56 protein-coding genes and 4 tRNA genes (1 of these 60 cut by a window edge) are annotated in these 57,205 nt (G+C 47.3%); 38 read left to right on the top strand and 22 right to left on the bottom strand.

The annotated features are described in order from the left end of the window. On the top strand, positions 1–605 hold the 3' end of the coding sequence (gene hslU, locus RJ47_RS11335) for an HslU--HslV peptidase ATPase subunit (protein ID WP_005474183.1). It extends 730 nt beyond the left edge of the window; only the last 605 of its 1,335 coding nucleotides appear in the window; the start codon falls outside the window, past its left edge; its stop codon occupies positions 603–605. 225 nt (positions 606–830) lie between these two features. Continuing rightward, entirely contained in the window at positions 831–2,234 is a 1,404-nt protein-coding gene (locus RJ47_RS11330) for an SPFH domain-containing protein (protein ID WP_039483861.1), read from the top strand. An 85-nt stretch (positions 2,235–2,319) separates the two neighbouring features. On the opposite strand, the gene frdD is transcribed toward RJ47_RS11330, so the two are convergent. The 4 genes from frdD to frdA are packed head-to-tail and all read right to left on the bottom strand — an operon-like array spanning position 2,320 to position 5,676. Further along, a complete protein-coding gene (gene frdD, locus RJ47_RS11325; protein ID WP_005474194.1) occupies positions 2,320–2,697 on the bottom strand; it encodes a fumarate reductase subunit FrdD in 378 nt (125 codons plus the stop codon). 12 nt (positions 2,698–2,709) lie between these two features. Continuing rightward, on the bottom strand, positions 2,710–3,093 hold the full coding sequence (gene frdC / locus RJ47_RS11320; RefSeq protein WP_005474186.1) for a fumarate reductase subunit FrdC: 384 nt from the start codon (positions 3,091–3,093) through the stop codon (positions 2,710–2,712). A gap of 1 nt (position 3,094) precedes the next feature. Next, a complete protein-coding gene (locus RJ47_RS11315) occupies positions 3,095–3,859 on the bottom strand; it encodes a succinate dehydrogenase/fumarate reductase iron-sulfur subunit (protein ID WP_005474233.1) in 765 nt (254 codons plus the stop codon). Continuing rightward, positions 3,859–5,676, bottom strand: coding sequence for a fumarate reductase (quinol) flavoprotein subunit (gene frdA, locus RJ47_RS11310; protein ID WP_005474210.1), 1,818 nt, complete (start codon positions 5,674–5,676; stop codon positions 3,859–3,861). Before frdA ends, RJ47_RS11315 begins: the two co-directional genes overlap by 1 nt. Before the next feature lie 427 nt (positions 5,677–6,103). On the opposite strand from frdA, the gene epmA reads away from it, so the two are divergent. The 5 genes from epmA (at position 6,104) to cysE (ending at position 10,364) form a co-directional block, all read left to right on the top strand. Then, on the top strand, positions 6,104–7,075 hold the full coding sequence (gene epmA, locus RJ47_RS11305; RefSeq protein ID WP_039483859.1) for an elongation factor P--(R)-beta-lysine ligase: 972 nt from the start codon (positions 6,104–6,106) through the stop codon (positions 7,073–7,075). 146 nt (positions 7,076–7,221) lie between these two features. After that, on the top strand, positions 7,222–7,656 hold the full coding sequence (locus tag RJ47_RS11300) for a rhodanese-like domain-containing protein (RefSeq protein ID WP_038141193.1): 435 nt from the start codon (positions 7,222–7,224) through the stop codon (positions 7,654–7,656). Between the two features lie 157 nt (positions 7,657–7,813). Beyond that, positions 7,814–8,281, top strand: coding sequence for a protein-export chaperone SecB (gene secB, locus RJ47_RS11295; protein WP_005474178.1), 468 nt, complete (start codon positions 7,814–7,816; stop codon positions 8,279–8,281). A gap of 163 nt (positions 8,282–8,444) precedes the next feature. Then, a complete protein-coding gene (gene gpsA, locus RJ47_RS11290) occupies positions 8,445–9,479 on the top strand; it encodes an NAD(P)H-dependent glycerol-3-phosphate dehydrogenase (RefSeq protein WP_039483857.1) in 1,035 nt (344 codons plus the stop codon). Between the two features lie 63 nt (positions 9,480–9,542). Next, positions 9,543–10,364 (top strand): serine O-acetyltransferase, encoded by an 822-nt coding sequence (gene cysE / locus RJ47_RS11285; RefSeq protein WP_005474152.1) that lies wholly within the window; start codon positions 9,543–9,545, stop codon positions 10,362–10,364. Positions 10,365–10,421: 57 nt separating this feature from the next. On the opposite strand, the gene RJ47_RS11280 is transcribed toward cysE, so the two are convergent. The 4 genes from RJ47_RS11280 to argE all read right to left on the bottom strand — a co-directional run bounded on the left by RJ47_RS11280 (position 10,422) and on the right by argE (position 16,368). Then, the gene (locus RJ47_RS11280) at positions 10,422–11,234 is read right to left on the bottom strand and encodes a C13 family peptidase (protein ID WP_039483855.1); all 813 of its coding nucleotides are present in this window, start codon (positions 11,232–11,234) and stop codon (positions 10,422–10,424) included. 154 nt (positions 11,235–11,388) lie between these two features. Continuing rightward, entirely contained in the window at positions 11,389–11,928 is a 540-nt protein-coding gene (locus RJ47_RS11275; protein ID WP_038186710.1) for a PadR family transcriptional regulator, read from the bottom strand. 445 nt (positions 11,929–12,373) lie between these two features. Next, the gene (gene ppc, locus RJ47_RS11270) at positions 12,374–15,010 is read right to left on the bottom strand and encodes a phosphoenolpyruvate carboxylase (RefSeq protein ID WP_038217610.1); all 2,637 of its coding nucleotides are present in this window, start codon (positions 15,008–15,010) and stop codon (positions 12,374–12,376) included. 218 nt (positions 15,011–15,228) lie between these two features. Then, positions 15,229–16,368 (bottom strand): acetylornithine deacetylase, encoded by a 1,140-nt coding sequence (argE, locus tag RJ47_RS11265; RefSeq protein WP_039483853.1) that lies wholly within the window; start codon positions 16,366–16,368, stop codon positions 15,229–15,231. 153 nt (positions 16,369–16,521) lie between these two features. Between argE and argC the strand changes: the two genes are divergently transcribed. The 4 genes from argC (at position 16,522) to argH (ending at position 21,786) form a co-directional block, all read left to right on the top strand. Next, entirely contained in the window at positions 16,522–17,526 is a 1,005-nt protein-coding gene (gene argC, locus RJ47_RS11260) for an N-acetyl-gamma-glutamyl-phosphate reductase (RefSeq protein ID WP_039483851.1), read from the top strand. Positions 17,527–17,562: 36 nt separating this feature from the next. Continuing rightward, the gene (gene argB, locus RJ47_RS11255) at positions 17,563–18,357 is read left to right on the top strand and encodes an acetylglutamate kinase (protein WP_005474182.1); all 795 of its coding nucleotides are present in this window, start codon (positions 17,563–17,565) and stop codon (positions 18,355–18,357) included. A 108-nt stretch (positions 18,358–18,465) separates the two neighbouring features. Next, positions 18,466–19,677, top strand: a complete 1,212-nt coding sequence (locus RJ47_RS11250; RefSeq protein ID WP_005474198.1) for an argininosuccinate synthase — start codon at positions 18,466–18,468, stop codon at positions 19,675–19,677. A 234-nt stretch (positions 19,678–19,911) separates the two neighbouring features. Continuing rightward, positions 19,912–21,786 (top strand): argininosuccinate lyase, encoded by a 1,875-nt coding sequence (gene argH / locus RJ47_RS11245; protein WP_039483848.1) that lies wholly within the window; start codon positions 19,912–19,914, stop codon positions 21,784–21,786. A 171-nt stretch (positions 21,787–21,957) separates the two neighbouring features. On the opposite strand, the gene RJ47_RS11240 is transcribed toward argH, so the two are convergent. Next, positions 21,958–22,212 carry a DUF3624 domain-containing protein gene (locus RJ47_RS11240; RefSeq protein WP_038186727.1) on the bottom strand — a complete coding sequence of 85 codons (255 nt, stop codon included), beginning with the start codon at positions 22,210–22,212 and terminating at the stop codon, positions 21,958–21,960. A 67-nt stretch (positions 22,213–22,279) separates the two neighbouring features. On the opposite strand from RJ47_RS11240, the gene RJ47_RS11235 reads away from it, so the two are divergent. Then, positions 22,280–22,627 (top strand): RidA family protein, encoded by a 348-nt coding sequence (locus tag RJ47_RS11235; RefSeq protein WP_039483847.1) that lies wholly within the window; start codon positions 22,280–22,282, stop codon positions 22,625–22,627. Positions 22,628–22,687: 60 nt separating this feature from the next. On the opposite strand, the gene RJ47_RS11230 is transcribed toward RJ47_RS11235, so the two are convergent. Both RJ47_RS11230 and RJ47_RS11225 read right to left on the bottom strand, forming a co-directional pair. Then, positions 22,688–24,145, bottom strand: a complete 1,458-nt coding sequence (locus RJ47_RS11230; protein WP_039483844.1) for a dihydrolipoyl dehydrogenase — start codon at positions 24,143–24,145, stop codon at positions 22,688–22,690. 167 nt (positions 24,146–24,312) lie between these two features. Next, complete coding sequence (locus tag RJ47_RS11225; RefSeq protein WP_005474181.1) at positions 24,313–25,041, bottom strand: redoxin family protein; 729 nt, start codon at positions 25,039–25,041, stop codon at positions 24,313–24,315. A gap of 168 nt (positions 25,042–25,209) precedes the next feature. Between RJ47_RS11225 and oxyR the strand changes: the two genes are divergently transcribed. After that, the gene (gene oxyR, locus RJ47_RS11220) at positions 25,210–26,109 is read left to right on the top strand and encodes a DNA-binding transcriptional regulator OxyR (protein WP_005474154.1); all 900 of its coding nucleotides are present in this window, start codon (positions 25,210–25,212) and stop codon (positions 26,107–26,109) included. A gap of 115 nt (positions 26,110–26,224) precedes the next feature. On the opposite strand, the gene RJ47_RS11215 is transcribed toward oxyR, so the two are convergent. Then, complete coding sequence (locus RJ47_RS11215; RefSeq protein ID WP_039483842.1) at positions 26,225–28,768, bottom strand: penicillin-binding protein 1A; 2,544 nt, start codon at positions 28,766–28,768, stop codon at positions 26,225–26,227. A 138-nt stretch (positions 28,769–28,906) separates the two neighbouring features. On the opposite strand from RJ47_RS11215, the gene pilM reads away from it, so the two are divergent. The 12 genes from pilM (at position 28,907) to trpS (ending at position 40,200) form a co-directional block, all read left to right on the top strand. After that, entirely contained in the window at positions 28,907–29,902 is a 996-nt protein-coding gene (pilM, locus tag RJ47_RS11210) for a type IV pilus assembly protein PilM (RefSeq protein ID WP_038141211.1), read from the top strand. Next, positions 29,892–30,479, top strand: a complete 588-nt coding sequence (locus RJ47_RS11205; protein ID WP_005474158.1) for a PilN domain-containing protein — start codon at positions 29,892–29,894, stop codon at positions 30,477–30,479. Before pilM ends, RJ47_RS11205 begins: the two co-directional genes overlap by 11 nt. Then, entirely contained in the window at positions 30,472–31,062 is a 591-nt protein-coding gene (locus RJ47_RS11200) for a type 4a pilus biogenesis protein PilO (RefSeq protein ID WP_005474200.1), read from the top strand. Before RJ47_RS11205 ends, RJ47_RS11200 begins: the two co-directional genes overlap by 8 nt. Beyond that, the gene (locus tag RJ47_RS11195) at positions 31,052–31,564 is read left to right on the top strand and encodes a pilus assembly protein PilP (RefSeq protein WP_005474229.1); all 513 of its coding nucleotides are present in this window, start codon (positions 31,052–31,054) and stop codon (positions 31,562–31,564) included. Before RJ47_RS11200 ends, RJ47_RS11195 begins: the two co-directional genes overlap by 11 nt. Positions 31,565–31,624: 60 nt before the next feature. Further along, on the top strand, positions 31,625–33,286 hold the full coding sequence (locus RJ47_RS11190) for a type IV pilus secretin PilQ (RefSeq protein WP_052237941.1): 1,662 nt from the start codon (positions 31,625–31,627) through the stop codon (positions 33,284–33,286). Positions 33,287–33,462: 176 nt separating this feature from the next. Then, positions 33,463–33,981, top strand: coding sequence for a shikimate kinase AroK (aroK, locus tag RJ47_RS11185; RefSeq protein WP_005474150.1), 519 nt, complete (start codon positions 33,463–33,465; stop codon positions 33,979–33,981). A gap of 25 nt (positions 33,982–34,006) precedes the next feature. Beyond that, positions 34,007–35,095 carry a 3-dehydroquinate synthase gene (aroB, locus tag RJ47_RS11180; RefSeq protein ID WP_005474138.1) on the top strand — a complete coding sequence of 363 codons (1,089 nt, stop codon included), beginning with the start codon at positions 34,007–34,009 and terminating at the stop codon, positions 35,093–35,095. Positions 35,096–35,192: 97 nt separating this feature from the next. Continuing rightward, positions 35,193–36,677: an SPOR domain-containing protein gene (locus RJ47_RS11175; protein ID WP_039483829.1), complete on the top strand. Its 1,485-nt coding sequence runs from the start codon at positions 35,193–35,195 to the stop codon at positions 36,675–36,677. A 67-nt stretch (positions 36,678–36,744) separates the two neighbouring features. Then, the gene (locus RJ47_RS11170; RefSeq protein WP_005474179.1) at positions 36,745–37,572 is read left to right on the top strand and encodes a Dam family site-specific DNA-(adenine-N6)-methyltransferase; all 828 of its coding nucleotides are present in this window, start codon (positions 36,745–36,747) and stop codon (positions 37,570–37,572) included. A gap of 105 nt (positions 37,573–37,677) precedes the next feature. Beyond that, positions 37,678–38,349, top strand: a complete 672-nt coding sequence (rpe, locus tag RJ47_RS11165; protein WP_038141224.1) for a ribulose-phosphate 3-epimerase — start codon at positions 37,678–37,680, stop codon at positions 38,347–38,349. 4 nt (positions 38,350–38,353) lie between these two features. Further along, positions 38,354–39,034 (top strand): phosphoglycolate phosphatase, encoded by a 681-nt coding sequence (locus RJ47_RS11160; RefSeq protein WP_039483827.1) that lies wholly within the window; start codon positions 38,354–38,356, stop codon positions 39,032–39,034. A gap of 128 nt (positions 39,035–39,162) precedes the next feature. Continuing rightward, positions 39,163–40,200, top strand: a complete 1,038-nt coding sequence (trpS, locus tag RJ47_RS11155; protein WP_038217584.1) for a tryptophan--tRNA ligase — start codon at positions 39,163–39,165, stop codon at positions 40,198–40,200. A 62-nt stretch (positions 40,201–40,262) separates the two neighbouring features. Here the strand turns inward: trpS and trmL are convergent, their stop codons facing one another. The 4 genes from trmL to RJ47_RS11135 all read right to left on the bottom strand — a co-directional run bounded on the left by trmL (position 40,263) and on the right by RJ47_RS11135 (position 43,607). Then, positions 40,263–40,739, bottom strand: coding sequence for a tRNA (uridine(34)/cytosine(34)/5-carboxymethylaminomethyluridine(34)-2'-O)-methyltransferase TrmL (trmL, locus tag RJ47_RS11150; RefSeq protein ID WP_006881329.1), 477 nt, complete (start codon positions 40,737–40,739; stop codon positions 40,263–40,265). 96 nt (positions 40,740–40,835) lie between these two features. Then, the gene (locus RJ47_RS11145) at positions 40,836–41,453 is read right to left on the bottom strand and encodes a superoxide dismutase (RefSeq protein WP_039483824.1); all 618 of its coding nucleotides are present in this window, start codon (positions 41,451–41,453) and stop codon (positions 40,836–40,838) included. A gap of 73 nt (positions 41,454–41,526) precedes the next feature. Next, positions 41,527–42,912: an envelope stress sensor histidine kinase CpxA gene (cpxA, locus tag RJ47_RS11140; RefSeq protein WP_039483822.1), complete on the bottom strand. Its 1,386-nt coding sequence runs from the start codon at positions 42,910–42,912 to the stop codon at positions 41,527–41,529. Then, positions 42,912–43,607, bottom strand: a complete 696-nt coding sequence (locus tag RJ47_RS11135) for a response regulator (protein ID WP_039483820.1) — start codon at positions 43,605–43,607, stop codon at positions 42,912–42,914. The genes cpxA and RJ47_RS11135 overlap by 1 nt, the downstream gene beginning before the upstream one ends. A 187-nt stretch (positions 43,608–43,794) precedes the next feature. On the opposite strand from RJ47_RS11135, the gene RJ47_RS11130 reads away from it, so the two are divergent. The 3 genes from RJ47_RS11130 to pfkA all read left to right on the top strand — a co-directional run bounded on the left by RJ47_RS11130 (position 43,795) and on the right by pfkA (position 46,546). After that, positions 43,795–44,298, top strand: coding sequence for a CpxP family protein (locus tag RJ47_RS11130; RefSeq protein ID WP_038141240.1), 504 nt, complete (start codon positions 43,795–43,797; stop codon positions 44,296–44,298). 107 nt (positions 44,299–44,405) lie between these two features. Beyond that, entirely contained in the window at positions 44,406–45,314 is a 909-nt protein-coding gene (gene fieF / locus RJ47_RS11125; RefSeq protein ID WP_039483872.1) for a CDF family cation-efflux transporter FieF, read from the top strand. A 269-nt stretch (positions 45,315–45,583) separates the two neighbouring features. Further along, complete coding sequence (gene pfkA / locus RJ47_RS11120) at positions 45,584–46,546, top strand: 6-phosphofructokinase (protein ID WP_005476816.1); 963 nt, start codon at positions 45,584–45,586, stop codon at positions 46,544–46,546. 69 nt (positions 46,547–46,615) lie between these two features. Here the strand turns inward: pfkA and RJ47_RS11115 are convergent, their stop codons facing one another. From RJ47_RS11115 to epmB, 3 genes are all read right to left on the bottom strand, one after another. After that, entirely contained in the window at positions 46,616–47,941 is a 1,326-nt protein-coding gene (locus RJ47_RS11115) for an anaerobic C4-dicarboxylate transporter (protein ID WP_038186767.1), read from the bottom strand. 172 nt (positions 47,942–48,113) lie between these two features. After that, a complete protein-coding gene (locus RJ47_RS11110; protein WP_005476820.1) occupies positions 48,114–48,608 on the bottom strand; it encodes an MgtC/SapB family protein in 495 nt (164 codons plus the stop codon). 72 nt (positions 48,609–48,680) lie between these two features. Next, the gene (gene epmB / locus RJ47_RS11105) at positions 48,681–49,703 is read right to left on the bottom strand and encodes an EF-P beta-lysylation protein EpmB (RefSeq protein ID WP_039483817.1); all 1,023 of its coding nucleotides are present in this window, start codon (positions 49,701–49,703) and stop codon (positions 48,681–48,683) included. A gap of 33 nt (positions 49,704–49,736) precedes the next feature. Between epmB and efp the strand changes: the two genes are divergently transcribed. The 3 genes from efp to rraA all read left to right on the top strand — a co-directional run bounded on the left by efp (position 49,737) and on the right by rraA (position 51,928). Beyond that, positions 49,737–50,303, top strand: coding sequence for an elongation factor P (efp, locus tag RJ47_RS11100; protein WP_005476836.1), 567 nt, complete (start codon positions 49,737–49,739; stop codon positions 50,301–50,303). 115 nt (positions 50,304–50,418) lie between these two features. After that, positions 50,419–51,336, top strand: a complete 918-nt coding sequence (locus RJ47_RS11095; RefSeq protein ID WP_038217569.1) for a 1,4-dihydroxy-2-naphthoate polyprenyltransferase — start codon at positions 50,419–50,421, stop codon at positions 51,334–51,336. Between the two features lie 76 nt (positions 51,337–51,412). Beyond that, on the top strand, positions 51,413–51,928 hold the full coding sequence (gene rraA, locus RJ47_RS11090) for a ribonuclease E activity regulator RraA (protein ID WP_038141248.1): 516 nt from the start codon (positions 51,413–51,415) through the stop codon (positions 51,926–51,928). Positions 51,929–51,942: 14 nt separating this feature from the next. Here rraA and RJ47_RS11085 read toward each other — a convergent pair whose 3' ends face one another. After that, positions 51,943–53,298: an MATE family efflux transporter gene (locus RJ47_RS11085; protein WP_039483815.1), complete on the bottom strand. Its 1,356-nt coding sequence runs from the start codon at positions 53,296–53,298 to the stop codon at positions 51,943–51,945. Positions 53,299–53,423: 125 nt separating this feature from the next. Continuing rightward, positions 53,424–54,194, bottom strand: coding sequence for a triose-phosphate isomerase (gene tpiA, locus RJ47_RS11080; protein WP_005476835.1), 771 nt, complete (start codon positions 54,192–54,194; stop codon positions 53,424–53,426). Positions 54,195–54,478: 284 nt separating this feature from the next. Between tpiA and RJ47_RS11075 the strand changes: the two genes are divergently transcribed. After that, complete coding sequence (locus tag RJ47_RS11075) at positions 54,479–54,826, top strand: 5-carboxymethyl-2-hydroxymuconate Delta-isomerase (protein WP_038141253.1); 348 nt, start codon at positions 54,479–54,481, stop codon at positions 54,824–54,826. Between the two features lie 22 nt (positions 54,827–54,848). Next, positions 54,849–55,271, top strand: coding sequence for a DUF805 domain-containing protein (locus tag RJ47_RS11070; RefSeq protein ID WP_005476829.1), 423 nt, complete (start codon positions 54,849–54,851; stop codon positions 55,269–55,271). 99 nt (positions 55,272–55,370) lie between these two features. Here the strand turns inward: RJ47_RS11070 and coaA are convergent, their stop codons facing one another. Next, positions 55,371–56,294 carry a type I pantothenate kinase gene (gene coaA / locus RJ47_RS11065; protein ID WP_038141256.1) on the bottom strand — a complete coding sequence of 308 codons (924 nt, stop codon included), beginning with the start codon at positions 56,292–56,294 and terminating at the stop codon, positions 55,371–55,373. Between the two features lie 208 nt (positions 56,295–56,502). On the opposite strand from coaA, the gene RJ47_RS11060 reads away from it, so the two are divergent. The 5 genes from RJ47_RS11060 to RJ47_RS20850 all read left to right on the top strand — a co-directional run. Next, positions 56,503–56,578 (top strand) — tRNA-Thr (locus RJ47_RS11060). A 50-nt stretch (positions 56,579–56,628) separates the two neighbouring features. Then, positions 56,629–56,713: transfer RNA gene (locus RJ47_RS11055), tRNA-Tyr, on the top strand. Between the two features lie 35 nt (positions 56,714–56,748). Continuing rightward, a tRNA-Gly gene (locus RJ47_RS11050) sits at positions 56,749–56,823 on the top strand. A 12-nt stretch (positions 56,824–56,835) separates the two neighbouring features. Continuing rightward, a tRNA-Thr gene (locus RJ47_RS11045) sits at positions 56,836–56,911 on the top strand. A 136-nt stretch (positions 56,912–57,047) separates the two neighbouring features. Then, positions 57,048–57,205, top strand: a 158-nt coding sequence (locus RJ47_RS20850) for a GTP-binding protein (RefSeq protein ID WP_231565951.1), incomplete at its 3' end; no start/stop codon positions are given.

Raw genomic sequence — 57,205 nt, 5'->3', positions numbered from 1 at the left:
CAATCTTTAACGTTGAGAACAACGGCATCGTCTTCATTGATGAAATCGACAAGATCTGTAAGCGCGGTGAAAGCTCAGGCCCTGACGTTTCTCGTGAAGGTGTACAGCGTGACTTACTGCCTCTAATCGAAGGTAGTACAGTGTCAACCAAGCACGGCATGGTTAAAACAGACCACATTCTGTTTGTGGCTTCAGGTGCATTCCAAGTGGCGAAACCATCAGATTTGATTCCTGAGCTGCAAGGTCGTCTGCCTATTCGTGTTGAACTTGAAGCACTTTCAAGCAATGACTTCAAACGTATTTTGACGGAGCCAAAAGCGTCTCTAACAGAGCAATACGTTGCGCTAATGAAGACCGAAGATGTTGATATCGAGTTTACTGAAGACGGCATCACGCAAATCGCTGAAGCGGCGTGGACGGTTAACGAAACCACGGAAAACATTGGCGCTCGTCGCTTGCACACTGTAATGGAACGCTTGATGGATGAGATCTCGTTTGAAGCGACAGATAAATCAGGCTCTAAGCTAACCATCGATGCTGACTACGTGAAAGCTAAACTGGGCGATACCATTGAAGATGAAGATCTAAGCCGCTTTATTCTTTAATCAGTGAAGTATTGAAAGCGCCGACCTTAAGGTCGGCGTTTTTGTATCTGTGGCTCATAAATAAGATTTGTGTATATTTCGGAAAAAACATGTAATTAATGTGAATCTTTCGATTATTCCTAAGTTAAATGTTTTGTTACATTTAACGCCGTTGAAGCGAGTCTCTATAACATTCTGTTTTTGTTTGGTTTTAAGAGAACTCATTCAACGTATAGGAGAATTAGAATGAACGATATTGGCTTAGGACAGACAACGAAAGTCGAACAGCGTCGCCAGATGCTACACCGAGGAATAAAAGCCGCGGTATTTGGTGTGCCGCTGCTCGCATTGGGTTTAACGATTAATAGCTCTGTTTTGATGACTGACGCGGGTTACAGTTACGTGCATCAAAACAACATCACCGGTGAACTGGATGTATTCACCGAGCCTGGAATTCACTTCAGAATGCCGTTTCTTTCCAAAATCACTCAGTATGATCAGGTGATTACGGTTTCATTCGGCAACAGCAAAGGGGAAGACTTTTATCAACGTCTTGATCCCGTGCAAGTGCGTTTTGCCGATACTTATATTGGTCAAATCCCGGTGACATTTCGCTTCAAATTGAGTAATGATCCAGAAGCAGTGAAGAAAATGCACCGAGAGTTTCGCAACAACAGCAACTTAATTGATGCCTTGCTGGTGAAAAATGCGCGTAACGTGACGGTGATTACCGCAACTCAATACACTGGTGAAGAGTTCTTTCAGGGTGGGCTGAACCAGTTTAAATCTAAGCTTGGCGATCAACTGCGTGATGGCATCTACACCACAGAGCGTCGTCAGGTTGAAGTCGAACAGTTGGATCTTGCTCCAGTAGGGGTTGATCAATCGAATGCTAATCAGTTGCAACGCACCAATCAGCTGGTCTGGAAAACCGTGCCAGTTGTGGACTCAAGTGGTCAACCGATTCGTCAAGACAACCCTCTGCAGCAGTACGGTATCCAAGTGACTCAGGTAACCATTGGCGATCCTCAGCCAGAGAAGCAGCTTGATCAGCTATTAGCGGACAAAAAGCGTTTGGTTGCCGACCGTATCCGTGCAATTCAGGAGCAAGAGACGTCGAAAGCTCAAGCTGAAACTGAGCAGTTGCGAAAAGAGATCCAGCGAACTCGTGAAGTACAAGACGCTCAGCGTCAGAAGGAACTGGCGATCATTGCTCAGCAGAAAGAGGTTGAAGTAGCGAGGCAAATTGCAGAGCGTGAGATCGTTGAAGTTGAAAAAACCAAACGTCTTGCTGAAGTCGAAAAAGAGAAAGAGCTCGCGATAGCAGAAGCCAACCTAGCCATCCAAAAAGCGAATGCGCTATCGGCAGAATTTGAAGCCAAAGCGATACTTGAAAAAGGTCGGGCTGAAGCAGAAGTTCTAAAAGCGAAGTACGCCGCATTGGGCGCTAACCGTGAAGTGTACCTAGCGGAGCTAAATCGCGATGTGGCGAACTCGTTGTACAGTAATTTGCAGAACTTCCAAGTTCAGATGCCGCAAAACTACATCGGTGGTAGTGATGAAACAGGCTTAAAAACCAACTTGGACGTAATCACTGGCTTTGGCGCCTTGGGGCTTATGGACCAAACGAAGAAGGTGACCCAGCAATAGGTACATGGGTAACCTAAAGCTCGAGAAGGTATGAAAAAAGAGGCTGATAGTATCTATCAGCCTCTTTTTGATTTTAGCTTGTCTCTTAAATCATAAAGATAAAGATTACCGCTAGGGCAGAAATTAAACCTGCAAACGCGTAACACGCCACTTTGCCAACGACACCAGTATGGAACTTAAGGTCGTGCATACCGTGGTGTACACGGTGCATGGCATGCCACATTGGCAGTGCGAGTGTACCGATAATGAACAGTGCACCAATGATGCTGGTGGCAAACTCAGACACACGCTCATAACTTAGTGCATCAGCATTGATGACGCCTAAAGGTACCAAAATACCCAGCACTAAAATCGTAACAGGTGTAATCATCGCAAACCAAGTACCACCTGCGCCAAATAGGCCCCACCAGATTGGCTCATCAGAACGCTTTGGTGCTCTATCTACTGAAAAATTTGGTTTCATTGTTAAAGCTCCTTACACGATGACCAAGACGACAAGTGAGATGAAAGCGACAGCAGCCCATTGAGTCAGAACAATGATCTTCTTATCGACAGGCTTACCTTTCAAACGAATCGGCATTACCTGAGGCATCATGCTGAAGAAGGTTTGTGCGTGCAGGAGGCTACCTAACAGAGCCACGATGTTAATCGCTACTACCACAGGGTTAGCCATAAAGCCGAGCCAGGTTTGCCATGCTTCTGGGCCTTTTACGAGTGCGCCAAGACCAAATGTCAGGAACAAAGTAAATAGCACCAAAGGCAGTACGGTTGCTTCACGCAGCATGTAGAAGCGGTAAAACGGATGATCTTTCCACCATGTACGTTTTACTTCACGAACGTAAGGTTTACGGTTACTCATCTTACGCCTCCTCTGCTGTTTTTGTTGGAGTGCCATCAGGCTTGAACATGGAGATAACGAAGTCCATTGAAGACTCTACTTTGCCTTGGTTTACCGCTGCTGCTGGGTCTACGTTTTTCGGACACACTTCAGAACAGTAACCGACGAAGGTACAACCCCAAGCGCCATTCTCGCCATTGATTAACGCCATGCGCTCATCTTTACCGTTGTCACGGCTGTCTAGGTTGTAACGGTGTGCCAGAGTGAGGGCTGCAGGGCCGATGAACTCAGGGTTCAAACCAAACTGAGGACAGGCTGCGTAGCACAGACCACAGTTGATACAGCCAGCAAACTGCTTGTACTTCGCCATTTGCTCTGGTGTTTGTAGGTTCGTGCCGTCTTCTGGTTTGCGGTCGTTACCAATGATGTAAGGTTTGATGGCTTCTAGGCGCTCGATGAATGGCGTCATATCAACGATCAAATCTTTCTCAATTGGGAAGTTTGCTAGTGGCTCGATCTTCACACCATTTGGGTAATCACGTAGGAAGCTCTTACACGCAAGTTTAGGCACGCCGTTGACCATAATGCCGCAGGAACCACAGATCGCCATACGACAAGACCAGCGGTAAGACAGGTCTTTGTCTAGGTTGTCTTTGATGTAGCCAAGCGCATCAAGCGTTGACATGGTTTCATCAAATGGCACTTCAAAGGTTTGAAAATGCGGTTCTGCGTCTTTCTCTGGGTCATAACGCAGAACTTCTACTTTTTGGATGCGATTTGCTGACATTATGCTTGCTCCTCTGCCTGCTTCTCTGCCGCTTGCGCTGCTTCTTCTGCAGCGGCTTTCTCTGCTGCTTCACCGTATAGACGTGCTTTTGGTTGTGACTTAGTAATCGTCACATTGCTGTAGTCGATACTTGGTGCAGAGTCTTCTTTGAAGAATGCGAGAGAGTGTTTCAGGAAGTTCACGTCATCACGCTCTGTACAACCATCGTCTAGACGCTGGTGCGCACCACGTGACTCTTTACGCAAGATTGCAGAGTGAACCATCGCTTCTGCCACCTCTAGGCCGTAACCGACTTCGATAGCGTAAAGAAGGTCTGTGTTGAACACCTTGCCTTTGTCTTTGATGCTAATGCGCTTGTAACGCTCTTTCAGCTCAGTGATTTTTTCAATCGTTGCTTGCATTAGATCTTCTTGGCGGTAGATACCACAACCTGCTTCCATGGTGTGACCCATTTCAGTGCGGATGGTTGCCCAGTTTTCATCACCTTCTTGGTTCATCAGTGCGGCAATGCGCTCTTCAACTGCTTTCACCTGAGCTGCAATTGACTCTTCGTTCCAGCCTTTAAACTCTGCTGCACGTTTCACTGCCTGCTCACCCGCAACGCGACCGAATACCACGAACTCAGCCAGCGAGTTAGAACCTAGACGGTTTGCACCGTGAAGACCAACAGACGCACATTCACCAACCGCGAACAGACCTTTGATGCGAGTTTCACATTCGCCGTTGGTTTCAATACCACCCATGGTGTAGTGAACCGTTGGACGAATTGGAATTGGCTCTTTTGCAGGGTCAACGTTCACGTAAGCTTTCGCTAGTTCACAGATAAACGGGAGACGCTCTTGCAGATACTCTTCACCTAGGTGGCGAAGGTCTAGGTGTACGACATCACCAAGAGGGTGTTTGATGGTGTTGCCTTTTTGCTGTTCATGCCAGAACGCTTGCGAAACTTTGTCTCGAGGACCAAGTTCCATGTATTTGTTTTTAGGTTGACCCACTGGAGTCTCAGGGCCCATGCCGTAGTCTTGTAGGTAACGATAGCCATCTTTGTTAACGATGATACCGCCTTCACCACGACAACCTTCAGTCATCAGGATACCTGTGCCAGGAAGACCCGTTGGGTGGTATTGAACGAATTCCATATCACGTAGAGGAACGCCGTGGCGGTAAGCCATCGCCATGCCGTCGCCCGTTACGATGCCGCCGTTGGTGTTACAGTGGTAAACGCGACCTGCGCCACCTGTTGCCAATACAACGGATTTTGCTTTGATGGTCACTAATTCACCTTCTGACATGTGAATCGCGATCAGGCCTTGAACCTCACCTTCATCAACAAGCAGATCCACAACAAAATACTCATCAAAACGTTTGATGTTGTCGTACTTCATCGACGTCTGGAATAGGGTATGAAGCATGTGGAAGCCAGTTTTGTCGGCAGCGAACCAAGTACGTTCTACTTTCATGCCACCGAAACGGCGAACGTTCACTTCGCCGTTTTCTTTACGGCTCCATGGACAGCCCCACTGTTCCATTTGAATCATTTCACGAGTTGCATTCTTTACGAAGTACTCAACGACATCCTGTTCACAAAGCCAGTCACCACCGCCAACGGTATCGTTGAAATGGTTGTCTAAGCTGTCTTCATCCTTGATAACTGCGGCTGAGCCACCTTCTGCAGCGACCGTGTGAGAACGCATCGGGTACACTTTAGAAATCAGAGCAACTTCTAAGTCAGGGTTTGCTTCAGCTGCTGCAATAGCAGTGCGAAGACCAGCGCCGCCTGCGCCGATCACTGCGATATCTGTGGTGATAGTTTGCACAGTTATCCTCCAGTGTGAAATTGCGGAAATATCCGCTTGTTATAATAAAATGGGGTTACTCCCCAAAAGTGGTAGGGTTAGTGTAGAAGAGCTTTTTTTCAGAAAAATTGATGTAATTAGGTTTTTGCTCCACTAATGCATGTAAGAGCATAAATTTTGCAGGTTATGTGACTGCAATCACGGCAAAGGATTTTATGACTTTTTGGCTTGCGAGGAACTTTGTTAAACGGCTGTTGCGTGACATTACAGGCATGGATAGTTCGTGTTGCGACGGATGTTTTTTGAGCTGTAATACGCGAAATGCTTGCTTCATATTTGCCCATTTTAATGCTGCTTTGAAGCATCTAAGTCGGTAAAATGGCGCTCACTAGGCAAAGAAGAACAAAATTGATACTTTGCCGCCATCAAACATCTAAAGAGAGTTCCTATGAACCAAAATTGGCAGCCCACCGCTTCGGTAGAACAATTGCGTCAGCGTGCGCATTTGTTGAACCAGATCCGTCAGTTTTTCCTAGAGCGTGATGTATTGGAAGTTGACACACCCGCAATGAGCCATGCGACGGTGACCGATGTTCACTTACACACGTTCCAAACGGAGTTTGTTGGTCCAGGTTACGCCGACGGCAGTAAGCTCTATTTTATGACGAGCCCAGAGTTCCATATGAAGCGCCTCTTGGCGGCGGGTAGTGGTTGTATTTATCAGATCAATAAAGCATTTCGTAATGAAGAGAATGGCCGTTACCACAACCCTGAATTCACTATGCTCGAGTGGTACCGAGTTGGCTTTGATCATCACCAGTTAATGGATGAGATGGACCACCTACTGCAACGGGTATTGAAGTGCGGCGCTGCTGAGCGAATGACTTACCAGCAAGCTTTCATGGACGTACTTGGTGTGTGCCCGTTAGAAGGTTCGATGCAGGAACTCAAAGCGCTGGCGGCAAAGCTGGGGTTGAGTGATATTGCAGAGCCTGAAGACGATCGCGATACCCTGCTGCAATTGCTATTTAGCATCGGTGTCGAAGCTAAGATAGGCCAAAAGACTCCGGCATTTGTTTATGATTTCCCAGCCTCCCAAGCCGCTTTGGCGAAAATAAATCGACAGGATCCAAGGGTCGCCGATCGTTTTGAGGTCTACTTTAAAGGGATTGAACTGGCAAACGGCTTCCATGAGCTGGATAACCCCAAAGAGCAGTTGAAACGTTTTGAGCAAGACAACGCTAAGCGCGTTGAGATGAGGCTAGATCCTCAACCGATTGATCATCACCTGATCGCTGCTTTGGAATCGGGGCTTCCAGAGTGCGCGGGCGTCGCACTGGGCGTTGATCGCCTGATTATGCTGGCGATCGGCTGTGATCACATTGATCAGGTAACCGCTTTCCCATTCCCAAGAGCGTGACGAAATACGCAACAGATGGGGATTGTGCGTGCATTTGGCTCGCTTAGGCACCTTAACCTCGCTATACTCCCAATCTGAATTTTAGTCTAGAGCTGCTATCGCCTTCATATTTGAAGTAGCAGCTCTATCATCGAAGAGCACAGGACATGCAAGAGTACATCGCATTTTTTCAAGAGAACATGATTCTATCTCTGGTATGGGTAGGTCTTTTGGTCGCCCTTATCATGAACATCGTTAAGTCTGCGACAGCAGCCTACAAAGAAATCACTGCCAACGAAGTGACCACCCTGATGAACCGTGAGAATGGTGTGGTGGTTGATATTCGTGCGAAAGATGAGTTCCGCAAAGGTCATATTACCGATGCAGTTCACATTTTGCCGTCTGATATTAAAGCAGGTAACTTTGGTAGCCTTGAAAACCGCAAAGGTGACCCAATCATCGTAGTATGCAAGACAGGTCAAACGGCGCAAGAGAGCGCTAACCTTCTAGCGAAAGCAGGCTTTGAAAAAGTGAACTTGCTTAAGAATGGTCTTATTGCTTGGAATGAAGCAAACCTACCTTTGGTTAAAGGTAAGAAGTAATTTACACAACGAATGCTTGGAGCGTTGATTGAAAAGTCAGCGTTTATCGCTGAGAGATGTGAAGACTCCCACGAAATAGCGTGGAAACCTAGTCAGCGTAAGCACTCTCAGTTAGTCTCGAAACAGACTCGTAATTCAAGATTAAAGGATTTTTATAATGGCTGAAGCAGCACCGCAACAAGAAGCTCAAAACTTCGCAATTCAACGTATCTTCCTAAAAGACGTTTCTTTCGAAGCGCCAAATTCACCAGACATGTTCCAAAAAGAGTGGAACCCAGATGTGAAGCTGGATCTAGACACGCAAAGTCGTGAGCTGGGTGAAGGTGTTTACGAAGTTGTGCTTCGTTTGACTGTTACTGTGAAAAATGCAGAAGAGACAGCGTTCCTATGTGAAGTTCAGCAAGGCGGTATTTTCACAGCAGAGAAAATGGAAGCGGGTCAACTCGCTCACTGTCTAGGTGCGTTCTGTCCAAACATTCTATTCCCATACGCTCGTGAAACGATTTCTAGCCTAGTTGTTAAAGGTACGTTCCCACAACTAAACCTTGCACCAGTTAACTTTGATGCACTGTTTATGAACTACCTACAGCAACAAGCTCAGGCGGAAGGCCAAGCGGAAGCTTAATTGACTGACTCTGTTTTTACAGAGCGGGAATCAAATGCACAGAGTATCTTCATGTTGATGCGCTGTGCATTTTTTCTTTAAGTAGAGTGGAGTTTTCAGCGTCTTACTCATCAAGGCGATGACAACTGGATTCTAGTCACTTACACGACAATCAGGCGGAACAATGACAGATAAAAATACCAACAATGCCTACGGTAAAGAGATTTCAATGGTGGTTCTTGGAGCGGGGTCATACGGCACCTCGCTCGCGATCTCGTTGGCTCGCAACGGTGCGAACATCGTAATCTGGGGGCACGAGCCAGAACACATGGCGCGTTTGGAAGCCGATCGCGCTAACCATGAGTTTCTACCTGGTATTGATTTTCCAGAGAGTTTAATCGTTGAGTCTGATCTAGAAAAAGCGGTTCAGTCTAGCCGTGACCTTTTGGTTGTCGTACCGAGCCATGTGTTTGGTATTGTATTGAACAGCGTGAAGCCTTTCCTGCGCGAAGATACGCGCATCTGCTGGGCAACGAAAGGGTTGGAGCCAGAAACGGGTCGTTTGTTAAAAGATGTGGCTTACGACGCGCTAGGGGAAGGCTACTCACTGGCAGTGTTGTCTGGCCCGACGTTTGCGAAAGAGTTAGCGATGGGGATGCCAACGGCTATCTCAGTAGCTTCGCCAGATGCCGAGTTTGTTGCCGATCTTCAAGAAAAGATTCATTGCAGTAAAACATTCCGAGTGTACGCAAACAGTGACTTTACTGGCATGCAGTTGGGCGGCGCGGTGAAGAACGTGATTGCAATTGGCGCGGGTATGTCAGATGGCATTGGTTTTGGCGCGAACGCACGTACCGCATTAATTACCCGTGGTCTCGCGGAAATGAGCCGCTTGGGCGCTGCTCTTGGTGCACAAGCGGAAACGTTTATGGGCATGGCGGGTCTGGGCGATCTGGTACTGACTTGTACAGACAACCAATCGCGTAACCGCCGCTTTGGTTTGGCTTTAGGTCAAGGCAAGGATGTGGATACGGCACAGACGGAAATTGGTCAGGTGGTTGAAGGCTATCGCAATACCAAAGAAGTGTTCTTGTTGGCTGAACGCATGGGCGTTGAGATGCCAATTGTTGATCAAATCTATCAAGTATTGTATCAAGGAAAGGATGCGCGACTCGCTGCGAAGGATCTTCTTGCTCGCGATAAGAAGGCAGAGGCATAAGGCTACCCAGCCACTAGAGGAAAGATCGTATCTAGCAACAAGGATTGGATACTAGGAAAGCACATGAAACATTGCGAAAAAAAGAACGTCTGGCAAGCGATTGTTCGTGAAGCAAGAGAGCTCTCGGAGCAAGAGCCTATGCTTGCGAGCTTTTATCATGCCACGATCATTAAACACGACAGCTTAGCGTCGGCGTTGAGCTACATTCTTGCCAACAAGCTCAATACTGCTTCAATGCCGGCTATGGCGGTACGTGAAGTCGTTGAAGAGGCGTTTAATGCCGATCCAAAGATTACCGAAGCCGCAGCTTGTGACATTTGCGCGACGGTAAATCGAGATCCAGCGGTCGCAATGTACTCAATGCCGTTACTCTATTTAAAAGGGTATCACGCGCTGCAAGGGTATCGCGTTGCTAACTGGCTTTGGAAGCAAGGTCGAGTCGCTCTTGCGACGTATCTTCAAAACCAAATCTCTGTGGCTTGTCAGGTGGATATTCACCCAGCGGCCCGCATTGGCCGTGGCATCATGTTAGACCACGCAACGGGTATTGTGATTGGTGAAACCGCTGTAGTGGAGAATGATGTCTCCATCCTTCAAGATGTGACACTTGGCGGTACAGGTAAAGAGTGCGGGGATCGTCACCCGAAAATTCGCGAAGGCGTGATGATTGGTGCTGGGGCGAAAATTCTCGGCAACATCGAGGTCGGTGAGGGTGCTAAGATTGGTTCTTGCTCCGTAGTATTGCAACCCGTGCCTGCTCATACGACCGTGGCAGGCGTGCCTGCCAAGATTGTCGGTAGACCGAAAACCGATAAGCCGTCATTGGATATGGACCAACAATTCAATGGTAAATCCCAAAGCTTTATTGGTGGCGACGGGATATAGCCCTTGGAAAACGATCATCTAAGAAGCCAGCTAGTTATCTAGCTGGCTTTTTTTGTTTCATAGGTTCATTAAAGACAGCTGGTCATCGATTGGTTTAGCACTTTGGTACATTGGGTTCGAGTTATCGAAACCGAGCTTGGTTTCTCTCAGTGTGACTTCTTCTTTTGCCGTGAGAAAAGCCTGGAAAAATGAGTGTGTTCTTGTCAGATTATTTTTGAAGAAGGCTTCACCAAAGAAGGTGAATTCTGCGGTATTGGTGCATCCAAACGACGGGTGGTTAGGATCGGAGGCGCTAATGACTAGGGTGTTTAAATCGGCAAGCTGACTCACGAAGTTGCCAGAGAAGCAGGCTGAAACCACGACCACTCGCCATTTTATCCCTGAGTTGTCTAGCATCGTCTTGAGCTCTTTAGGCGAAATGGTTTCGTTGTGATTTGGCCCAAAACTCACATTCAAGCCAAAGCGAAATTCACCATGCCCAGAGAGGTAAAGAAACAGAATATCGTTGTCGACATCCATTTGCTGGCCAATAGCGGTGAGGGTTGCGGACAAGTTGTCTGATGTCGCCATCGGGTAATCATTTTGAGTCTGGCGATTGTTGACCAATAGTAGCGAGCGCCCTTCGGTTTCAAACCGTTGATCAAATAGCTGCTGGACATAACTGACTTCTTTCATGAATACGTTCTGGGAAGAGTCCGCAGCAAAACCCACAAAATACATCTCAACCTTATCAGGGGACTGCGGGGTGAGATTCGTGCTTTGCGCTGTGACCAATGCTGGCTGCGCATCCAGCAGCGCTTGGTTAACGCATCCACTGAGTATCAGACAAAGAAATAGGTTCGCAATGAGCTTGGAGGTTGGTCTCGTCATCAGGGGAAATGTCCTTTAGTCACATAGAAGGGCATATAGTGACGTGGTTTCGCACACAATTCCTTTTGCTTTTATAAAGTTACGACGGAACTCAAAATGGCAGGCACTAAAAAGCCGAATCCATGGATTCGGCTTGTATGGGATAGCGCGGTAATTAGCCTAGCTCTGCAAGCTCGCTGAGTACTTCGTCTGCCCACTCAATCCAAGCTTGGCGAACCAGAAGATTGCGGCGCAATGTTAAGCGCTCAAGACGTTGCTGCTTGTCCAAAGTAGATGGTGTTGAGTAGTACGCACTTTCAATTTCTTGGTAATGCGCAACGAGTTTGCGAGACTCCTCAACCAGCTCTGCTAGCTGAACTCGGTATGGTGCCGATGGTTGAACGGCGCACGCCATGAGTTTTGCTGAGAACTCATCACGCACTGTTGGGTGCGCAGTTGGTTGGTCGAACCATTCACCAAGCGCTGTGCGACCCGCGTCTGTGATGGAGTAAACCTTGCGATCAGGTTTGCCCTCTTGAGGTTCTAATACGCAAGTTACAAGCTCGTTTTGAGCCATTTTGTTAAGCTCACGATAGACTTGCTGGTGGCTAGCTTTCCAGAAGTAGCCGATGGTTGCTGAAAATTCTTTGGTGATATCGTAGCCAGTAGCATCGCGTGTGCTCAGTACTGTCAGAATAACGTGTGGTAATGACATGTCTTCAATCCAAATGGTCAATAAACTCAAATACGACTGCTTAGCTACTGTTGTGCTTCTATGGCACTTAATAATCAGTGGAATACCGTATGAGGTAATCTTTAAGCAGCGCCAACATATGTTGGCCATGTCACCTTAAAAAAGCCGTTTATCACCTAGATCGAATCACGAAGGAGTCGAAGAAACTGTATGTTAAGAATTGTTATATACATACAGAGGACGAGTAGTATATCTAAATAATAAGCATAAAGTAGAATAGAAGGACAAAATATACCAAAAAACTGATAATTTTCTCAATAATTGAAAAATTCGGTTTATAATTCTTTTTATTGGTTATAAAAGTCCTCTTTTATTAGTGTTTTTGCTGTTTATCTATTAACCAATAGCGAAGAATAAAAAAGGGCTAGCCTTTCAGCTAACCCTTTGCATAGAGTGGAAATGGACACTAACCAGTGTTACGCATGCCAGCAGCAATACCCGCAATGGTCACCATTAGCGCTTCTTCAAGCTCTTCTGTCGATGCTTCTTCACTCTGACGAGTGCGGTACAGAAGCTCTGCTTGAAGCATGTTCAAAGGCTCAACGTAGATATTACGTAGGCGAATCGACTCTTGTCCCCACGGATCGCTTTGCATCAAGTTTTCGTTGTTCTCTACGTTGAGCACAGCTTTGATGTCTTTCTTAAGCTGGTCGCGTAGACGATCACCCAGAGGCTGAAGTTTAGGATCGACGAGACGCTCATCGTAGTAGCGAGAGATCTCGATGTTACACTTGGTGTACACCATCTCTAACATGCCTAGACGAGTTGAGAAGAACGGCCACTCGCGACACATCTCCTCAAGCAGCGCTTGGTGACCTTTGTCGACCGAGTACTGAATAGCTTCACCCGCGCCCAACCATGCAGGAAGTACCAGACGGTTTTGACTCCACGAGAAGATCCACGGAATCGCTCGCAGGCTTTCTACGCCGCCTTTAGGGTTACGTTTTGCCGGGCGAGAGCCAAGCGGTAGTTTGCCTAACTCGAGCTCTGGGGTTGCTTGACGGAAGTATGGAACGAAGTCTGGCTCGCCACGTACAACGCTGCGGTATGCTTCACAGCTGACTTCAGACAGTACGTCCATCAGATCACGCCATTCTTGTTTTGGCTCTGGTGGCGGTAGCAGGTTCGCTTCCAAGATAGCGCTGGCGTACAGGTTGAAACTGTTTACCGCAACATCGGGTAGGCCCAGCTTAAAGCGGATCATTTCACCTTGCTCAGTAACACGAAGACCGCCTTTTAGGCTCTTCGGTGGCTGAGATAGCAACGCAGCATGAGCAGGCGCACCACCGCGGCCAATTGTACCGCCACGACCGTGGAAGAGAGTAAGCTCCACGCCTTCTTCTTCAGCCACTTTCACTAATGAATCCATCGCGTGGTACTGAGCCCAGCCTGCCGACATTACACCCGCGTCTTTTGCTGAATCAGAGTAGCCAATCATTACCATCTGGTGGTTTTGGATAAATCCGCGGTAGAGGTCAATCCCCATCAGTTGCTTGATTACAGATTCCGCATTGTTCAAATCGTCTAGAGTTTCAAACAATGGACAAACGTCCATACGGTATGGGCAACCGGACTCTTGAAGCAGCAGGTGAACGGCCAGTACGTCAGAGGCTGTGCGTGCCATTGAGATGACGTAAGCACCGAAAGCTTCACGCGGCTGAGCGGCGACAATCTTACAGGTATCCAGGACTTCTTTGACTGCCTCTGATGGTTCCCAATCACGGGGAAGAAGCGGGCGTTTCGAGGCCAATTCGTTGGTCAAAAAGGCAATCTTATCTTGTTCGCTCCACTGATCGTAATCACCAATGCCCAAGTAGCGAGTCAGCTCAGACAGCACATCTGAGTGGCGAGTGCTTTCTTGGCGAATATCTAGGCGAACGAGGTGAACTCCAAACGCTTTAATGCGACGAAGAGTATCTAGCAGCGAGCCATCAGCGATGATACCCATGCCACATTCATGCAGCGATTGGTAACACGCGTATAGTGGCTCCCAAAGTTGTTCGATACGCTGCAGAGGAGCCTTAACCGCCAGTTTTTGGCCGTGGACTTTCGCATCTAGAATCTCTTTGGTTTCGTTGAGCAGGTTACGTAACTCTTTTAGAACCGCACGGTAAGGTTCGTGCTCGTCTTCTCCGGCAAGTGCGCGAATGGTGTCGTTACATTTGGTCATCGACAGTTCGCTAACAAGCTCATTGACATCGTTGAGGTAAAGATCGGCCGCTTTCCAGCGAGAGAGAAGCATCACTTCACGAGTGACGGTATGAGTGACGAATGGGTTACCGTCGCGGTCACCGCCCATCCAAGAGGAGAAGTGTACAGGGCGAGCATCAATAGGCAGCCCTTCACCAAGATAATCTTTTAGACGACCATCCATCTCACGCAAGAAATCTGGTACTGCTTCCCACAGAGAGTTTTCGACAACGGCAAAGCCCCATTTTGCTTCATCAAGAGGCGTTGGGCGCTGCTTACGAATGGTATCGGAATGCCAGCTCTGAGCGATTAATTGCTCAAGGCGACGTTCTGTTTTTGCTCGCTCTTTGACTGATAGGTCACCGAGCTCAAGCTTGGATAGACACTCATTGATCTTAACAAGCTTGTTGATCATGGTGCGACGCGTGATCTCTGTTGGGTGAGCGGTCAGGACAAGTTCAATATTCAGTTCACGAACCGCTTGAGCGGTGTCTAACTTGCTGATGTCGTTTTGGCTCAACTTAGAAAAAAGCGTATTGAGGGCGTCTGGTTCACAAACGTGTGCATCACAATGACGAGAGATAGTGTGGTACTGCTCTGCCATGTTGGTCAGATTGAGGAATTGGTTGAATGCATGGGCAACAGGGGTCAGCTGCTCATTTGGAAGGTTTTTGATTTCCTCGATCAAGCTGTCTCTATCAGCCTGATTACCAGCTAGGGCGGACTTGGAAAGTTTACGAATCGTTTCTACTTTCTCTAGAAGTTCCTCACCATGTGCATCCTTGATGGTGTTACCGAGCAAGTGTCCTAGCATGCTCACATTGCTTCGCAGAGCAGAGTATTTCTCGTTCATTGTCATCCTGCCTTGTAAAAAAATTACATCCAATGTTCTTTTGTTAAGCAAACAATCTAGCGAAAAATGTCGTGCGGAGTCAATTATCGCATGCAAAGTTTGCAAATATTATGAAAAGGAATGTAACCCAAGTAAGCAACAGATTGATGTGAAGTATGCTGAAATTTTATTACAAAAAGGGCTAGCTACACTCAAGCTAGCCCAGTTGTCATTTGGATTTAGTCAAAGCAATAACGGTACATGGCTTTGGATAGGACATCGATGGTCGGGTCAATAAATTCGAATGCCAAGAATTCATCTGGCTGGTGCGCTTGATCAATGGACCCCGGTCCGAGGACGAGTGTCGGGCAAAGCTGCTGCAAGAAAGGCGCCTCGGTGCAGTAGTTGACGGTTTCTGAGCTTATACCACAGATCTCTTCGACACCACCAATGAAGGGATGGTCGTGCTGACATTCGTAACCAGGGATAGGCTCATGCAGAGGGGTGATATCAATTCGCCCTGGCCATTTGGCTTCGACCTCTTTGAGTGCGCCGCGCAGCATATCGTCTAAGCCATCCAAACTGATTCCAGGTAAAGGGCGGACATCATAATGCAGTTCGCAACAGCCACAGATGCGGTTGGCGCTATCCCCACCGTGAATATGGCCCAAGTTGAGCGTTGGGCTTGGAATGGCAAAGCCTGGGTGATGATATTCCTTGATCAGCTTGTCTCGCAGCTGCATTAATGCAAACAGGACTTCATGCATGATCTCAATAGCGTTCACTCCCAAAGCGGGGTCAGATGAATGGCCGGATTTACCAGTCACGCGCACGGCATTAGCAACATGGCCTTTATGGCCGCGAATCGGCACTAAGCTGGTGGGCTCACCAATAATGCAGTAATCCGGTTTAAACGGAGCATTGTCAGTAAAGTGGCGTGCACCGAGCATCGTCGTCTCTTCATCGCAGGTAGCTAAGATGTACAGCGGCTTTGTCTGTTTGCTCCAATCGACTTTTTTGACTGCCTCAATAATAAAAGCGAAGTAGCCTTTCATATCGGCGGTGCCTAGCCCGTAAAAGCGATTGTTTGCTTCGGTCAACGCGTGCGGGTCAAAGTTCCATCGTCCTTCGTCAAAGGGGACGGTATCACTGTGACCGGCGAGTAGCAGCCCTCCCTCACCTGCGCCTTTTTTAGCGATGAGGTTGTACTTCCCTGATTCCACTTCCGTCAGTTCGACTTGGAATCCAACGTCTTTCAACCATCCTGCAAGTTTCTCAATGACTTGCGCATTACCTTCATCCCAACTCGGGTCGGTCGAGCTAATAGAAGAGGTAGAAATTAGGCCCTGATAGACCTCTTTGAAACTCGGCAATTGCATATTTAGTTTGCTTTCCCTGTTGACATAAATCAATTTAGAAGGTAAAACACATAATAAATCACTTTTAATGAATAAAAAACCGATAAAAGCGATGTTTTTGTAAATTTGTAGTCACTCTTCTGAGTGGTGTTTTTTGAAAAAATGGATGTCGAAATGCTGAAAACCACAATCATTGGCGCAAGCGGTTACACCGGTGCAGAGTTGGCGCTCATGGTGCACAAACACCCTCGACTTACGCTATCAGGTTTATATGTGTCCGCCAATAGTGTGGACGCTGGTAAGAGCATTTCACAGTTGCATCCTAAATTGGCTGGCGTAATCAGTGAGCCTGTGCAGCCGCTAAAAGATGTGACTGCTGCAGCGAAGGCTTGTGATGTGGTGTTCTTAGCGACCGCACATGAAGTGAGCCACGATTTGGCTTTCCAGTTTTTAGAGCAAGGATGTCAGGTTTTTGACCTCTCGGGTGCGTTTCGCGTGAAAAGAGAGGGCTTCTACAGCGAGTTCTATGGCTTTGAACATCAGTATGAGCACCTGCTTGATAAGGCATCGTACGGATTGGCAGAGTGGAACGCGCAAGAGATTAAACAAGCACAGCTCGTTGCCGTTCCTGGTTGTTACCCGACGGCATCTCAACTGGCTATCAAACCACTTATCGAAGCACAACTGCTTGATACGGTGCAATGGCCAATTATTAACGCCACGAGTGGTGTTTCAGGTGCAGGAAGAAAGGCGACATTAACCAACAGCTTTTGCGAAGTGAGTTTACAGCCCTACGGCGTGTTCAATCATCGCCATCAGCCAGAAATCGCAAGCCACTTGGGTCGCGACGTAATTTTTACGCCACATTTGGGCAATTTTAAGCGCGGCATTTTGGCCACGGTAACAATGAAGTTGGCCAGTGGCGCAACGGAACAACAGGTTGCGACTGCATTTGCAAAAGCATACGAGGGTAAACCTGCAGTACGTCTTCTCGAATCGACACTGCCCTCAATCCAAAATGTAGAGAATTCACCTTTCTGCGATATCGGCTGGAAGGTTCAGGGTGAGCACGTCATCGTTGTTTCAGCGATAGACAACTTACTCAAAGGCGCATCGAGTCAAGCGATGCAATGTTTAAACATCCACTACGGATTTCCAGAGTTAACTGCCCTTATTTAGGCGTAAAGCTTAAGCAAGTAGGTAAAGGGACGAGTAATGACAGATAACAAACAAACTCCATTAGTGATCAAATTAGGCGGTGCTGCACTGTCTTGTACTGAGACTCTTAGCCAGGTATTTGGTGCGATAGCCAATTATCAAAAGCAGGCTCAGCGACGAATTGTGATCGTCCACGGAGGAGGTTATCTGGTGGACGATCTAATGGCTCAACTGCAACTAAAGACCGTGAAGAAAGAGGGGCTGCGCGTGACACCGTACGAGCAGATCCCAGTTATCGCAGGCGCTTTGGCCGGTACCGCAAATAAAATGCTACAGGGTCAGGCGATCAAAGATGGGTTGAACGCAGTAGGCTTAAGCCTCGCAGATGGCGGCTTGTGCAAAGTAGAAGAGTTGGACCCTGAGTTGGGGGCGGTGGGCAAAGCGACACCGGGCGACTCATCAGTACTGCAAGCCGTTTTAGAAACAGGGGCATTGCCGATCATCAGCTCAATTGGCCTGACGGCGCAGGGGCAAATGATGAATGTGAATGCTGACCAAGCGGCTGTCGCGGTGGCTGGTGCGTTGGATGCAGAATTGGTGTTGCTATCGGATGTGAGCGGTGTGCTCGACGGTAAAGGCCACTTGATTAAGAGTTTAAACGCGCAAGAAGCGCAAAGCTTGATTCAGGGGCACGTCATTACTGACGGGATGATCGTTAAGGTAAACGCTGCACTAGAAGCCGCCAATGACTTAGGTCGCCCAATTGAAGTTGCCACTTGGCGCTACCCTGAAAAATTGGTCGAGCTGTTTGCAGGCCAAAGTATTGGAACTCAGTTTCTGCCAAAGCAGTAACGAGAATGAATTAGCCTTAACGCAAATGCGGTAAGGCAAACAGAATAACTAGGAAGTAACCCGTAGCACTGACCGCCAAGCGCAGCGCCGGGATTTGGAGAAAAGAAAATGAGCAAAGTTCAAGTTAATAAAGTTGTTGTCGCATACTCTGGCGGTCTGGATACATCGGTCATCATCCCTTGGCTGAAAGAGAACTACGATTGTGAAGTAGTAGCCTTTGTTGCCGATGTTGGTCAGGGCGAAGAAGAGCTTGCTGGCATTGAAGAAAAAGCGAAAGCCTCTGGCGCCTCTGAATGTTACATCGCTGACCTAAAAGAAGAGATGGTCGCGGACTACATTTATCCAACACTGAAAACAGGCGCCTACTACGAAGGGAAATACCTACTTGGTACCTCAATGGCTCGTCCAATCATCGCTAAAGCTCAGGTTGAAGTTGCACGCAAAGTGGGCGCTGATGCCCTATGTCATGGCTGTACGGGTAAAGGTAACGACCAAGTCCGCTTCGAAGGTGCTTTTGCGGCACTTGCACCAGACCTACACGTTATCGCACCTTGGCGTGAATGGGACCTAGTGAGCCGTGAAGAGTGTCTCGACTATTTGGCTGAACGTAATATTCCTTGTACTGCATCGTTAACGAAAATTTATTCACGTGACGCAAACGCATGGCATATCTCTACAGAAGGTGGCGTACTAGAAGATACATGGAATGCACCAAACGAAGATTGCTGGGCTTGGACTGTGGATCCAGAACAAGCTCCCAACGAAGCTGAGTACGTATCGCTAAAAGTAGAAAAAGGTGAAGTCGTTGGAGTTGATGGTGAGCAGATGACGCCATACAACGCACTGGTTTACTTAAACGAGAAAGGGGCGAAACACGGTATTGGTCGTATTGATATCGTTGAAAACCGTTTAGTGGGGATGAAGTCTCGCGGCTGTTACGAAACGCCAGGAGGCACCATCATGATGGAAGCCCTACGTGCCGTTGAACAGCTTGTTTTGGATAAAACGTCCTTTGAGTTCCGTGAAGAGTTGGGCGTCAAAGCTTCTCATCTTGTTTATGATGGTCGTTGGTTCACGCCACTGTGTAAATCTATCCTAGCGGCGTCAGAAGAGTTGGCGCAAGATGTGAACGGTGAAGTGGTTGTGAAGCTATACAAAGGCCAAGCAACCGTGACTCAGAAGCGTTCTGACAACAGCTTGTACTGTGAAGAGTTTGCTACCTTTGGTGAAGATGAAGTGTATGACCAAAGTCACGCAGAAGGCTTCATCCGCCTCTACTCGCTCTCGAGCCGTATCAGAGCTCTGAAAAATCAGAAGTAACGCTTCCCACTGATTGATACAAGCCCACTTGGACGCCAAGTGGGCTTTTTCTTTCTTTGGATATTAATTAAGCTGTCATGAATAAATATGTAAAAATAATGAATTAATACTTTATTTTTAGTTTGATTTGCCGTAACTTTGAACCATCATAAAATACTGAAGATAATTCAGAGTCTTTTTTAGCAATACAGCTACTAGCACAAATAGTGAGCACTGGTAATCAGGAGAAACGCGATGGCATTATGGGGCGGAAGATTTACCCAAGCGGCAGATACGAGATTTAAAGATTTTAATGACTCATTGCGCTTTGATTACCGACTAGCTGAGCAAGATATTGTCGGCTCTATTGCTTGGTCCAAGGCTTTGCTTTCCGTTAACGTCTTAACAGAAGAAGAGCAGCAGAAGCTTGAGTTAGCTTTGAATGAACTCAAGCTTGAAGTGATGGAAGATCCGAATCAGATCCTTCGTTCAGATGCGGAAGATATTCACTCTTGGGTTGAACAGCAACTGATCAGCAAAGTGGGTGATTTAGGTAAAAAGCTCCACACAGGGCGTTCGCGTAATGATCAAGTGGCGACCGATCTCAAGCTCTGGTGTCGTCAGCAAGGTCAGCAATTGCTTATGGCGCTTGATCGTTTGCAATCGCAAATGGTATCCGTGGCGAAAGTACACCAAGACACAGTGCTCCCTGGCTATACGCACTTGCAACGTGCTCAACCGGTCACGTTTGCGCATTGGTGTTTGGCTTATGTTGAGATGTTTGAGCGTGATTACTCTCGTCTAAATGATGCCATTCATCGTCTTGACACTTGCCCACTTGGTTCTGGCGCATTGGCTGGTACCGCATACCCAATGGATCGTGAAGAGCTTGCACATAGTTTAGGCTTCCGCCGTGCAACACGTAACTCGCTTGATTCAGTTTCGGACCGTGATCATGTGATGGAACTGATGTCGATTGCGTCGATCTCCATGCTGCACCTTTCGCGTCTTGCTGAAGATATGATTTTCTACAATTCGGGTGAGTCGAACTTCATCGAACTGGCTGATACCGTCACGTCTGGTTCGTCATTGATGCCACAGAAGAAAAACCCAGATGCCCTTGAGCTGATTCGTGGTAAGACCGGTCGCGTCTACGGAGCCCTAGCTGGAATGATGATGACAGTGAAGGCGCTGCCGCTCGCATACAACAAAGATATGCAGGAAGACAAAGAGGGCTTATTTGACGCACTCGATACATGGAATGACTGTATGGAAATGGCTGCGCTCTGTTTTGACGGTATTAAAGTCAATGGTGAGCGTACGCTAGAGGCGGCGAAACAAGGTTACGCGAACGCGACTGAACTGGCTGACTACCTTGTAGCGAAAGGAATTCCATTCCGTGAGGCGCACCATATTGTTGGGGTTGCGGTTGTCGGAGCGATTGCTAAAGGCTGCGCACTAGAAGAGCTCTCCATCGCTGAACTGAAAGAGTTTTCAGAGGTGATTGAAGAGGATGTGTACGACATCTTAACCATTGAATCTTGTCTCGAGAAGCGCAGTGCATTGGGAGGGGTCTCTCCAAAACAAGTCGCACATGCGGTTGAGCAAGCGGAATCGCGTTTAACTCAACGTGACACTTCGACAGTCAAAGTACGCCCTGCACGTTTAACCGACATTGAAGCGCTTGAAGGTATGGTGACGCATTGGGCGAACATGGGAGAAAACTTGCCACGCTCTCGTAATGAGTTGGTGCGCGACATTGGTTCATTTGCGGTTGCGGAGCATCACGGTGAAGTGACAGGTTGTGCCTCTTTATACGTGTACGATTCAGGCTTAGCCGAAGTACGTTCACTGGGTGTCGAAGCGGGCTGGCAAGGTCAGGGACAAGGCAGTGCGATTGTGCAGTATTTGGTAGAAAAAGCCCGCCAGATGGCGATCAAAAAAGTCTTTGTGCTGACTCGTACGCCAGAATTCTTTATGAAGCAAAACTTCCTACCGACCTCGAAGTCACTATTGCCGGAAAAAGTGCTCAAAGATTGCGAGCAGTGTCCACGTCAACATGCGTGTGATGAAGTCGCATTAGAAGTTAACTTAGTCGAGAAATCCATTGCTCGTGCCAATGTGGCATAAGAGTATGAATTGGAAGGTTTTTGAAGAAAGATCAAAAAAGATCGATCAATTTGGGAACCTTTTATAAAAAGCTGGGTCTATTAAAGTACCACTGCTTTTTCTTAGACGAATCTAAGAGAGCCCCAAGGACAGATTGTCCTTGGGGCTTTTTTTATCCGATCTCAAATTCGTCTACCGTTTGTTTTTATTGCGCTCCTGCCAAGGAATGATCACAAAGCGCATCCATAGGTGAAGGGCGAGAAGTGCATTGAATGCAAAGCCCGCCATAAGTAGCGCGATGGACTCAATACTTTTTGGGTTGTCTTTGAACAAAAACCACCAGACGATCCAGCATAAAACAGATAGCACGGTAAGTTGATCCATGCAGCGTTTACAGCGGCCAATCTTTTGCCAGAACCAGTTATCTTTGCAGTAAGGGCATGTCATGAGGATACGAATTTAGGTAACATAGCGTGTTACTAGAATATCGTAAATGAATGAGAAAGTGAGAAAAATGATCGAGCGCCAACACACGAAACAACGTATGAGCCGAATTGTGAAGCACAATGGCACCATCTATCTATGTGGTCAGGTGTGCGCTGATGCAACACAAGGTATTACCGAGCAAACGCAGACTATGCTCGATAAAGTCGAGCAACTATTGATTGAAGCGGGCAGCGATAAAGAACACATGTTGTCGGCGACCATTTACCTCAAAGACATGCAAGATTTCAAAGCGATGAATGCTGTTTGGGATGCGTGGGTACCAGAGGGGCATGCACCAGCGCGAGCTTGTGTGACGGGTGATATGGCGCGTGAGGCTTTATTGGTTGAGATCTCAGTGATTGCCGCAGAAAAATAATTTCTTCTTACGCTAAAGACAAAAACGAGCCACTTGGCTCGTTTTTTCTTTTTAGTCGGATTAACAACCAGGACCACAATCTAGGCAGTGTTTGATCATCTCTGGGCCAAGATGCAGTTTCGCGTTGAGATCGCGTAAGGCTGTTCGAACGCCTTCTTCGATAACAGGGTGATAGAAAGGCATATCCAACATTTCAGACACCGTCATTCGGTTTTGATGTGCCCAAGCAAGCAAGTGAGCGAGATGCTCGGCATTGGGTCCTATCATTTCTGCGCCAAGGAAACGTCCAGTACCTTGTTCGCCATAGACATGCAAGATACCTTTGTTGCGTAGCATGACTCGCGAGCGGCCTTGGTTCTCAAAAGAAACTTCACCCGTCGCAAAACAGCCACAATTGCCTACACGTGTTGTTAACTGCTTATAGGTTTCACCGACCATCGCAATTTGTGGATCAGAGAAGACCGCTGAAATCGGAGAGCGACGCAGTCCCGCTCGAATATCTGGAAAACGACCTGCATTGTCGCCCGCGATACGACCTTGATCTGCGGCTTCGTGAAGCAATGGAATTTGGTTACTTGCGTCACCTGCAATAAAAATGCTTTCTACTGACGTTTGAAGGGTGTAGTGATCAGCGGTCGGCACACCGCGTTCATCTAACTCAATGTTGGTGTTTTCAATCGCTAGCTTATCGATATTCGGTCTACGTCCAGTGGCAGCCAAGACGTAATCGACGATAAAACTCTCAAGTTCACCATCGTGATTGATAAACTGAATTTCAACTTTGTCTTCGCTTTCAATACGTTTCATGCTCTCGACTTTCACGTCCGCATCTAAGTAGAACTCTTGTTTGAACGCTTGATCGGCGTACGCCATAACCTCTGGGTCTGTGAGCGGGCCTACTTGACCTCCCAAGCCAAACAACTTCACGTTGACTCCCAAGCGGTGCAGCGCTTGACCAAGCTCAAGGCCAATAACACCTGGGCCAAATACCGCCACTGATTCAGGTAGGTCATCCCAGTCAAACACATCATCATTGATCACGAGTCGATCACCCAGTTCGTTCCACACGGCTGGATATGCGGGGCGAGAACCCGTCGCAATTACGATTCGCTTAGCGTTAACCTGAGTGTGGTCATCCACCATGAGCGTATTGTCATCGAGGAAAGTCGCGTAGCCTTGGATCTTATCCTGAGCGGGTATTTCATCAACGCCTTCAAGCACAAAGCCAACGAAGCGGTCACGTTCGCGTTTCACACGATCCATTACTTCTCGTCCGTTGATGGTGATATCACCTTGCGGGTAAACGCCAAATCCTGGAGCCTTTTCGATTTGGTGAACGCTTTCCGCTGCTGCGATAAGCAGCTTTGAAGGCATGCAACCCACGCGAGCACATGTGGTGCCATATGGACCACCTTCAATCATCACAACACTGTCCGTGTGTGCTTTGGCCGCGCGGTATGCACCAAGACCTGCTGTACCACCACCAATAATGGCAACATCAACGTTTAACTGTTTCATAACGGTTCTCGCTTTTCTAGCCAAGCCAGTGTGGGGCTTGGGAAGGTAATTGGGGTCAATCCTGATACGTTGTTGGACTGGTTTAAGACAACCAAGTATCAAGACTCAAGGAAGTGAGTAGGGTGTCCCCCGAGCCAGGTTAGCATCGGGAGACTGAGGGCATTGAGTTAGCCTAGGAACGCTTCTAGTTCTTCACTACCACCGATGTGTTTACCACCGATGAAGACTTGAGGAACGGTTGAGCGACCTGTTACAGCACGCAAGCTCACTGTGGTTGCATCTTTGCCAAGAATCACTTCTTCATATTGAAGACCGTGGTCAATCAGATTTTGTTTCGCTTTCATACAGAAAGGACAACCTGGCTTAGTAAATACCGTAATAGACTCTTGCGTTTTGTAATCTGGAGCGATGTAGTTCAGCATGGTATCGGCATCTGATACTTTGAACGGGTCGCCCGGCTCGTTTGGCTCGATAAACATTTTTTCAACCACGCCATTTTTCACGAGCATGCTGTAGCGCCATGAGCGTTTACCAAAGCCCAAATCATTTTTGTCGACTAGCATGCCCATACCCTCGGTAAAATCGCCGTTGCCGTCAGGAATGAAAGTGATGTTTTCGGCTTCTTGATCGGCTTTCCATGCATTCATCACGAAGGTGTCATTGACCGACAGACATAAGATTTCATCCACGCCGTGCTCCTTAAATACAGGGAACAACTCGTTGTAACGCGGCAGGTGGCTTGAAGAACACGTTGGTGTAAAAGCACCGGGTAAACTAAACACAATAACGGTTTTGTCTTTGAACAGATCGTCTGTTGTCACGTTAACCCATGCGTCACCTTGACGGGTTGGGAAAGTAACTTGTGGAACGCTTTGACCTTCTTTCGATACGAACATATGAGTTTCCTTGATGATTTATATAAAATTTTCAGTGAGTCTTATCAGTGTGTTCACTGTGCTCTGTTTTGATGGGGTTATTATTAAAGAAATTCTTTGATAGCTCTAATCGTTTAATGCTATGGTTTTGATAGATTCTTTCTATCTACTTTGTGGGGGCAACCAACAATGAATATTCGCGACTTTGAGTACTTAGTAGCTTTAGCTGAACACAAACACTTCCGCAAGGCAGCTGAAGCGTGTTTTGTGAGTCAGCCAACGTTGAGTGGTCAAATTCGAAAACTCGAAGATGAGTTGGGGACCGCACTGTTAGAACGGAGCAGTCGCCGTGTCCTATTTACCGATGCAGGGTTGCAATTGGTCGACCAAGCTAAACGTATTTTGTCGGAAGTGAAAACGTTTAAAGATATGGCCAGTGGGCAAGCGGGTGAAATGGTGGGTCCTATGCACATCGGTTTTATTCCGACGGTTGGACCTTATTTGTTGCCAAGAATTGTCCCTATGATGAAAGAGCAGTTTCCACAGCTTGAACTTTTTCTTCATGAAGCGCAGACGCATCAGTTGGTTAGGCAGCTAGAAGATGGAAAACTGGATTGCCTTGTGCTGGCCTCTGTCGCAGAAACAGCGCCCTTTAAAGAAATCGAAGTCTTCAATGAGGCAATGAGTGTTGCGGTGCCTTGCGATCATGAATGGGCGGCATTGGATGAGGTCGATATGCTTGAGCTCAATGGGCGCACGGTGTTAGCGCTCGGAGATGGTCACTGCTTGCGTGATCAGGCTTTGGGGTTCTGTTTCGCTGCTGGGGCAAAAGATGATGAGCGCTTTAAAGCGACGAGCCTAGAGACCTTACGCAATATGGTTGCAGCGGGAGCGGGGATTACGTTATTGCCCGAGCTCTCTTTGCCGAAAGAGAAACAAAAGGATGGAGTTTGCTACGTTCGTGCCATAAATCCTGTACCGTCACGCAGTATTGTTCTGGTGTATCGACCGGGCTCACCGCTTCGAACTCGTTTTGAGCAACTAGCGAACGCAATCAAAGAGCAACTGGCGAGTATTGAGTCTAATTAGTCTGTGTGTCGCGGAGATTTAGATTGCGGCTGGTCACCTTAGGTTGCGCCGTATGACAGTATTAAGGCAATAAAAAAGAGGCTGATGGGTTACATCAGCCTCTTTGGTTCATCACTTAGAAGAGCTCTTCACTGCCATCGTCTGACGTATAAATACTGTCTGTGATTTGGTTTGTCACATACTCTGTTGGTTCAGTGCCTTCCAAAAAGTATTCAAACATCGCGCTGCCATCAAACTTGTTGGTCAGCAGGCCTGTGTCGCGATCAATACGCACGCGAACAATGTTTGGTGGGATAGATTTGTCGACCTGAGGCACACCCTCTAGTGCATCGTGCATGAAATCTACCCAAGCAGGTTGCGCTGTTTTTGCGCCTGCTTCTGCTCCAGACGCTTGGTCTTTGCCAAGGTTACTGTTGGGTGTCGTGCGCCCCAGTTTTCGGTTGTGATCATCAAACCCGACCCAGGCTACAGCAACCATGCCCGGACCGTAACCATTGTACCAAGCATCTTTGGAATCGTTGGTGGTACCGGTTTTACCGCCGATATCACGACGTTCCAGCTTCTGAGCTCGCCAGCCTGTACCATTCCAGCCAGTTCCTTCGCGCCAATTACCACCACCCCAAACATTACTGTACATCATCTCTCGTACTAGGAATGCGGTCTGCTCCGAGATGACTTGAGGTGCGTACTGAGGTTCAGTGTTTTCGTCAAGCGGCGTATTTTCGAGGGCAACATCTTGCTCTTGAAACTCGTTTTGCTCAGTGAGAGTCTCTTCGGCGTCGCAATTATCGCGACAGATGGTTTTTGGTGTCGCTTCAAACTCTAAATCGCCAAATGGGCCTTCTACACGGCTGATGTAGAAAGGTTCAACGTAGTAGCCGCCATTGGCAAATACTGAATAACCTTGCGCCATTTTCATCGGTGTTAAGCTACCCGCTCCGAGAGCGATCGTTTCTGAGCGTGGCACCTGATCGATATCGAAGCCAAAACGCGTCAAGTATTGGCGAGTTTCATCCAATCCTACTTCACGCAGTACACGAACCGCCATTACGTTCTTTGACTGAGCAAGGCCGATGCGCAGGCGTGTTGGACCAACGTAAGTCGGAGGCGAGTTCTTAGGGCGCCAAGCGGTACCTTGGCTTTGATCCCACTGGTTGATTGGCGCATCGTTAATCAAGGTTGCCAATGTTAATCCTTTATCAATCGCTGCCGAATAGATGAAAGGTTTGATACTTGAGCCTACTTGACGTACCGACTGAGTTGCGCGGTTGAACTTGTTATGGATAAAGTTGAAGCCCCCGACCAATGCAAGCACGGCACCATTTTCTGGGTTCATTGCTGTAAACGCGGTATTCGCATTTGGTACTTGGCTTAGTTCCCACGTTGAGGTTGGTTGCTCGCTTTCGTCCACAGCTGCGACTTGGCGCACCCAAATCTGTTCGCCAACGGCCAAAACGTCGGCTGCGGATTTTGGTGCTGCTCCTTGGCGATCATCGGTTAGAAACTTACGCGCCCATTTAATGCCATCCCAGTTAAGCGTTTGACTACCTTCATTCTTAATCACAACGGTTGCTTGCTTACCATTCACCTTAGTGACTACCGCAGGAGTGATGTCACCATAGCTTGGCACACTACGTAGAGTTTTGTTGATCTCGTCTTCATCAAAAGCAGGTTGCTCCGGTTTCCACAACACTTTTTCAGCGCCGCGGTAGCCATGACGCATGTCATAGTCAATCAGGTTATTGATTGCGGCTTTGTTCGCCGCAGCTTGGAGCTTGGAATCTACTGTGGTGTAGATGTTCATCCCAGACGTATACGCTTCTTCTTCACCGTAGCGAGCTACCATCCATGCGCGAGCGAGTTCAGCCACGTAAGGGGCACTCAGCTCGATTTCTGCGCCGTGATAACGGGAAACAATCTCTTCAGCGCGAGCTTGGTCGTACTCTTCTTGAGTAATGTACTTCTCATCGAGCATACGCAGTAAAACCACGTTACGACGGTTGGTAGCGCGATCAACAGAATAAATAGGGTTCATGGTTGACGGTGCTTTTGGCATGCCAGCCAGAGTGGCAATTTCACTCAGCGTTAAATCTTTAAGATCTTTACCAAAATACGTTTGTGCAGCGGCGCCAAAGCCGTACGAACGGTAACCCAAGAAGATCTTGTTGACGTAAAGCTCCATGATCTCTTGCTTGCTCAGCAACTGTTCAATATGGATGGCGATAAAGATTTCTTTAATCTTACGCATGATCTTCTTCTCATTGGAGAGGAAGAAGTTTCGCGCAAGCTGCTGGGTTATGGTACTTGCCCCTTGCTTTGCCGACCCCGACATTGCAACGACAACCGCTGCACGCGTGATGCCAATTGGGTCGATCCCTGGGTGATCATAAAAGCGGCTATCTTCAGTCGCGATTAGGGCTTCGATTAGGTGTTGAGGAATCTCGTCATAGCTAACTGGTATGCGACGTTTTTCACCAAACTGAGAGATCAGTTTGCCGTCTTGACTGAACACCTGCATGGGTGTTTGCAGCTTTACGTCTTTTAAAGTCGCTACATCGGGTAGCTCTGGTTTGACATAGAAATAGAAGCCGAAAATTGTACCGACTCCAAGAATCATGCAAACCAGTGAAAAAATGAACAATCGCTTTATGAACTTCACCGGAGAATCCCTGATTAATTAGGTTCACTATATGCAAACCATTGTACTTTAAGCTAAAACCTTAGCTCGTCTGGTTAGTGTGCGGTAAGAAACCATCAATTTACGAACATAGAGCTAAGCAACAGCATGGAGCAAAGCATGGGTAAATCTCTAGTCATCGGCGTTGATATTGGCCACCACAGTATAAAAGCGGTAGCTCTCAAGCCCTCAAAAGGCACGTTTACACTCGTGAGTTACCAAGAGTTGCCAATCGAAGCCGACATTTTCACTGATAACCACATGTTAAATTATCAGAAAATTGTAAAGAAACTCAAAGAACTAAGGAAGTCCCTACCGCTATTTAGTCGCAAAGTTGCGTTGGCAATACCAGACAATGCTGTAATAAGTAAGGTTTTACAGATAGATAGCGCATTAGACGCGCAGGAAAGAGAGTACGCGATTTTCCAAGCGTTTGCTCATCAGTCGCCATTTCCTATCGAAGAGCTCAATCTTGACTTCGTTGAAGTGAACCGAGCGAGTGCATCACAAGCTTTGGCCAGCTATCAAGTGTATGCCACCAAACGTGATGTCGCTGAAAGCCGAGTTCAGGCCGCGACAAAAGCTGGCTATCAACCCGTATTACTCGATGTGCAAACGCACAGCCTGGTCCATATTTGGCAAATGGCATCAAGAATGCAGCACAAGTTTGATTGGTTGCTGGTGGACGTTGGCTTGAGCCAAACCTCGGTGTGTATGGACTTGCAAGATAAGGCGCCTTTTTGCAAAGAGATTGCTTTAGGGACGCAACTGATTGAAAACGATCATCAATTGGAGCACCTAGTCCACGGGAGTACAGAGCGTTTTATTTTTGCTCTGGTCGATAAGTTGCAGCGCAACATTCAAATGCTCACTTCGGTTCATGGTGTTTCGGTGCAAGGAATCTGGCTTGCGGGCGGAGGCGCCGTCACGCCGATGTTGGCAGAAGAAATCGCTAGGCGGCTGAACACCGAGTGTGAGCTGTTCAACCCGTTGGCGCTATTTGAGCGGCAAAACAACAAGAAATCCGCCAGTTATTCGACAGGCCATGCGTACGCAACAGCTGCAGGTTTGGCGTTAAGAGGCCTGGATTGGTTGGAGCAAGATCATGCTGCATAGTGTCAATTTAATTCCATGGCGTGATCAACTACGCGACCGTCACAAACACCGATTCGTTGGCTTGCTTTTAATTGGCGTCCTTGTTGCCGTAGCCGCTCAGTGGGGGGCGGCAAGCTACCTTCAACGCCAAACCCAAGCACAGCAGTCTCGCTTGAATTACCTCAACGCCTACATTTCCCAACTTGATAAGCAGATTGATGCCTTAAAAGAAGTAGAGCAGGAGCATAAGGCGTTGTTAACGCGACTTGCAGTGGTCGAGAAGCTACAAAATCAGCGTAATAAAACCACTGACTTTATGAATACATTGCCGCAACTCATCCCTGAAGGTGTCTATGTCGACAAGGTGAAAATGAATGGCTTGCAGGTGCGTGTATCAGGGATCAGCGATACCACTTCTCGTTTGGCAACCATGCTCGATAACTTAGAGAGCTCCACCCACATTCGAAACGTAGAGATGCACTCCATCGTGCATGACACCCCGCGGTTCAATAAGAAATTTCAAAGCTTTAATGTCTCCTTCTCCTTTGTTGCTAGTGCACCAAATAAACAGAATGTAGAGGTAAGCAGCAATGGCTAGTTACAACGAGTTAGACATAGAAGAGTTGGCAGAATGGCCCTTGCTCCCTCAACTGGTTGTCATACTCCTAATCGCGGGTTTGATTCAGGCGGCAGGCTATTGGTTTTATCTGCAACCGCAAATGGAGCAGATCGAACAACTTCGTCAACAAGAGGTGACCTTAAAATCCACGGCGACCATCAAAGCCAATAAAGTCGCTACTCTGCCCAAGCTCCAAGCTCAGTTAGATGAGCTGTCGGAGCGTTACGATTATCTATCACGTCAGTTGCCAGTCCAAAAAGAACTCGCTTCCATGTTGGCATCGGTTAACGAAGAAGGGTTAAAAAATTCGCTCACATTTACGCGAATTGATTGGGGGCAAAAACAGAATCAAGAGTTCCTTTATCGCTTGCCTCTCAACATAGAACTTACTGGCCACTACCACAGCATCGGAGACTTCAGTCAAGCGATTGCCGAGCTGCCGCGCATCATCAATTTTGACGATATTGATTGGCAGCGCGTTAGTCAGGAGAGCAGCACGCTGCATTTTCGCGTTCGAGCTTACACCTATCAATTTAAGCCGGAGGTAGAAGATGAAAAATAAGTTGGCGTTATTAGGCTTATCTCTGTTTCTGCTTGGCTGCCAAGCGAATGAGGAGTCTCTCGACGAGTTTGTCGCGCAAGTTGAACGTAAAGCAAGACAAGATGTGGTGGACTTAAAGCCCGTGTTCGATTTTCAAATCTCCGCCTATCAATCACATAACCAGCGCGAGCCTTTTGTATTGCCTCAAGCGGCGCTTGTCCTCAATCAGCCTCTAGCGAAGGCAGACTGTTGGCAACCTGCACAGCGGAGAAAAACCGGACAGCTTGAACGTTTCCCGCTCAGCAAACTGCGCCTTAAAGGTGTCATGGGCAGTGGAGGGAGAGTCTCGGCCTTGGTTCAAACTCCTGAAGGCAATGTAGTGAAAGTGAGCTCTGGGCAATACATCGGATTGAACAATGGCAAAGTCACACACGTGGCAGATGACTATCTAAAAATAAATGAGACCCTTCCAGATGGATTAGGTTGTTGGAATAAACGTAGCGTAAAGTTGGCGCTCAAGTAGGAATTACGGTTAGAGATGAAAGGATTAAGAAACCCATTAAGTTACCTCCTTCAGGGCGCTATGGTTATTTGTGCGCTGGTGCTATTGCCGACCAGTTATGCTCAGCAGGCTATGAATCAATTAAATTCGATAGACTTTCGGGTTGATTCGCAGCAAAACGGCAAAATAGTGGTCGAACTGGCCACGCCTCACATCGCTGTCGATATTCATAAAGCGCAAGAAGGTCTGAGTATTGAACTGATGGACACGAGCGTTTCCGACGACAAGCTTTACGTATTGGATGTGAAAGACTTCGCTACCAATGTGTCGTCGATAGAGGTGTTCCGTAAAGAAGAGCGTGTCATTTTGCTGACCAGTGTCGATGGTGATTATGGCTACGATTACCATTTGACGGGTAACTATCTCGAAGTGGTCGTCACTCAGCCCAAGGTAGAAACAAAACCTCAAGAGAAAAGTATTCTTGAAAAAAGTGGCAAAAAAATATCGATTAATTTTCAAGATATCCCAGTTCGTAACGTGCTTCAGCTTATCGCGGACTACAACGACTTTAACTTAGTCGTATCAGATTCGGTTCAAGGCAATTTAACGCTTCGTCTTGATGGTGTGCCTTGGCAACAAGTGCTGGATATTATCCTTCAGGTGAAAGGCTTAGATAAGCGTATTGACGGCAATGTGGTTCTGGTTGCACCTAAGGCTGAGCTAGATTTGCGTGAACAGCAGATGCTGGAAAAGTCACGCCTAGAAGAAGAGTTGGGTGATTTGAGCTCAGAGATAATCAAAATTAAATTTGCCAAAGCTTCGGAAATTGCAGAAATGATCGGCGGGCAGGGAGCCGCCAGTATGCTCTCTGAGCGCGGCTCTTTAACTGTGGATGAACGCACTAATGCGCTTTTGATTCGTGATTTGAAAGAGAATATTGACGTTATTCGCGACATTATCGACACCCTCGACATTCCTGTAAAACAGGTTCAAATCGAAGCGCGCATTGTCAGTGTCAACGAAGGTAACTTAGATGAGCTAGGTGTCCGTTGGGGCTTTACTTCTACGAACGGAAACAACACGGTGGGCGGCTCTATTGAGAGTAACCTGTTCCAAGCAGGGTTGCTTGAAGGGGACAACTTGCCAGTGGATGACTTCTTAAATGTAAACCTAGGTGCCACGTCAGCGACTGCGTCATCGATAGCGTTTCAAGTGGCAAAATTAGGCTCAGATCTGTTGTTAGACTTGGAGCTCTCAGCCTTGCAACGTGAGTCAAAAGCCGAAGTGATCTCAAGTCCGCGCCTGATTACCACAAACAAAAAGCCTGCCTACATTGAACAGGGTACAGAAATTCCCTATTTGGAGTCTTCGTCAAGTGGTGCGACTACGGTGACATTTAAGAAAGCGGTGCTCAGTTTAAAAGTTACGCCGCAGATCACCCCTGACAACCGTCTGGTTCTGGATTTAAATGTTACTCAAGATAGGCCTGGTGACGTAGTCAAAACCGGAACGGGTGAAGCGGTGGCGATCAATACCCAGCGCATTGGTACCCAAGTGTTGGTAGAGAATGGCGAGACGGTCGTACTAGGGGGCATTTTCCAGCACAGTGTTACCGATACGGTGGATAAGGTGCCTCTGCTTGGTGATTTACCGCTTTTGGGGGCGTTGTTTAGACGTTCTTATCAACAAATGGGCAAAAGTGAGCTGCTTATTTTTGTTACGCCGAAAGTCGTGATTCAGTAAGAAATGGTGACTTTGAAAAAATAAATTTGCATTAGTGGCACCATATCTAGATAATTTCGGGTCTTATCACGAATTATCTGTGAGGAATCGGTGCCACAAGCATCTTCATCGCTAGTTATAGACTGGCATTTCTTGTGGCGATGTCATTGAATTAACGTTGTAAATTACTGCTAAACATGGCTGAGAAACGCAATATTTTCCTTGTTGGCCCAATGGGTGCCGGCAAAAGCACAATCGGTAGACACCTAGCTCAACAACTTCATATGGAGTTTGTTGATTCTGATACCGTTATTGAAGAACGTACAGGCGCAGATATCGCTTGGGTATTTGACGTAGAAGGTGAAGAAGGCTTCCGTGATCGCGAGGAAAAAGTGATTAACGACCTTACCGAAGAGCAAGGCATTGTTCTTGCGACAGGTGGTGGTTCAATCAAGAGCAAAGAAAACCGCAATCGTCTTTCTGCTCGCGGGATCGTGGTTTACCTAGAAACAACGATTGAAAAACAGCTTGCTCGCACTAACCGCGACAAGAAGCGCCCATTATTACAAACTGATAATCCACGTGAAGTGTTGGAAGCCCTAGCAGGTGAACGTAACCCACTTTACGAAGAAATTGCGGATTACACAGTACGTACAGACGATCAAAGTGCAAAAGTGGTAGCCAACCAGATCGTAAAAATGCTAGAAGAACGTTAAGACTTTTAGCAATTGGAGAATACCCATGGAACGGATTACGGTCAGCTTAGGCGAACGTAGCTATCCAATCTCAATTGGTGCCGGATTGTTTAATAATCCGGCCCACCTTTCTTTCTTAGCGCAGAAACAAAAAGTGGTAGTGATTTCTAATGTCACTGTAGCGCCACTTTATGCCGACAAAATCCTCTCTTTACTTGACCAACTTGGTTGTGAATCCTCGCTATTGGAACTGCCAGACGGTGAGCAATACAAATCACTAGAGACCTTCAATACCGTAATGAGTTACTTGCTAGAAGGGAACTTCGCTCGTGATGTGGTGGTGATTGCGTTAGGTGGCGGTGTGATTGGCGATTTAGTCGGATTTTCAGCCGCTTGTTACCAGCGTGGCGTTGATTTTATTCAGATCCCAACCACGCTTCTGTCACAAGTGGACTCCTCGGTTGGCGGAAAAACTGCAGTCAACCACCCACTAGGTAAAAACATGATTGGTGCTTTTTACCAACCTAAAGCGGTGGTGATCGACACCGATTGTTTGAAAACACTCCCTGAACGTGAGTTTGCGGCGGGTATCGCTGAAGTCATCAAGTACGGCATTATCTACGATCAGGACTTTTTTGTTTGGTTAGAAGAAAACCTAGACAAGCTGTACGCTCTCGATGAAACCGCACTGACTTACGCAATCGCACGCTGTTGTGAGATTAAGGCAGAGGTTGTGGCTCAAGACGAAAAAGAGTCAGGCATTCGTGCATTGCTGAACTTAGGGCATACCTTTGGCCACGCGATTGAGGCGGAACTTGGGTACGGCAACTGGCTTCATGGCGAGGCGGTCTCATCTGGCACTGTCATGGCGGCAAAAACGGCCCAGCTTCATGGGCTTATCTCTGAAGCGCAAGTTGAGCGAATTGTCTCTATACTTAAAAAAGCAAAACTTCCTGTACACACTCCAGAGCAAATGACGTTTGACGATTTTATGCGTCATATGATGCGCGATAAAAAAGTGTTGGCGGGTGAGCTTCGATTGGTGTTACCAACAAGCATTGGTACAGCAGACGTTGTAAAAGGTGTACCTGAAGCCATTATCAAGCAAGCAATTGATTTTGGCCGCGATATTTAATCTTACCTTGGTGTGATACCAGCCCAGAAAACAGCTCAACAATTCGTTGTATAAGCCGCTGAGTTGGTATCTTTGAGTATTATCTTTAGGGTGGCGGATGAACATGGCGCATGACTCGCATGTGTTGGAGTTAGACTCTCAAGTCGAATTGCTTGAGAGACTGCAGTTGTTGACTAACTTTGGTTCTAACTTAGTGACGATCGCTGGTGATAACGGCGCGGGTAAAACTTGGCTCGCTCAGCGTTATCTTGAAGCGTGGGCATTAGAGAAGAATCAAGCCTTGCTGCTGTGTTTTCCGAATCAAGATGATGAACAACGTCGTATGACGGTATTGTCGCAGTTGGTGTCGGAGCCGCTTTTTAATCCCTCAGACTCTTTGGTGGAATCTTTCGTCAGAATGATGGAAGGGGAAGCATGTGACATTGTTATCACCATTGATGATGCGCATTTGCTCAGTGAGTCGTTCATTTCAGAGCTATGGATGTTGGTTCTGGAATCTCAGCAAAACCCACTTTGGACCGTTAATGTCTTGTTGTTTGCGCAGTCAAACACACTGGATGCATTGCTCACGCGTCTAAGTTATGGGCAAGAACACAAACCCATTGATCTCGAAATCGATGCCCTTTCCGAGTCGGAAGCGGATCGATTTTTTGAGCAATTGGTGGTTAGATATGTCGAAGATGACATGGAGAAGCGAGTACGCAATGCGTATCGTACAGTGGCTCGCCGTCCTGGCGAAATAATGGCATTAGGGGATCACAAAGTGGAAAAAAGGATCATTATCCGTTCGATTATCGGCTCGCCCATCAATATCGCCTTAGTGGTGGTGACTCTTCTGCTACTTGTTGGGGCTGGCTACTGGTGGATGATGTCTCAGCCTTCACCAAACGATAAGATGCAGCAGATCACGCAGTCTGTTGAACAAACCGTGATACCGACGCTGCCCGATGCCACTTCTAGCGCAGAATCAACCGAATCTAACTCAGCAATCATTACCCCAGATCCTGTGGTTGACCCTATGCTGGCAAGCGCCGAAGATGACTCGCAATCTTTGCCGCCAGCCGTGACAAGCGAAGTGACAAGTGTCGGCAGCAGTGATGATGGGCATCAACGCGTGGTGATTACCTCAGAAGTGGTTGATGCCCTGCTCGATGATAAACCAGAAACGGTGGATACTTCCGCGATTGACCAAGTGGTTGAGGCGTCGATTCCGGAAGATGAAACACCAGAGCCTGAAAGTGGATCTGAGCCAGAAGTCGCACCGCAACCCGTCGTGAACTTTTCTTTTACCAAAGAGGAGCTGAAAGCATTTTCACCACGCAGCTACACCTTGCAATTGGCAGCAGTGACTGATTTAGCTGATGTACAAGCATTCCTCGACACCTATCAACTCAAACAGAACGTTTATATCTATCCAACTGTCCGCAATGATGTGGAATGGTTCATTGTCACCTACGATAACTTCCCGACCATCCAAGTCGCTCGAGACGGCGTGGCAGAACTCTCCGATGAGTTACAACAGCTTGAACCTTGGGCAAAATCACTGAGTCAGGTTCATAGAGAGATTGAACGCGGAAAATAGTCTGAGATTCGACGCAAAATATGTTACATTCCGCAGCCTCGATTTTGGTTGATAGATAGAGCAGTAGATGAAGAAGCAACGTGCCTTCCTGAAATGGGCGGGTGGAAAATACGGACTTGTCGAAGATATCCAGCGTCACTTGCCAGAGGCTCGTAAGCTGGTGGAGCCGTTCGTTGGTGCTGGTTCTGTATTCCTAAACACGGACTATGAACAATATCTGCTGGCGGATATCAATCCAGATTTGATCAACTTATACAACCTGCTCAAAGACGACCCGCAGACGTATATCTCTGAAGCCAAGCGTTGGTTTTGTCCAGAGAACAACCGAAAAGAGGCGTATCTGCATATTCGTGAGCAGTTTAACGCGACAGATGACGTGATGTATCGCTCGCTCGCCTTCTTGTACATGAACCGTTTTGGTTTTAATGGCTTGTGCCGTTACAACAAAAAAGGCGGCTTTAATGTCCCATTCGGTTCTTATAAAAAGCCTTATTTCCCAGAAGCTGAACTCGAATTTTTTGCTGAGAAAGCTAAGAAAGCGACGTTCGTATGCGAAGGCTATCATGACACCTTCAAACGAGCGCGCAAAGGCAGCGTGGTCTATTGCGATCCACCGTATGCCCCCCTTTCGACAACTGCAAACTTTACCTCTTACGCAGGCAATGGTTTTACCCTTGATGATCAAGCCGCATTGGCAGATGTCGCGGAGCGCGCAGCCACAGAGCGTAGTATTCCTGTTCTGATTTCCAACCACGATACAACGCTAACCCGACGCCTCTATCATGGTGCGGAGCTGAATGTGGTTAAAGTGAAACGTACCATCAGTCGCAATGGTGCGGGGCGTAACAAGGTTGACGAGCTTCTTGCTTTATTCCGCCCTGTTTCAGGCAAATAATCACATTTCATTACGCTTCCCTATCTTCTGACCTTTAGCTTAGGTAGAATTGCGCGCAAAGTTTCTTCAGTGTGCAATGATGCCAATTACTACTAGAGGTCAGGTATGAAAGATTTCCTTATCGCTCCATCGATTTTGTCTGCGGATATGGCTCGTCTTGGTGAAGACGTAGAGAAAGTGCTCGCAGCTGGTGCTGATGTGGTTCACTTTGACGTAATGGATAACCACTACGTACCTAACTTGACTTTTGGTGCCCCGATTTGTCAGGCACTGCGTGATTATGGGATTACCGCACCTATCGATGTGCATCTTATGGTGAAGCCAGTTGACCGCATTATCCCTGATTTCGCGAAAGCAGGCGCGTCAATGATCACCTTCCATATCGAAGCGTCTGAGCATGTTGACCGCACGCTTCAGTTGATCAAAGAGCACGGCTGTAAAGCAGGTGTGGTTCTAAACCCAGCAACACCACTTTCTCATCTTGAGTACATTATCGATAAAGTCGACATGATTTTGTTGATGTCGGTGAACCCAGGTTTTGGCGGCCAATCTTTCATTCCTAAAACACTCGATAAGCTGCGTGCCGTTCGTAAGATGATTGACGAATCGGGTCGTGATATTCGCCTTGAAATCGATGGTGGTGTGAAAGTAGAAAACATCAAAGAGATCGCGGAAGCGGGCGCAGATATGTTTGTTGCAGGCTCTGCAATCTTCAACCAGCCAGACTACAAAGAAGTGATTGACCAGATGCGCGCTGAGCTAGCAAAGGTTAACTAATTCAATGAGCAACATAAAATTAATCGCATTTGATTTGGACGGAACGCTGCTTGATAGCGTTCCAGATCTGGCTGTCGCGGCAGACCAAGCGGTACAAGCACTGGGTTACCCAGCAGTAACGGAAGCGCAAGTCCGTGACTACGTCGGCAATGGTGCAGACGTACTCATTGGTCGTTCGTTAAGTCGTAGCCTAACGGTATCACCAGATTTGTCTTCTGAGCTATTGGCTAAGGCTCGAGTGTTATTTGATGATTACTACGAAAAGAGCGGTCACAAACTGAGCCACCTCTACCCAGCAGTAAAAGAGACCTTAGCCGAGCTGCACAAAGCGGGCTTCACTATGGCGCTTGTAACCAACAAGCCATCGAAGTTTGTCCCTGAAGTATTAGCCAAGCATGGCATAGACAAGTACTTTGTCGATGTGATTGGTGGAGATACTTTCCCTGAGAAGAAGCCAAATCCAATGGCGTTGAACTGGTTACTTGAGAAACACAATTGTCAGCCGCAAGAGATGCTGATGGTGGGCGACTCTAGTAACGACATCAAAGCGGCGAAAAATGCGGGCTGCCACTCATTTGGTTTGACGTACGGTTATAACCACGGTGAGCCTATTGCGGCATCGAATCCAGATTTTGTCGCCGACACCATCGCAGAATTGGTCGAAGCGGTCGCTGTTTCCGCGTAACGGCGACAAAAGATCTTCCAAAATACTCATCAATGAGTACACTGAGTAAACCGTGTCACTGGGTGGTAGACCCTGAATCGACACGGTTTTTCATTTATTTAGATTAAGAAGTCAAAGGAACTATTCCCATGAGCAAACCCATTGTATTGAGTGGTGTTCAACCATCAGGTGAACTAAGTATCGGTAACTACTTGGGTGCTCTACGTCAATGGCAGCAAATGCAAGACGATTACGATTGCCAATACTGTGTGGTAGACCTTCACGCAATTACGGTTCGCCAAGACCCGAAAGCGCTGCATGAAGCGACCCTCGACGCATTAGCAATCTGTCTCGCCGTTGGTGTTGATCCGAAAAAGAGCACGCTATTTGTTCAGTCACATGTACCAGAGCATGCTCAACTTGGTTGGCTTCTTAACTGTTACACCCAAATGGGTGAGCTGAGCCGCATGACTCAGTTTAAAGATAAGTCAGCACGTTACTCGAAAGACAGCTCTAGCCAGTTTGGTGATGTAAACGTTGGTCTGTTTGATTATCCTGTACTCATGGCTGCGGATATCTTGCTTTATGGCGCACACCAAGTTCCAGTTGGCAGTGACCAGAAGCAGCACTTAGAGCTAGCACGTGATGTTGCGAACCGTTTTAACAACATCTACTCGCCTGAGCAGCCAATCTTCCAAGTGCCAGAGCCGTACATTCCAACCGTGAATGCGCGTGTCATGAGCTTGCAGGATGCGACGAAGAAGATGTCTAAGTCGGATGATAACCGTAAGAACGTGATTACGCTTTTGGAAGAGCCGAAGTCGATTCTTAAGAAGATCAACAAGGCGCAAACCGACACTGAAACGCCACCGCGTATTGCCCACGATTGGGACAACAAAGCGGGTATTTCGAACCTAATGGGTCTGTACTCTGCGGCGACAGGTATGAGCTTTGAAGAAATTGAAGCGAAGTACCAAGGCGTTGAAATGTACGGTCCATTTAAGAAAGACGTTGGTGAAGCTCTGGTTGCGATGCTTGAGCCGATTCAAGCTGAATACCACCGTATTCGTGCCGACCGTGCGTACATGGATCAAGTGATGAAGCAGGGTGCAGAGAAAGCATCTGCTCGCGCTGCAGAAACGTTGAAGAAAGCGTATGAAGCGGTGGGTTTTGTAGCTCGTCCATAACCCGCGAATTCATCCGATATAAAAACGGACTCCAAGGAGTCCGTTTTTTGTCTTTGATGACTCTATTGAGCGCCTTCAAAGCCCATTTGTCGCCATGCTTCAAACGCAATAATTGCGACTGCGTTGGAGAGGTTTAAGCTCCGAGCGTCTGGCATCATCGGAATACGAATACGCTGTTCCATTGGCATGCTTTCAATGAGCTCTGCAGGTAAACCACGCGTCTCTGGGCCAAACAACAATACGTCACCTTTTTGAAAGTTTGCATCGACGTGATGACCCGTTGTTTTCGTAGTACAAGCAAAGATTCGATAGTCTCCACGCTCTTTTTCAAGGTACTCGACAAAGGCTTGATAGTCTTTATGGCGAGTGACTCTCGCGAGATCGTGGTAATCCAATCCTGCACGGCGCACCTTCTTCTCCTCTAAATCAAAACCTAATGGCTCGATCAGGTGAAGGTTAGCACCACAATTGGCACATAAGCGGATAATGTTGCCCGTATTTGGGGCGATCTCTGGCTCATAAAGGGCGATATCAAACATGTTGTTATTCTTGCACTATGGAATTTAGGTCAGAAAGTATAAGGTCACAACGAATGACCGCCAAGCCTGACATTGTGAGTATTCGTGTTTTCTCGCTTATTTACCTTGAGCAAGGGCGGCAGAATAGTTTTCGCTCACCGCATCCCAGTTCACCACATTCCACCACGCATCAATGTACTCTGGGCGGCGGTTTTGATAACTGATGTAGTAGGCGTGCTCCCATACATCTAAAGCAAGGATAGGTTCACCCTGAATATCGGCAACATCCATAAGTGGGTTATCTTGATTGGTGGTTGAGGTGACATGAAGTTCGCCCTCTTTGACGATCAACCATGCAAAACCAGAGCCGAAAGTATTAATCGCCGCCTCAGTGAACAGTTGCTGAAATTGAGCAAAGCTACCAAACTGAGCGATGATCGCATCAAGCAACTGACCGTTTGGTACGCCGCCACCATTTGGTTTCATGCAGTTCCAATAAAGTATATGGTTGTAGTAACCCCCACCATTATTGCGAATCGCAGGTGAGTGATTGGAGATTGTCGCGAAAATCTCGCTAAGGCTTGTGGACTCGAGTTCGCTGCCTTTGATTGCTGCGGTAAACTTATCAAAGTAAGTGCGGTGATGCTTGCTGTAATGCACTTCCATGGTTTTTGCATCAATATAGGGTTCTAGTGCATCGTAAGCATAAGGCAGTTCTGGAAAGGTGTGAGACATAGTAAATCCTCCATAATTGAAGGATTTACTATAAATGATAATGAGATCCATTATCAACTAGGTGTTTGTAGGGTTATTCACCGATGATTAAAGGGAGAGTGATTTCCACGCGAAGTCCGCCCAGTGGACTGCGTGTCGCAACGATGTGGCCGCTATGCTGGCGAATGGCACTTTCGGTTATTGTAAGACCAAGTCCTGTGCCGCCGCTGTGTCTATCTCGAGCGGTGGAGACGCGGTAAAACGGTCTGAAAATCGCTTCCAGTTCATGGTCAGGTACCCCCTCGCCATTGTCATCCACGGTAATGGTGATCTGCTGCTCGGACTCGGTAAATTTGATGTCGATACGATCCTGACCGTAATAGATAGCATTACGGACAATGTTGTCGAGGGCACTCATCAATAGCTTAGGTGTCCCAGAGATGATTCGGTCAGGGATTGGAGTGAAGGTGAGGCTTTTCCCCATTTGCTCCGCTTCAAACTGGGCATCCGCCAAGATGGCTTCCCATAGACTGCTCAACGGCTGCTTTTCTCGTGTTAGGTGGCTATCTGCTTGCATGCGCGACAGTTCCAATAGCTCACCAATCATCTGCTCAAGCCGCTGAGCTTCGGTATCAATTCGTGCCAGCTCTGGGCTCTCTCCTTGTTTTCTGGTTGCAAGCGCGCTGGCCATCCTTAGCCGAGTTAGTGGTGAACGCAGTTCATGTGAAATGTCAGACAGCAGGCGTTGCTGGCCCGAAATCATTTGATTCACCGCTTCGACCATTTGGTTAAAGCTCGTGCCTGCTTGGCGAAACTCACTGGTGCCTTTTTCCAGTTCTGGATCGACAATGAACTCACCTTTTGCTACCCGTTGGGCGGCTCGCTCCAACTTGCGTGCTGGCTGGCTCAATGCCCACGCCAACCAAAGCAGTAACGGTGTACTGACTAGCATAACGGCAAACAGCAGTTGGAAAGGCTTATCAAACATGCGCAGTAAAAATGGCGGTGGCTCATTCCACTTCACGCCGATGTAGAGCAGTAAGTCTTGTTTCGCCAAAGTGACGGGCAGCGGACCGGCAACCATATAGTGGCCGTACAGTTTTTGCTGCGGCTGACCAGGCACGTCGATACTAGTGATGAAGTTTTGCAGTGCGCGGTAACGAAAGTTTTTTCGGTCTTGAGTTGTCAGTATGTTGCCGTCTTGGTCGGTCACGAAAAAGCGAGGACGCGGATCTTTAGGCGAACGATTAGGTCCTTCTAGGTTAAAGAGCACCCTGGCTACGTTGTCATCTTGTGCGTATCGTTTTTCAATACTGCGCGTGATGTCTACCAAGCGGTTGTAATGGTCGGCAGGAATATCACGGGCTTTACGCGGATCAAGGTGAGGAAGCGATAAGACAGCCACCAAGACAAGAAGCATGGTGAACCAGAAAATAGCAAAAATACGACCATACAAGCTGGTGATTTTGGGTAAACGCATCAATCTTCCTCAACCAGTAAGTAGCCACGGCCTCGCAGCGTTTTTATTCTCGATTTGCCGTCACTTCGTTCAGGTAATTTTTTACGTAAGTTAGAGACGTGCATGTCGATGGCACGGTCAAAGGCAGCAAGGCGTTTCCCCAACACATCCAAACTGAGTACTTCTTTGGTGAGCGTTTCTCCTGGGTGTTGGACAAAGTGGCTGAGCAGCGCAAACTCTGTGGTGGTTAGCTCTATCAGCTGCTCTTGGCAGTAAGCCTCTTGTCTACCGGGGAAAATTTGGATGTCTTGATATTCGATGCAGTCGGTGCGTTTATCTGATTTGGTATTGGCATTCGACTGAGTTCTACGCAAAATTGCTCGCATTCTTGCCAACAGTTCTCGATCACTGAATGGTTTGGGTAGGTAGTCATCAGCGCCAAGTTCCAGTCCAATGACACGATCGATCTCTTCCCCTTTGGCTGTCAGCATCAATACCGGGGTGTCCCAGTTTTCCCTGAGTCGTTTCAGCGTTTCCATGCCATTGAGCTTAGGCATCATCACATCAAGCAAAATGAGATCAATGCTGTCATCAAGCTTTTCCAACCCTTCTTCACCATTGTTGGCTTCGGTTACGTCAAACCCTTCGAAGGTCAGCACTTCGTTTAACAAGCTCGTCAGTTCGATGTCATCGTCAATGAGTAGGATGTTTGGCATTGGGAAATCTCTTTATCTGGGGATACGCTAAGTTTACTGCGAAATGAGCAGGAGATTGAGTGCAAATTGAGCTCTTTACGCTTCTTTACGCTCGCTAAACGTTGCTTTACGTAGCATGTCGTATTCTACACTCAAGCGCTGCAGAGAAAGGCAGCTTAATCCAACAAATACAGTGAAAGGTACGATTATGAAAATGGCAAAAAAATTAGTAGTAGCGGCAGTTGTTCTTCCTCTGACTCTAGGTACTGCAAGTGCCTTCGCGTTTGGTGGCAAAGATCATAAGAAAGGTGGTCACGGTGAATGCGGCGGTGGTTTTGACCGCGGTATGATGCGCCAGCTAGATCTTACTGATGCACAAAAAGAACAACTGAAAGAGATGCGCGAAGCGGGCAAGCAAGAGATGAAAGCCAACTTTAAAGGCAATTTTTCTGAGCGTCAGGCAGAGATGCAAGCTCACCACGCAAAAGTACAGCAGTTAGTTCTGGCTGATAATTTCGACCAAGCTGCTGCGGATGAACTTGCGAAGGCGATGGTTGAGAAGCAGACCGAGCGCAAAGTGAAAATGCTAGAGAAGCAGCATCAAATGCTTAGTATTTTAACGCCGGAACAGAAAGCGAAGTTTACTGAACTGCAGCAAGAGCGAATGGGCAAATGCGCAGAGAAAATGCAAAAGCGTTTCGCAGACAAGTAATGATATTTGTGTGAATAAGCGGCCAGATGGTCGCTTTTTTTATGCCATTTTTATTCAACATGTGAGGCGTTATACTAAGAGTATGTTTGTTTATTGATCAATTGTTTATGAAACAGGAATATGCGCGCCTAGTGACCATGGCGGCTTGGACGGCGACCATAGTGGCAACCTTATTGTTGATTGTTAAGGTTGGTGCTTGGTGGGTGACGGGGTCGGTGAGCTTACTGGCATCGCTGATCGATTCGATGCTGGATATTGCTGCCTCGTTGGTGAATTTAGTCGTGGTTCGATACTCTCTTCAGCCCGCAGACAGAGAGCATGCCTTTGGACACGGTAAAGCGGAGTCGTTGGCGGCATTGGCTCAAGCAATGTTTATTTCTGGATCGGCGGTCTTTCTGATTCTTAATGGTATCGACCGATTCTTTAGACCTCATGATCTTCAATCCCCCGAGTATGGTGTTTACGTTAGCCTGTTCGCCATTGCGGTGACATTTGCGCTAGTGCGTTTTCAAAAGCATGTGGTGAAGAAAACAGGCAGCCAAGCCATTGCGGCTGACTCGCTTCACTATGAGTCCGATCTTTATATGAACGCTGCGATCATGTTGGCGCTCGGGTTGAGTTGGTTTGGTATTAAGCAGGCGGATGCTGTGTTCGCTGTGGGAATTGGCATCTACATTCTCTTTAGCGCATTTAAAATGGTTCGTGAAGCGACGCAAACCCTTTTGGACCGCAAGCTACCAGACAGCGAGCTCAACGACATTCGCAGCGTGTGCCTCTCTGTCCCGGGGGTATTAGGAGTTCACCAGCTGCGTACCCGAATGTCTGGCCCGACACGTTTTATCCAGTTGCACTTAGAGCTAGAAGATCAGCTCGCACTAATTGAAGCGCATCGAATCTCTGACGAAGTAGAAGATAAACTTCTTGAACTGTTTCCTGAGTCGGATGTACTGATCCATCAAGACCCTTATTCTGTGGTCCTTGGAGCGGAAAGAGTGCAGAAATCTCAAGATTGGTAATTGAGGTTAGCGCGACAAAGCATCACTTATTGACTATCTTTTCAGCGGGTTCACTTTTAACTGTGATCCTGATGTGTATCAAGTAAGTGAAATTGCAAAGCTGTAATACTCTTACATAAGTAGAAAAGTTACATAATTTCGTGCAAATAAAAGTAGTATTCCTAGTTAGGAAAGGTAACATATTGCACAGTTAAGGAATTAAGTCAGACGCTTAATGTAAGCTGCTGACGTAAAAATTGAAATAAGATTCCCAAAAATCGAGGGTGAGCATGATTAAGAAGATCGGTGTCTTAACAAGTGGCGGTGACGCACCTGGTATGAACGCAGCTGTTCGTGGCGTAGTACGTACTGCACTGTCTGAAGGGTTAGAAGTATACGGCGTGTTTGATGGCTACCTAGGCCTATATGAAGACCGTATCCAGAAACTGGATCGTTCAAGCGTTTCTGACGTGATCAACAAGGGCGGTACTTTTCTAGGTTCTGCGCGTTTCCCAGAATTCAAAGAAGTGGAAGTGCGCCAGAAAGCGATCGAAAACCTACAGAAGCACGGCATTGAAGCGTTAGTGGTTGTCGGTGGTGACGGCTCTTACATGGGTGCGAAGAAACTGACTGAAATGGGTTACCCATGTATCGGTCTTCCTGGCACTATCGATAACGATATCGCAGGTACAGATTACACCATCGGTTACCTAACTGCGTTAAACACAGTTATTGATGCGATTGACCGTCTACGTGATACCTCATCTTCTCACCAACGTATTTCGATTGTTGAGATCATGGGTCGCCACTGTGGCGATTTAACTCTTATGTCTGCGATTGCAGGTGGTTGTGAGTACATCATCACACCGGAAACTGGTCTAGATAAAGAGAAGCTGATCAGCAATATCCAAGACGGTATTGCGAAAGGTAAGAAGCACGCCATTATTGCGCTGACAGAGCTTATGATGGATGCAAATGAACTAGCAAAAGAGATTGAAGCGGCAACAGGTCGTGAAACTCGTGCGACAGTTCTTGGCCACATTCAACGTGGCGGTCGTCCGACTGCGTTCGACCGTGTCCTTGCTTCTCGTATGGGTAACTATGCCGTTCATCTATTGATGGATGGTCACGGCGGTCGTTGTGTCGGTATCCAAAAAGAGCAGTTGGTTCACCATGACATCATTGACGCTATCGAGAACATGAAGCGTCCAGTTCGTGAAGACCTATTCAAGGTTGCAGAAGAGCTGTTCTAAGTTTTACGCTTAAGTACAGATAAAAAAGCCAGTTGGGAAACCAACTGGCTTTTTGTTTATAGGATCAGGTTAGTTAACTAGCATGGTTGAAAGCACGTAACCCACAGTCGTTGCCGTGACCACACCAATGAAACCAGGCAGTAAGAAACTGTGGTTAAGTACATATTTGCCAATCTGTGTTGTACCAGAGCGGTCAAAGGTTATCGCCGCTAAGTCACTTGGGTAGAATGGGAAGAAGAAGTAGGCGTAACAAGCCGGGAGTACACCAATCAGCACTGGCGCAGGAATCCCCATCGCGAAGCCAAGTGGTAGCATGATGGTGAGCACTGCAGCTTGGCTCTTCAAGAAGACTGAAACCACAAACATCGCAATCGCAAAGGTCCATGGGTGGGCAGCAACAATGTCACTGACTAGGCTAATCAGGTACGGTTTGTGGAAGCCGATGATGGTGTCACTCATCCATGCGATACCAAAGATGATAATGACGGCGGTCATACCCGCGATGAAGACATTACTGTGAACGATCTTCTTCGGCTCAACTTTCGTGGTGAGTAGAATCAGAGCACCAACAGACAACATCAAGAACTGAATAGCCACCGACATTTTCACTCCAGCTGGTAGCAATCCGAGATCTTTACCAAACATGGCAACAAAGATGACGGTAGCGATACCCGCTAAGAAAATCGCCAATCCTTTTTTTGCCACGCCTTCGTGTGCTGGGCTCTCATCTTCTTCACTGGAAGCATCAATCAGTTGTGCCTTGAATTCAGGGTCTTGGCAACGCTCAATAAATGCTGGATCTTGGTCGAGCTCTTTACCACGTTTCAGGCTCCATAAGCAGCCAACCAATACGCCGATTAACGTTGCTGGTATAGTAACGAGCAAAACGTTGACCAAGCTGATGTCTAAGTGGTTATCGGCGGCTGTCGCCATGACCACGGCCGCAGCTGCCGCAATAGGACTCGCCGTAATCCCCATTTGAGAGGCAACGGTTGCCATCGCCATAGGGCGCTCTGGGCGGATGCCTTTTTTGTAGGCGACATCGTAAATCACGGGCAGAAGTGGGTAAACCGAGTGACCAGTGCCAACCAATACGGTAAGGGAGTAAGTACAGAGCGGTCCAAGAAAGACGATTTGACTTGGATGCTTACGCAGTAAACGCTCGGCAAATTTCACGAGCAGCTTAAGACCCCCTGTCGCTTCCAACGTAGCGGACGCGGCAACCACGGCCAAAATAATCAGCATGACACTAATTGGTGGTGAACCTGGAGCGACCCCAAATACAAACGCGAGAACCGAAACGCCTAGGCCCCCGAGTAGACCAAAAGCAATGCCTCCATGGCGGATACCGATAAATATCACCGTCAGAAGCAGGAGCATATGTACGTAAAACATAATCAAACCCTACAAGGTAACAGAAGTAGGGTTCATGCTATCCAAAAGTGGTAGGTGGAAATGTGAAGTTCTATGCTTATCTGGCACAGAGTTTGCGTTATCGGCGGCTTCTTTGTTTTTTGTCAAATTGCGGCGCAGTAACCATCGTCAGGTTGCTAATTCGCCGCAACGATCATGGTTTTGGACGCGAGATTTTCCGGCTATGGAATTTTTGGTGTACACCACGGCGCAGTGCTTTGACCCTGTTTTCGGCTCTGTCGACCCCAAGCAGTACGCTCAGTACCAGCAGAGTAATAACAACCGATTGCTGCAAGTACCCCAAACCAATCATCATTCCAAGCGCAGCAAGCACCCAAATGACGGCTGCCGACGTGACGCCATGAATCTTGCCATCGAGCGTCATCATGACCCCTGCACCAAGAAAGCCAACCCCAGTAATGATTTGTCCGAGCACGCGCGCTTGGTCTAGCGTATTGGGTGACAAGGAGACAGCCATTGACATAAATAAGTAAGTCCCCGATATGATCAGTATCGAGGTGCGAATTCCAACGGGTTTGCCACGAGTCTGGCGCTCGACACCGACCAGAATGCCGTTGACGGCGCAGCAAAGTAGAGCAGGCCATGTGAATGGCCCAAGATCGAGAAATTGTTCGATAGATGGTTGCATTTTGACCTCCAAAGCGTCGGAGTATGCACAGGATAGCGTTGTCTATCGAACGAATTATTTTTGTCGTCTAGATTACTCTAAGTGCAAGTCCAGAGGGGTTTTACTCTTGCGGCCACCTATCTCGCGAGTGAGTTTGGGCACTAAGTATCCTGAGACGCGCTCAAGCAGACCTGACATGATGGATTTGGCTTGCTGATCCGAAATATAGAAGTGCGCAGCCCCTTGAACTTTGTCGAGAACGTGCATGTAGTAAGGAAGAATTCCGGCGTCAAAAAGAGTTTCACTGAGCGCCACTTGTGCCTCAACGCAATCATTGACGCCTTTGAGCATCACTCCTTGGTTTAGCAGGGTGACCCCCGCTTGCTTGAGATCATGCATCGCGCGTTTCAGTTCATGATTGATCTCTTGGGCGTGGTTAATGTGCGTTACCATGATCACTTGTAAGCGACTGCCACTGAGTATCGCGAGTAAATCCGGCGTGATTCGTGCCGGAATGACAACGGGTAAACGCGAGTGGACCCTGATGCGTTTGATATGTGGAATATCAGCGATGCGATTGATGAGCCACTGCAGCTCTTCATCTTTCGCCATTAATGGATCCCCGCCCGATAAAATGACTTCATTGAGCTCTGATTGTTGGCGAATGTAATCAAGACTTTGCTGCCAAACTAACTTGTTGCCTTTGTTCTCTTGATAGGGGAAATGACGACGAAAACAGTAACGGCAGTTAATGGCACATCCACCCTTCACAATCATTAGCGCTCGGTTGCGGTACTTATGCAGTAACCCAGGTGTCTCATTACCTTGCTCTTGTAAAGGATCGTTGGAATAGCCCTCGTGCACTTCAAATTCTTGTGAAAGTGGTAAAACCTGACGCAAAAGCGGGTCATAAGGATTGCCTTTCTCCATTCTATCGACAAAACTTTGCGGCACACGCTGCGCAAATAGCTTTCTCGCTGCAAATCCGTCTTGCCATTTAGCAGGATCGATTTCCAGCTTTTCGAGCAATTTGGCAGGATCAGAGATCCCATTCGCTAGCTGTTGAAGCCAGTTTTGCTCAACAGAAACGGCTTTTCGGGTTATGATATGCGGCATTGAATTTAGCTCTAAGAATGTAAAGAGGAAAAAATGGCTACTGTTAGCACCAATGAATTTAAAGGCGGTCTAAAACTCATGCTTGATAACGAGCCTTGCGTTATCCTGGAAAACGAATACGTTAAGCCAGGTAAAGGCCAAGCGTTCAACCGCGTGAAAATTCGTAAACTTCTTTCTGGTAAAGTGCTAGAGAAAACCTTTAAGTCTGGTGAAACTTGTGAAGTTGCAGACGTAATGGATATCGACCTAGATTATCTATATAACGACGGCGAATTCTACCACTTTATGAACAACGAAACGTTTGAGCAAATCGCTGCAGACGTAAAAGCGGTTGGCGAAAACGCGAAATGGTTGGTAGAAAACAACACGTGTATGCTTACTCTTTGGAATGGCAACCCAATCGTTGTGACACCACCAAACTTCGTTGAGCTTGAAGTGACAGATACTGACCCAGGTCTAAAAGGCGATACTCAAGGCACTGGTGGCAAGCCAGCAACGCTTTCAACTGGCGCTGTGGTTCGCGTACCACTGTTCATCGCTATCGGTGAAGTAATCAAAGTGGATACTCGTACTGGCGAATACGTTGGCCGTGTAAAATAAATAGACTTTGGTTAAGTTTCAGTAAAAGGTCACTTCGGTGGCCTTTTTTGTTTTTCTGCTTGGTGCTTGATGTGCCACAATCTTTACTACGCTTTATGTGACTAAACTAAAACTCATGAATCAGTCTATACGTATCTGGCTTGACGCCGCGCGCCCAAAGACTTTGCCACTGGCACTGGTTTCTATCTTGACGGGTAGCGTATTGGCGTACTCCACGCATCAATTTTCTTTCCCGGTTGCTTTGCTGGCATTTATAACCGCCACCTTGCTACAAATATTATCCAACTTGGCCAATGATTATGGCGATGCAGTAAAGGGCACCGACAACGAAAAACGGTTAGGGCCGATGCGAGCTATTCAATCGGGCGAGGTGAGCCAAAGCGCCATGAAATCAGCGATCATTATCAATATTGTATTGACGATGGTGTCCGGTATGGCATTGGTGCTATATGCATTGGATAGCCTGCAAAGTATTCTCGCGTTCATTGGTTTGGGAGTACTCGCGATTGTCGCGGCGATCGCCTATACCGTGGGCAATAAGCCATATGGCTATGTGGGTCTTGGTGATGTGTCAGTCTTTATCTTTTTTGGCTTGTTGGGTGTTGCCGGCACGTTTTTCTTGCACACGGGAGTGATTGCACCGCTGCTGACATTGCCAGCCATAGGGTGTGGCTTGCTCGCCGTTGCGGTTTTGAATATCAACAATATGCGTGATATTGAAAATGATGAAGAGTGTGGAAAGCGCACGGTCGCGGTTCGATTAGGTCAACACAAAGCGAAGCAATACCATTCTCTGTTGCTTGTCGGAGCCTTAGTGTCGTTTATCGCCTATTTAGTGCTTCAGCCGAGCCCGATCTGGTTTAGTTTTCCTTTCCTGATTAGCGCTCTGATTGTTTATAAGCACGGAAAAGCCGTGTGGCGAGCAGAGCAACCCGCGCAAATTGCACCAATGATGCCTGTGATCGTTAAGTGCTCGTTGGTCACTAACTTGCTTTTTGCCGGAGTTGTAATTGCACAAACACTGGTGAGTTAAGTGATGCGTGTCATTGCAATGACTTAATGTCCCTATATACTCGATGGAGATGACGAACGCGATGGGAAGGAACACGATGGAATACAATACCTCTGCCCTATGTGACATTTACCTAGAACAGGTCGATGTTGTAGAGCCTATGTTTAGTAATTTTGGTGGTTGTGCCTCTTTTGCTGGACAAATTACAACCGTCAAATGTTTTGAAGATAACGGTTTGATTCGTGAGATCCTAGAGCAAGATGGTTTAGGTCGTGTACTGTTGATCGATGGTGGCGGTTCGCTGCGTCGGGCTTTGATTGATGCAGAGCTTGCAACGCTTGCAGAAGAGAATGATTGGGAAGGCATTGTCGCCTATGGATGCGTTCGAGAGGTCGATGAGTTAGAAGACTTGAGCATTGGTATTCATGCATTGGCTTCCATTCCCGTTGGGGCGACGTCGCAAGGTATAGGTGAAGTGGATGTGCCGGTTAACTTTGGCGGTGTAACCTTCTTGCCTGAAGATTACCTCTATGCTGACAATACGGGCGTGATTCTTTCTCAAGAGCCATTGGATATCGACTTAGAACTTGATGAAGACGTCATCGAAGAATAAATAATGACACCGGCTTAGGCCGGTGTTTTTGTTTCGTAAGCCAAGTATTGTTTGCGTAGCTTCAGCGCGTATAGATACCCTAACAGTCCGCCAATGATATTGCCGAGTGCAATCCCGATAAATAACCCTTCGATGTCATACAACAGGCTCCCCAACCAAGCGCACGGTAGCATAAAAATGAACAAACGCATAAAGCTCCACTGAAATGCCTTCAATGGTTGGTGCAATGCATTCAGTCCTGAAACCAACATCATGATGACACCTTGAAAACCATAGCTGAATGGCACCACAAGTAGGTAGTGCCACAGTAAATCCTTTACCGCTTGCTCTTGAGAGAATAGGGCGGCTAACGGAATGCTCAATGGCACCATCATAATGAAAATACCCAGTTGGAGTACCATCGAAAATCGCATACTGAGAAAAATTCCCGCAAAGCTTCGATGAGGATTATTAGCGCCCATGTTTTGAGCCACAAAGGGAGTCAAAGCGGAGGTTAGTGCCATCAAAACTAAGATTAGGATCGATTCAACTCTTTGAGCTGCACCATAAGCTGCAACGGCGGCGGTCCCATGACTCGAGAGCATCATCATAAGAATGGCGCCTGAGATCGGGGTCATCGCGTTGGATAACGCAGCAGGGGTACCGATCTTAAGAATCAAACGCCAATCGTGGCTAATTTGTGTCACATTCGGCAGTCCGAGCAATTTCTCTCGTTTGATAAGAACGTAGAGCGAACCGCATAAAGCCCCCAACCAACTCAGCGCACTTGCGATTGCAGCCCCCTGAATACCCAACTCCGGAAACGGGCCAATACCGAAAATGAGCAATGGGTCGAGCACCCCGTTAATACAACCTGCCAGCATCATGATTTTTGCCGGAGTTTTGGTATCCCCTGTCGCACGAATGGCGCTATTGCCCGCCATGGGAATGACCAGCAGTGGGATCGTTAGGTACCAAATAAACATGTATTGTTCGATGAGGGGAATAAGTTCTGCTTTGGCGCCCAAGCGAAGAAACAGAGGCTCAATCGTCAGTAGTCCGAGAGTGCAGGCTAGGGCGACGAGGACAACCGCAAGCAACAATCCATGGGAAGAAAAACGGGCGGCGTCTTGGGACTGTCCTTGGCCAAGTAAGCGACCGATATTGGTGGATAAGCCCATACCTATTCCCATCGTTATGCAGTTAACCGCAAAGGTAACGGGAAAGGTATAACTGATGGCAGCCAGCGCTTCAGTGCCCAATAGCGAGATAAAAAACGTATCGACAAGGTTAAACATCAAGATCGCGATAAGCCCGAACGTCATCGGTACGGTCATTTGACGTAAAACGGTAGGGATGGGGCCGGTCAACAGGCCGTGCTTATCCTGCATTGAGAGCTACTGTTTGCTTGGAGGAAAAACGTAGCATACTTGATCTATAGCGATACGACCAATTCTCAGGCACAAAAAAGGCCAGCCGAAGCTGACCTTAAAAATCGTTATTCGTTAAGAATAAATTACGCTTTTGCCGCTGCAGCTGCTTTAGCGATTGCTGCGAAGCTCTTAGCGTCTAGAGAAGCACCACCAACTAGAGCACCGTCGATGTCTGGTTGTGAGAAGTAAGCTTCAGCGTTTTCTGGCTTAACAGAGCCGCCGTATTGAATGATTACTTGTGCTGCAACTGCTTCATCTTTCGCTGCGATTAGAGCACGGATAGAAGCGTGGATGCGTTGTGCATCTTCAGCTGTTGCTGCTTTACCAGTACCGATAGCCCAGATTGGTTCGTAAGCGATGATTGCGCCGTTCAGTGCCTCAACACCGTAAGTGTCGATCACTGCGTTGATTTGGCGTGCACATACTGCTTCAGTTTCGCCCGCTTCGTTTTGCGCTTCAGATTCACCGATACAGAATACTGGCTTAAGACCGTTTTCTTTTAGGAAGTTGAATTTCTTCGCGATGAACTCATCAGATTCGTTGTGGTATTCACGACGCTCAGAGTGACCGATGATGATGTGAGAAGCACCAAAATCTTTTAGCATCTCTGGAGACATATCGCCAGTGAATGCACCGCTGTTGTTTAGGTCAGTGTTTTGTGCACCTAGGATGATCTTGTTACCGCCTTCAGCGATTACACGCTCTGCAAGGTCGATGTAAAGTGCTGGTGGCGCTACGGCTACGTCAACACCTTCAACGCCTTCAAGCTCAGCGTTAAGACCAGTTAGCAGCTCTTTCACCATTGCTTTGCTGCCATTCAGTTTCCAGTTACCCATCACTACAGGACGACGCATAGGAATATCTCCCTTATCTCTTATGTAAAAATTCAATTAATGTAAAAAATCTTCGTAGGAATATAACAGAATAAATTCGCCAGATCATGACTAGTATCATGTCTTAACCGGATCTCATTCAATGGTTGGAGCTGTCACTGCACATAATTGACCTATCTTGCGCTGACTAGAGTGATCCGTTATGCAGAATAGTGTCCTTTGGCTGCAAAACCTGCTTAGAAATTGTTAATAGTGGAAGGAGTATAGTTCGTAATGATGAAACTCTCTTACATTTGAGGATAACAATGCCAAACCTAGTAATGGAATACTCCAACTCAGTCGATGAGCGTGTTAATGTGCAAGGCCTGCTGGAAGATTTGCACCAAGTCGCCTTACAAAGCGGGTTATTTGATGTTGGCTCGGTAAAATCACGAGCGTTGCGCTGCCACAATTGGTTGATTGGGGAGGAAGCTGACAGCGTCGATTTTATCCATATCAGTTTTGAATTACTGGATGGCCGAACCGCTGAACAGAAGAGAGACCTATCTCGTCAGTTAATGACCGTTTTGCAAGAGCAAGCCAGCCATGTCCGAAGCCTAACCGTCAACATTCGAGATATGGACAAAGATTGCTTCCAGAAGGTCATTAATTAGTTTTTATTTTTTAGGTAATGGGATGTCAATTAAAGAGTTATTGTTTTCTTTCCAAGGTCGCGTAGGTCGAAAAGTCTACTGGACATGGAATTTGGTTTACTACATTGCGATATTTGGCTTCGGAATAGGAATGAATGTTCTCTTTCCTGCCATTTCTCACCTAGTTTTGCCGATATTTCTCATCGCAGCTTTACTTCCCGATTTAGCCATTACAGCGAAACGCTGGCACGATCGCGGAAAATCTAACTGGTGGTTATTGATGAACGTGCCACTGATTGTTGGGCGTTTAATGGCGCCGATGGATGGAGAGCCAATGGCTTCTCCTTCAACAGAGCAAATGATCGCCTACACAATCTCGCTTGTGTGCGGAATCTGGATTTTCGTTGAGTGCGGGTTGCTAAAAGGGCAGGCGGGCGATAACTCATACGGGCCGGAGCCAAAGTAACCGGAGCTAAAAAATAGTTGTCAATGGCGTTGAGATGTTCTGACGCCATAAAAAAGGGTTGGCATCTCAAGCCAACCCTTAGCAGATTCTCTCTTCTCGCTACTTCCTTAGCAACACTTCTTCTATGTGGTGATCTTGGCCTTTCTTCAAAATAAGTTGGGCGCGCCCTTTGGTAGGGAGAATATTCTGCGTCAGGTTGATGCCATTGATCGTTTGCCAAATGTCGTGAGCTTTATCGATGGCTTCCACTTTGTTGAGTTTGGTGTAGTGGCTAAAATAGGAGCCCGGTTTGGTAAACGCACCCTGACGAAACTTAAGAAAACGTTCCACGTACCAGTTTTCAATGACATCAGAGTCAGCGTCGACGTAAATTGAAAAGTCGAGGAAGTCAGAAACAAACACGCGGTGCGGATCATGAGGGTAGTCCATGCCACTTTGCAAAACGTTAAGACCTTCAATAATCAAGACATCAGGGCGGTCGACAACTTTCACCTCATCAGTGATGTCGTAGGTAATATGCGAATAAACGGGCACTTCGAGATTGGGCTTTGCGGCTTTGACATCGGAGACAAACTCGACAAGGCGTTTAATATCATAAGACTCTGGAAACCCTTTACGGTGCATAATGCCGCGCTCATTCAAAACCTTCTTTGGATAAAGGAAGCCATCGGTCGTCACCAACTCCACTTTAGGGTGTTTCTCCCAACGAGAGAGCAAGGCTTTGAGTAATCGCGCTGTGGTACTTTTACCCACTGCGACGCTTCCTGCGATCCCAATAATAAACGGCGGGGTCGATTCCTGATTACTAAGAAAGTTATTAAGGACAGTATTACGGCTTTGTCTGGCAGAAATGTAAAGATTCAGAAGACGCGCGAGAGGCAGATAAATTTCAACGGCCTCTTCCATTGTGAGGCTTTCGTTAACACCTTGCAGTTCGATCAAATCCTCTTCGGATAGCGTCATTGGCACAGAATTGCGCAATTCTGCCCATTGCTGACGATTAAAAGAGAGATAAGGTGTCATAGTCTTCCTAACCCAAATATCACGATAAGAGCAGCGAAAATACAACAACAAGCGCCGAAAGCAAATGAGAAGGGGACGATTAAGTTGCATTTTGCGCTCAATCTGTGTGTTTTTTCAGCAAAAGAGCGGAAACTGATTAAAATCGTGATTTTTTTTGATTTTGCTATTGCAAGGTTGGAATTCCTTCAATAGAATGCGCACCACTTATGCCGACTTAGCTCAGTAGGTAGAGCAACTGACTTGTAATCAGTAGGTCACCAGTTCGATTCCGGTAGTCGGCACCATTTCTCCGCTTATCTCTTTTTAGAGAACGAGAGGAATGGAATAAAAATTTGGAGGGGTTCCCGAGTGGCCAAAGGGATCAGACTGTAAATCTGCTGGCACTGCCTTCGATGGTTCGAATCCGTCCCCCTCCACCATATTCTTTAGGGAATAGCTCACAGAGTTACGTGTTGCGGGCATCGTATAATGGCTATTACCTCAGCCTTCCAAGCTGATGATGCGGGTTCGATTCCCGCTGCCCGCTCCACTCAATTTGAGTGCTGATATAGCTCAGGTGGTAGAGCGCATCCTTGGTAAGGATGAGGTCGGCAGTTCGAGTCTGCCTATCAGCACCAGCTCTCAAGCAAGCATTTCCTTTTGATACTTTCTTTTTACTAAACTACGTTTAGTCATTGAAAGTAAGATTAACACCAATACTTTTGGTTGCGTGGTCATCAAAGCCACCTAAATCCGTACCTAGAGGGACAACCCATGTCTAAAGAAAAATTTGAACGTACGAAACCGCACGTAAACGTTGGTACTATCGGCCACGTTGACCACGGTAAAACAACTCTTACAGCTGCAATCTGTACTACTCTTGCTAAAGTATACGGCGGTGAAGCGAAAGATTTCGCATCTATCGATAACGC

This window comes from Vibrio sinaloensis (assembly GCF_000808535.1).
GTDB classification, from domain to species: domain Bacteria; phylum Pseudomonadota; class Gammaproteobacteria; order Enterobacterales; family Vibrionaceae; genus Vibrio; species Vibrio sinaloensis_D.
Note: the sequence above shows the minus strand (reverse complement) of the source record. Positions and strands in the feature narration are given on the sequence as shown.

Excerpts from the sequence above, each read along its gene's own strand:
- RJ47_RS11330 (WP_039483861.1), top strand. The coding sequence starts at position 831 with ATGAACGATATTGGCTTAGGACAGACAACGAAAGTCGAACAGCGTCGC.
- frdD (WP_005474194.1), bottom strand. The coding sequence starts at position 2,697 with ATGAAACCAAATTTTTCAGTAGATAGAGCACCAAAGCGTTCTGATGAG.
- frdC (WP_005474186.1), bottom strand. The coding sequence starts at position 3,093 with ATGAGTAACCGTAAACCTTACGTTCGTGAAGTAAAACGTACATGGTGG.
- RJ47_RS11315 (WP_005474233.1), bottom strand. The coding sequence starts at position 3,859 with ATGTCAGCAAATCGCATCCAAAAAGTAGAAGTTCTGCGTTATGACCCA.
- epmA (WP_039483859.1), top strand. The coding sequence starts at position 6,104 with ATGAACCAAAATTGGCAGCCCACCGCTTCGGTAGAACAATTGCGTCAG.
- RJ47_RS11300 (WP_038141193.1), top strand. The coding sequence starts at position 7,222 with ATGCAAGAGTACATCGCATTTTTTCAAGAGAACATGATTCTATCTCTG.
- secB (WP_005474178.1), top strand. The coding sequence starts at position 7,814 with ATGGCTGAAGCAGCACCGCAACAAGAAGCTCAAAACTTCGCAATTCAA.
- gpsA (WP_039483857.1), top strand. The coding sequence starts at position 8,445 with ATGACAGATAAAAATACCAACAATGCCTACGGTAAAGAGATTTCAATG.
- cysE (WP_005474152.1), top strand. The coding sequence starts at position 9,543 with ATGAAACATTGCGAAAAAAAGAACGTCTGGCAAGCGATTGTTCGTGAA.
- RJ47_RS11280 (WP_039483855.1), bottom strand. The coding sequence starts at position 11,234 with ATGACGAGACCAACCTCCAAGCTCATTGCGAACCTATTTCTTTGTCTG.
- RJ47_RS11275 (WP_038186710.1), bottom strand. The coding sequence starts at position 11,928 with ATGTCATTACCACACGTTATTCTGACAGTACTGAGCACACGCGATGCT.
- ppc (WP_038217610.1), bottom strand. The coding sequence starts at position 15,010 with ATGAACGAGAAATACTCTGCTCTGCGAAGCAATGTGAGCATGCTAGGA.
- argE (WP_039483853.1), bottom strand. The coding sequence starts at position 16,368 with ATGCAATTGCCGAGTTTCAAAGAGGTCTATCAGGGCCTAATTTCTACC.
- argC (WP_039483851.1), top strand. The coding sequence starts at position 16,522 with ATGCTGAAAACCACAATCATTGGCGCAAGCGGTTACACCGGTGCAGAG.
- argB (WP_005474182.1), top strand. The coding sequence starts at position 17,563 with ATGACAGATAACAAACAAACTCCATTAGTGATCAAATTAGGCGGTGCT.
- RJ47_RS11250 (WP_005474198.1), top strand. The coding sequence starts at position 18,466 with ATGAGCAAAGTTCAAGTTAATAAAGTTGTTGTCGCATACTCTGGCGGT.
- argH (WP_039483848.1), top strand. The coding sequence starts at position 19,912 with ATGGCATTATGGGGCGGAAGATTTACCCAAGCGGCAGATACGAGATTT.
- RJ47_RS11240 (WP_038186727.1), bottom strand. The coding sequence starts at position 22,212 with ATGACATGCCCTTACTGCAAAGATAACTGGTTCTGGCAAAAGATTGGC.
- RJ47_RS11235 (WP_039483847.1), top strand. The coding sequence starts at position 22,280 with ATGATCGAGCGCCAACACACGAAACAACGTATGAGCCGAATTGTGAAG.
- RJ47_RS11230 (WP_039483844.1), bottom strand. The coding sequence starts at position 24,145 with ATGAAACAGTTAAACGTTGATGTTGCCATTATTGGTGGTGGTACAGCA.
- RJ47_RS11225 (WP_005474181.1), bottom strand. The coding sequence starts at position 25,041 with ATGTTCGTATCGAAAGAAGGTCAAAGCGTTCCACAAGTTACTTTCCCA.
- oxyR (WP_005474154.1), top strand. The coding sequence starts at position 25,210 with ATGAATATTCGCGACTTTGAGTACTTAGTAGCTTTAGCTGAACACAAA.
- pilM (WP_038141211.1), top strand. The coding sequence starts at position 28,907 with ATGGGTAAATCTCTAGTCATCGGCGTTGATATTGGCCACCACAGTATA.
- RJ47_RS11205 (WP_005474158.1), top strand. The coding sequence starts at position 29,892 with ATGCTGCATAGTGTCAATTTAATTCCATGGCGTGATCAACTACGCGAC.
- RJ47_RS11200 (WP_005474200.1), top strand. The coding sequence starts at position 30,472 with ATGGCTAGTTACAACGAGTTAGACATAGAAGAGTTGGCAGAATGGCCC.
- RJ47_RS11195 (WP_005474229.1), top strand. The coding sequence starts at position 31,052 with ATGAAAAATAAGTTGGCGTTATTAGGCTTATCTCTGTTTCTGCTTGGC.
- RJ47_RS11190 (WP_052237941.1), top strand. The coding sequence starts at position 31,625 with ATGGTTATTTGTGCGCTGGTGCTATTGCCGACCAGTTATGCTCAGCAG.
- aroK (WP_005474150.1), top strand. The coding sequence starts at position 33,463 with ATGGCTGAGAAACGCAATATTTTCCTTGTTGGCCCAATGGGTGCCGGC.
- aroB (WP_005474138.1), top strand. The coding sequence starts at position 34,007 with ATGGAACGGATTACGGTCAGCTTAGGCGAACGTAGCTATCCAATCTCA.
- RJ47_RS11175 (WP_039483829.1), top strand. The coding sequence starts at position 35,193 with ATGAACATGGCGCATGACTCGCATGTGTTGGAGTTAGACTCTCAAGTC.
- RJ47_RS11170 (WP_005474179.1), top strand. The coding sequence starts at position 36,745 with ATGAAGAAGCAACGTGCCTTCCTGAAATGGGCGGGTGGAAAATACGGA.
- rpe (WP_038141224.1), top strand. The coding sequence starts at position 37,678 with ATGAAAGATTTCCTTATCGCTCCATCGATTTTGTCTGCGGATATGGCT.
- RJ47_RS11160 (WP_039483827.1), top strand. The coding sequence starts at position 38,354 with ATGAGCAACATAAAATTAATCGCATTTGATTTGGACGGAACGCTGCTT.
- trpS (WP_038217584.1), top strand. The coding sequence starts at position 39,163 with ATGAGCAAACCCATTGTATTGAGTGGTGTTCAACCATCAGGTGAACTA.
- trmL (WP_006881329.1), bottom strand. The coding sequence starts at position 40,739 with ATGTTTGATATCGCCCTTTATGAGCCAGAGATCGCCCCAAATACGGGC.
- RJ47_RS11145 (WP_039483824.1), bottom strand. The coding sequence starts at position 41,453 with ATGTCTCACACCTTTCCAGAACTGCCTTATGCTTACGATGCACTAGAA.
- cpxA (WP_039483822.1), bottom strand. The coding sequence starts at position 42,912 with ATGCGTTTACCCAAAATCACCAGCTTGTATGGTCGTATTTTTGCTATT.
- RJ47_RS11135 (WP_039483820.1), bottom strand. The coding sequence starts at position 43,607 with ATGCCAAACATCCTACTCATTGACGATGACATCGAACTGACGAGCTTG.
- RJ47_RS11130 (WP_038141240.1), top strand. The coding sequence starts at position 43,795 with ATGAAAATGGCAAAAAAATTAGTAGTAGCGGCAGTTGTTCTTCCTCTG.
- fieF (WP_039483872.1), top strand. The coding sequence starts at position 44,406 with ATGAAACAGGAATATGCGCGCCTAGTGACCATGGCGGCTTGGACGGCG.
- pfkA (WP_005476816.1), top strand. The coding sequence starts at position 45,584 with ATGATTAAGAAGATCGGTGTCTTAACAAGTGGCGGTGACGCACCTGGT.
- RJ47_RS11115 (WP_038186767.1), bottom strand. The coding sequence starts at position 47,941 with ATGTTTTACGTACATATGCTCCTGCTTCTGACGGTGATATTTATCGGT.
- RJ47_RS11110 (WP_005476820.1), bottom strand. The coding sequence starts at position 48,608 with ATGCAACCATCTATCGAACAATTTCTCGATCTTGGGCCATTCACATGG.
- epmB (WP_039483817.1), bottom strand. The coding sequence starts at position 49,703 with ATGCCGCATATCATAACCCGAAAAGCCGTTTCTGTTGAGCAAAACTGG.
- efp (WP_005476836.1), top strand. The coding sequence starts at position 49,737 with ATGGCTACTGTTAGCACCAATGAATTTAAAGGCGGTCTAAAACTCATG.
- RJ47_RS11095 (WP_038217569.1), top strand. The coding sequence starts at position 50,419 with ATGAATCAGTCTATACGTATCTGGCTTGACGCCGCGCGCCCAAAGACT.
- rraA (WP_038141248.1), top strand. The coding sequence starts at position 51,413 with ATGGAATACAATACCTCTGCCCTATGTGACATTTACCTAGAACAGGTC.
- RJ47_RS11085 (WP_039483815.1), bottom strand. The coding sequence starts at position 53,298 with ATGCAGGATAAGCACGGCCTGTTGACCGGCCCCATCCCTACCGTTTTA.
- tpiA (WP_005476835.1), bottom strand. The coding sequence starts at position 54,194 with ATGCGTCGTCCTGTAGTGATGGGTAACTGGAAACTGAATGGCAGCAAA.
- RJ47_RS11075 (WP_038141253.1), top strand. The coding sequence starts at position 54,479 with ATGCCAAACCTAGTAATGGAATACTCCAACTCAGTCGATGAGCGTGTT.
- RJ47_RS11070 (WP_005476829.1), top strand. The coding sequence starts at position 54,849 with ATGTCAATTAAAGAGTTATTGTTTTCTTTCCAAGGTCGCGTAGGTCGA.
- coaA (WP_038141256.1), bottom strand. The coding sequence starts at position 56,294 with ATGACACCTTATCTCTCTTTTAATCGTCAGCAATGGGCAGAATTGCGC.